57 protein-coding genes and 3 tRNA genes are annotated in these 57,214 nt (G+C 43.0%); 48 read left to right on the top strand and 12 right to left on the bottom strand.

What is annotated here, in order from left to right; all coding sequences use genetic code 11:
• The first annotated feature begins 140 nt into the window (after nt 1-140).
• From K1J10_RS03040 to K1J10_RS03030, 3 genes are all read left to right on the top strand, one after another.
• Nucleotides 141-491, top strand: a complete 351-nt coding sequence (locus K1J10_RS03040; RefSeq protein WP_223355827.1) for a hypothetical protein — start codon at nt 141-143, stop codon at nt 489-491.
• A 9-nt stretch (nt 492-500) separates the two neighbouring features.
• Nucleotides 501-1,496: an ADP-ribosylglycohydrolase family protein gene (locus K1J10_RS03035; protein ID WP_223355826.1), complete on the top strand. Its 996-nt coding sequence runs from the start codon at nt 501-503 to the stop codon at nt 1,494-1,496.
• 178 nt (nt 1,497-1,674) lie between these two features.
• Nucleotides 1,675-2,487: a PrsW family glutamic-type intramembrane protease gene (locus tag K1J10_RS03030; protein ID WP_223355825.1), complete on the top strand. Its 813-nt coding sequence runs from the start codon at nt 1,675-1,677 to the stop codon at nt 2,485-2,487.
• Nucleotides 2,488-2,530: 43 nt separating this feature from the next.
• On the opposite strand, the gene mnmE is transcribed toward K1J10_RS03030, so the two are convergent.
• Nucleotides 2,531-3,904: a tRNA uridine-5-carboxymethylaminomethyl(34) synthesis GTPase MnmE gene (gene mnmE, locus K1J10_RS03025; protein WP_223355824.1), complete on the bottom strand. Its 1,374-nt coding sequence runs from the start codon at nt 3,902-3,904 to the stop codon at nt 2,531-2,533.
• A gap of 162 nt (nt 3,905-4,066) precedes the next feature.
• Between mnmE and rpiA the strand changes: the two genes are divergently transcribed.
• The 8 genes from rpiA to K1J10_RS02985 all read left to right on the top strand — a co-directional run bounded on the left by rpiA (nt 4,067) and on the right by K1J10_RS02985 (nt 11,348).
• The gene (gene rpiA, locus K1J10_RS03020) at nt 4,067-4,744 is read left to right on the top strand and encodes a ribose-5-phosphate isomerase RpiA (RefSeq protein ID WP_223355823.1); all 678 of its coding nucleotides are present in this window, start codon (nt 4,067-4,069) and stop codon (nt 4,742-4,744) included.
• Between the two features lie 126 nt (nt 4,745-4,870).
• Nucleotides 4,871-6,082 carry a phosphopentomutase gene (locus K1J10_RS03015; protein WP_223355822.1) on the top strand — a complete coding sequence of 404 codons (1,212 nt, stop codon included), beginning with the start codon at nt 4,871-4,873 and terminating at the stop codon, nt 6,080-6,082.
• 1 nt (nt 6,083) lies between these two features.
• Entirely contained in the window at nt 6,084-6,626 is a 543-nt protein-coding gene (locus tag K1J10_RS03010; RefSeq protein WP_223355821.1) for a DUF1697 domain-containing protein, read from the top strand.
• Nucleotides 6,627-6,639: 13 nt separating this feature from the next.
• Entirely contained in the window at nt 6,640-7,449 is an 810-nt protein-coding gene (locus K1J10_RS03005; RefSeq protein ID WP_223355820.1) for a purine-nucleoside phosphorylase, read from the top strand.
• A 5-nt stretch (nt 7,450-7,454) separates the two neighbouring features.
• Nucleotides 7,455-8,729: a chloride channel protein gene (locus K1J10_RS03000; protein ID WP_223355819.1), complete on the top strand. Its 1,275-nt coding sequence runs from the start codon at nt 7,455-7,457 to the stop codon at nt 8,727-8,729.
• Between the two features lie 408 nt (nt 8,730-9,137).
• Nucleotides 9,138-9,848 carry a purine-nucleoside phosphorylase gene (gene deoD, locus K1J10_RS02995; RefSeq protein ID WP_048716249.1) on the top strand — a complete coding sequence of 237 codons (711 nt, stop codon included), beginning with the start codon at nt 9,138-9,140 and terminating at the stop codon, nt 9,846-9,848.
• Nucleotides 9,848-10,606 carry a hypothetical protein gene (locus K1J10_RS02990; RefSeq protein ID WP_223355818.1) on the top strand — a complete coding sequence of 253 codons (759 nt, stop codon included), beginning with the start codon at nt 9,848-9,850 and terminating at the stop codon, nt 10,604-10,606. Before deoD ends, K1J10_RS02990 begins: the two co-directional genes overlap by 1 nt.
• A 10-nt stretch (nt 10,607-10,616) precedes the next feature.
• The gene (locus K1J10_RS02985) at nt 10,617-11,348 is read left to right on the top strand and encodes an NAD-dependent protein deacylase (RefSeq protein ID WP_061563910.1); all 732 of its coding nucleotides are present in this window, start codon (nt 10,617-10,619) and stop codon (nt 11,346-11,348) included.
• A gap of 72 nt (nt 11,349-11,420) precedes the next feature.
• On the opposite strand, the gene K1J10_RS02980 is transcribed toward K1J10_RS02985, so the two are convergent.
• A complete protein-coding gene (locus K1J10_RS02980) occupies nt 11,421-12,329 on the bottom strand; it encodes a LysR family transcriptional regulator (protein ID WP_048689847.1) in 909 nt (302 codons plus the stop codon).
• Nucleotides 12,330-12,467: 138 nt separating this feature from the next.
• Here K1J10_RS02980 and K1J10_RS02975 point away from each other — a divergent pair, with 138 nt between their 5' ends.
• The 18 genes from K1J10_RS02975 to K1J10_RS02890 all read left to right on the top strand — a co-directional run bounded on the left by K1J10_RS02975 (nt 12,468) and on the right by K1J10_RS02890 (nt 30,521).
• Complete coding sequence (locus K1J10_RS02975; protein ID WP_223355817.1) at nt 12,468-13,838, top strand: DUF6688 domain-containing protein; 1,371 nt, start codon at nt 12,468-12,470, stop codon at nt 13,836-13,838.
• Nucleotides 13,839-14,029: 191 nt separating this feature from the next.
• Nucleotides 14,030-14,836 (top strand): dihydroorotate dehydrogenase electron transfer subunit, encoded by an 807-nt coding sequence (locus K1J10_RS02970; protein WP_223355816.1) that lies wholly within the window; start codon nt 14,030-14,032, stop codon nt 14,834-14,836.
• A gap of 10 nt (nt 14,837-14,846) precedes the next feature.
• Entirely contained in the window at nt 14,847-15,785 is a 939-nt protein-coding gene (locus tag K1J10_RS02965) for a dihydroorotate dehydrogenase (RefSeq protein WP_223355815.1), read from the top strand.
• Between the two features lie 375 nt (nt 15,786-16,160).
• Complete coding sequence (pyrF, locus tag K1J10_RS02960; protein ID WP_223355814.1) at nt 16,161-16,853, top strand: orotidine-5'-phosphate decarboxylase; 693 nt, start codon at nt 16,161-16,163, stop codon at nt 16,851-16,853.
• Between the two features lie 313 nt (nt 16,854-17,166).
• Nucleotides 17,167-17,799 (top strand): orotate phosphoribosyltransferase, encoded by a 633-nt coding sequence (gene pyrE / locus K1J10_RS02955; protein ID WP_223355813.1) that lies wholly within the window; start codon nt 17,167-17,169, stop codon nt 17,797-17,799.
• Nucleotides 17,800-18,098: 299 nt separating this feature from the next.
• Nucleotides 18,099-18,626, top strand: coding sequence for a hypothetical protein (locus K1J10_RS02950; RefSeq protein ID WP_223355812.1), 528 nt, complete (start codon nt 18,099-18,101; stop codon nt 18,624-18,626).
• Nucleotides 18,627-18,894: 268 nt separating this feature from the next.
• The gene (locus K1J10_RS02945) at nt 18,895-20,400 is read left to right on the top strand and encodes a glycosyltransferase family 39 protein (RefSeq protein WP_223355811.1); all 1,506 of its coding nucleotides are present in this window, start codon (nt 18,895-18,897) and stop codon (nt 20,398-20,400) included.
• Nucleotides 20,401-20,530: 130 nt separating this feature from the next.
• On the top strand, nt 20,531-21,184 hold the full coding sequence (locus tag K1J10_RS02940; RefSeq protein WP_223355810.1) for a uracil-DNA glycosylase: 654 nt from the start codon (nt 20,531-20,533) through the stop codon (nt 21,182-21,184).
• Nucleotides 21,185-21,193: 9 nt separating this feature from the next.
• A complete protein-coding gene (locus K1J10_RS02935; RefSeq protein ID WP_223355809.1) occupies nt 21,194-21,658 on the top strand; it encodes an NUDIX hydrolase in 465 nt (154 codons plus the stop codon).
• An 11-nt stretch (nt 21,659-21,669) separates the two neighbouring features.
• Nucleotides 21,670-22,938: a dihydroorotase gene (locus K1J10_RS02930; RefSeq protein ID WP_223355808.1), complete on the top strand. Its 1,269-nt coding sequence runs from the start codon at nt 21,670-21,672 to the stop codon at nt 22,936-22,938.
• Nucleotides 22,939-22,991: 53 nt separating this feature from the next.
• Nucleotides 22,992-23,831, top strand: a complete 840-nt coding sequence (locus K1J10_RS02925) for an SGNH/GDSL hydrolase family protein (protein ID WP_223355807.1) — start codon at nt 22,992-22,994, stop codon at nt 23,829-23,831.
• Nucleotides 23,803-24,459, top strand: coding sequence for a YpmS family protein (locus K1J10_RS02920; protein WP_223355806.1), 657 nt, complete (start codon nt 23,803-23,805; stop codon nt 24,457-24,459). The genes K1J10_RS02925 and K1J10_RS02920 overlap by 29 nt, the downstream gene beginning before the upstream one ends.
• Before the next feature lie 314 nt (nt 24,460-24,773).
• The gene (locus tag K1J10_RS02915) at nt 24,774-26,336 is read left to right on the top strand and encodes a 2-isopropylmalate synthase (RefSeq protein ID WP_223355805.1); all 1,563 of its coding nucleotides are present in this window, start codon (nt 24,774-24,776) and stop codon (nt 26,334-26,336) included.
• Between the two features lie 11 nt (nt 26,337-26,347).
• Nucleotides 26,348-27,385 (top strand): 3-isopropylmalate dehydrogenase, encoded by a 1,038-nt coding sequence (leuB, locus tag K1J10_RS02910; RefSeq protein WP_223355804.1) that lies wholly within the window; start codon nt 26,348-26,350, stop codon nt 27,383-27,385.
• Nucleotides 27,382-27,651, top strand: a complete 270-nt coding sequence (locus K1J10_RS02905) for a DUF1294 domain-containing protein (protein WP_048689804.1) — start codon at nt 27,382-27,384, stop codon at nt 27,649-27,651. Before leuB ends, K1J10_RS02905 begins: the two co-directional genes overlap by 4 nt.
• 2 nt (nt 27,652-27,653) lie before the next feature.
• Entirely contained in the window at nt 27,654-29,036 is a 1,383-nt protein-coding gene (gene leuC / locus K1J10_RS02900) for a 3-isopropylmalate dehydratase large subunit (protein WP_140813962.1), read from the top strand.
• 11 nt (nt 29,037-29,047) lie between these two features.
• Nucleotides 29,048-29,638, top strand: a complete 591-nt coding sequence (gene leuD, locus K1J10_RS02895; RefSeq protein WP_006596431.1) for a 3-isopropylmalate dehydratase small subunit — start codon at nt 29,048-29,050, stop codon at nt 29,636-29,638.
• A 97-nt stretch (nt 29,639-29,735) separates the two neighbouring features.
• On the top strand, nt 29,736-30,521 hold the full coding sequence (locus K1J10_RS02890) for an L-threonylcarbamoyladenylate synthase (RefSeq protein WP_006596430.1): 786 nt from the start codon (nt 29,736-29,738) through the stop codon (nt 30,519-30,521).
• 235 nt (nt 30,522-30,756) lie between these two features.
• On the opposite strand, the gene K1J10_RS02885 is transcribed toward K1J10_RS02890, so the two are convergent.
• The 3 genes from K1J10_RS02885 to plsY all read right to left on the bottom strand — a co-directional run bounded on the left by K1J10_RS02885 (nt 30,757) and on the right by plsY (nt 32,631).
• Nucleotides 30,757-31,389, bottom strand: a complete 633-nt coding sequence (locus K1J10_RS02885) for a DUF421 domain-containing protein (RefSeq protein WP_223355803.1) — start codon at nt 31,387-31,389, stop codon at nt 30,757-30,759.
• On the bottom strand, nt 31,386-31,838 hold the full coding sequence (locus tag K1J10_RS02880) for a DUF3290 family protein (RefSeq protein WP_223355802.1): 453 nt from the start codon (nt 31,836-31,838) through the stop codon (nt 31,386-31,388). Before K1J10_RS02880 ends, K1J10_RS02885 begins: the two co-directional genes overlap by 4 nt.
• A gap of 151 nt (nt 31,839-31,989) precedes the next feature.
• Nucleotides 31,990-32,631 carry a glycerol-3-phosphate 1-O-acyltransferase PlsY gene (gene plsY / locus K1J10_RS02875; RefSeq protein WP_223355801.1) on the bottom strand — a complete coding sequence of 214 codons (642 nt, stop codon included), beginning with the start codon at nt 32,629-32,631 and terminating at the stop codon, nt 31,990-31,992.
• A 188-nt stretch (nt 32,632-32,819) separates the two neighbouring features.
• Between plsY and parE the strand changes: the two genes are divergently transcribed.
• The 11 genes from parE to K1J10_RS02820 all read left to right on the top strand — a co-directional run bounded on the left by parE (nt 32,820) and on the right by K1J10_RS02820 (nt 43,411).
• Nucleotides 32,820-34,775, top strand: coding sequence for a DNA topoisomerase IV subunit B (gene parE, locus K1J10_RS02870; protein WP_223355800.1), 1,956 nt, complete (start codon nt 32,820-32,822; stop codon nt 34,773-34,775).
• 54 nt (nt 34,776-34,829) lie between these two features.
• The gene (locus K1J10_RS02865) at nt 34,830-36,071 is read left to right on the top strand and encodes a nucleic acid-binding protein (RefSeq protein ID WP_223355799.1); all 1,242 of its coding nucleotides are present in this window, start codon (nt 34,830-34,832) and stop codon (nt 36,069-36,071) included.
• A 236-nt stretch (nt 36,072-36,307) separates the two neighbouring features.
• Nucleotides 36,308-36,445 carry a hypothetical protein gene (locus K1J10_RS02860; RefSeq protein ID WP_223355798.1) on the top strand — a complete coding sequence of 46 codons (138 nt, stop codon included), beginning with the start codon at nt 36,308-36,310 and terminating at the stop codon, nt 36,443-36,445.
• Nucleotides 36,446-36,511: 66 nt separating this feature from the next.
• Nucleotides 36,512-37,330, top strand: a complete 819-nt coding sequence (locus K1J10_RS02855; RefSeq protein ID WP_223355797.1) for an aminoglycoside 6-adenylyltransferase — start codon at nt 36,512-36,514, stop codon at nt 37,328-37,330.
• A 324-nt stretch (nt 37,331-37,654) separates the two neighbouring features.
• Complete coding sequence (gene parC, locus K1J10_RS02850) at nt 37,655-40,108, top strand: DNA topoisomerase IV subunit A (protein WP_223355828.1); 2,454 nt, start codon at nt 37,655-37,657, stop codon at nt 40,106-40,108.
• Nucleotides 40,109-40,281: 173 nt separating this feature from the next.
• Nucleotides 40,282-41,307, top strand: a complete 1,026-nt coding sequence (locus tag K1J10_RS02845; RefSeq protein ID WP_061563932.1) for a branched-chain amino acid aminotransferase — start codon at nt 40,282-40,284, stop codon at nt 41,305-41,307.
• Nucleotides 41,308-41,451: 144 nt separating this feature from the next.
• A complete protein-coding gene (locus tag K1J10_RS02840) occupies nt 41,452-41,682 on the top strand; it encodes a DUF2969 domain-containing protein (RefSeq protein WP_048715920.1) in 231 nt (76 codons plus the stop codon).
• A 52-nt stretch (nt 41,683-41,734) separates the two neighbouring features.
• Nucleotides 41,735-41,815 (top strand) — tRNA-Tyr (locus tag K1J10_RS02835).
• Between the two features lie 9 nt (nt 41,816-41,824).
• Nucleotides 41,825-41,896: transfer RNA gene (locus tag K1J10_RS02830), tRNA-Gln, on the top strand.
• Between the two features lie 167 nt (nt 41,897-42,063).
• Nucleotides 42,064-43,263, top strand: a complete 1,200-nt coding sequence (gene rpsA, locus K1J10_RS02825; RefSeq protein WP_223355796.1) for a 30S ribosomal protein S1 — start codon at nt 42,064-42,066, stop codon at nt 43,261-43,263.
• A gap of 76 nt (nt 43,264-43,339) precedes the next feature.
• Nucleotides 43,340-43,411: transfer RNA gene (locus K1J10_RS02820), tRNA-Arg, on the top strand.
• Nucleotides 43,412-43,573: 162 nt separating this feature from the next.
• Here the strand turns inward: K1J10_RS02820 and K1J10_RS02815 are convergent.
• Nucleotides 43,574-44,560, bottom strand: coding sequence for an L-lactate dehydrogenase (locus K1J10_RS02815; RefSeq protein WP_195324000.1), 987 nt, complete (start codon nt 44,558-44,560; stop codon nt 43,574-43,576).
• 195 nt (nt 44,561-44,755) lie between these two features.
• On the opposite strand from K1J10_RS02815, the gene gyrA reads away from it, so the two are divergent.
• From gyrA to radC, 4 genes are all read left to right on the top strand, one after another.
• On the top strand, nt 44,756-47,218 hold the full coding sequence (gyrA, locus tag K1J10_RS02810) for a DNA gyrase subunit A (RefSeq protein WP_195610893.1): 2,463 nt from the start codon (nt 44,756-44,758) through the stop codon (nt 47,216-47,218).
• Between the two features lie 8 nt (nt 47,219-47,226).
• Complete coding sequence (locus tag K1J10_RS02805; protein ID WP_223355795.1) at nt 47,227-47,973, top strand: class A sortase; 747 nt, start codon at nt 47,227-47,229, stop codon at nt 47,971-47,973.
• A gap of 425 nt (nt 47,974-48,398) precedes the next feature.
• Nucleotides 48,399-48,677 carry a porphobilinogen deaminase gene (locus K1J10_RS02800; RefSeq protein ID WP_223355794.1) on the top strand — a complete coding sequence of 93 codons (279 nt, stop codon included), beginning with the start codon at nt 48,399-48,401 and terminating at the stop codon, nt 48,675-48,677.
• Nucleotides 48,678-48,737: 60 nt separating this feature from the next.
• Nucleotides 48,738-49,421 (top strand): RadC family protein, encoded by a 684-nt coding sequence (gene radC, locus K1J10_RS02795; protein WP_156676355.1) that lies wholly within the window; start codon nt 48,738-48,740, stop codon nt 49,419-49,421.
• A gap of 188 nt (nt 49,422-49,609) precedes the next feature.
• Here the strand turns inward: radC and K1J10_RS02790 are convergent, their stop codons facing one another.
• The 6 genes from K1J10_RS02790 to K1J10_RS02765 all read right to left on the bottom strand — a co-directional run bounded on the left by K1J10_RS02790 (nt 49,610) and on the right by K1J10_RS02765 (nt 53,643).
• A complete protein-coding gene (locus K1J10_RS02790) occupies nt 49,610-50,254 on the bottom strand; it encodes a redox-sensing transcriptional repressor Rex (protein WP_129822082.1) in 645 nt (214 codons plus the stop codon).
• Between the two features lie 93 nt (nt 50,255-50,347).
• Nucleotides 50,348-50,584: a DUF4649 family protein gene (locus tag K1J10_RS02785; protein ID WP_223355793.1), complete on the bottom strand. Its 237-nt coding sequence runs from the start codon at nt 50,582-50,584 to the stop codon at nt 50,348-50,350.
• Nucleotides 50,584-50,931: a DUF1831 domain-containing protein gene (locus K1J10_RS02780; RefSeq protein WP_023023159.1), complete on the bottom strand. Its 348-nt coding sequence runs from the start codon at nt 50,929-50,931 to the stop codon at nt 50,584-50,586. The genes K1J10_RS02785 and K1J10_RS02780 overlap by 1 nt, the downstream gene beginning before the upstream one ends.
• Entirely contained in the window at nt 50,921-52,048 is a 1,128-nt protein-coding gene (locus K1J10_RS02775) for a cysteine desulfurase family protein (RefSeq protein ID WP_223355792.1), read from the bottom strand. The genes K1J10_RS02780 and K1J10_RS02775 overlap by 11 nt, the downstream gene beginning before the upstream one ends.
• Nucleotides 52,049-52,057: 9 nt before the next feature.
• Nucleotides 52,058-53,014 (bottom strand): ribose-phosphate diphosphokinase, encoded by a 957-nt coding sequence (locus K1J10_RS02770; protein ID WP_048788987.1) that lies wholly within the window; start codon nt 53,012-53,014, stop codon nt 52,058-52,060.
• Nucleotides 53,015-53,076: 62 nt separating this feature from the next.
• Entirely contained in the window at nt 53,077-53,643 is a 567-nt protein-coding gene (locus tag K1J10_RS02765; protein WP_223355791.1) for a CYTH domain-containing protein, read from the bottom strand.
• 95 nt (nt 53,644-53,738) lie between these two features.
• Between K1J10_RS02765 and K1J10_RS02760 the strand changes: the two genes are divergently transcribed.
• Genes K1J10_RS02760 through pta form a run of 4 tightly spaced genes read left to right on the top strand, consistent with a single transcriptional unit; the run spans nt 53,739 to nt 57,095 of the window.
• Nucleotides 53,739-54,410, top strand: coding sequence for a GTP pyrophosphokinase (locus K1J10_RS02760; RefSeq protein ID WP_061563942.1), 672 nt, complete (start codon nt 53,739-53,741; stop codon nt 54,408-54,410).
• Nucleotides 54,394-55,212, top strand: coding sequence for an NAD kinase (locus tag K1J10_RS02755; RefSeq protein ID WP_281281320.1), 819 nt, complete (start codon nt 54,394-54,396; stop codon nt 55,210-55,212). Before K1J10_RS02760 ends, K1J10_RS02755 begins: the two co-directional genes overlap by 17 nt.
• Nucleotides 55,209-56,099, top strand: coding sequence for an RluA family pseudouridine synthase (locus K1J10_RS02750; protein ID WP_223355790.1), 891 nt, complete (start codon nt 55,209-55,211; stop codon nt 56,097-56,099). The genes K1J10_RS02755 and K1J10_RS02750 overlap by 4 nt, the downstream gene beginning before the upstream one ends.
• Nucleotides 56,100-56,120: 21 nt before the next feature.
• Nucleotides 56,121-57,095, top strand: coding sequence for a phosphate acetyltransferase (gene pta, locus K1J10_RS02745; protein ID WP_195549828.1), 975 nt, complete (start codon nt 56,121-56,123; stop codon nt 57,093-57,095).
• The last annotated feature ends 119 nt before the right edge of the window (nt 57,096-57,214 follow it).

Here is a 57,214-nt window from a genome sequence, read left to right as displayed (position 1 = left end):
TGTTTGTGTGAATACTTACAGTTTACCCCAATGAAACGCTATGAGTTTTTTTGTTGCACTATATTTTACAATTTATCTTTTAAATGAATCAGATAAAGGGGAATGGATTCATTATAACTGAAGAAAATGGCAATTATACAATGTCCTGGATGACAGGAGGTTTTCAAGATAGAGAAGTTACTTATCCAGTTAGTAAAGAATTAGTGGACAAGGCTTTAAGGTCAGAACAGGATGCTTATGAGGTTGAGTTATTCTTACAAACTGGAGAATGGGTGACTAAAGAAAGTAAAGAAGTAGCCAGACAAAATTATTTTAGATCCTCACCAGTTCGTATTTTAGTAAATCCATCATCTATTAAACGGTTATTTTCCAATCAAGAATTTGAAGAACTGTTACAAAAAGCAAATTCCTCAGAGCTCAAACCAACTGAACTTGACGCAATTGGTAAAGTTGATAATAATATTATTCTAAAAATGGATTTAATAGAATAGGAGAAGGCTATGAGATTAAGAGATAAATGGGAAGATGATTCAAATCAGTATAGAAGATATAATCTTAAACAAAAGATAGATTCAGTTATCTTTGGTCTAGCAATAGGTGATGCACTGGGAGTCCCTGTAGAGTTCAGAGATAGAGATACCTATCATATTTCAGACATGGTGGGTTATGGAACCTATAATCAACCAGCTGGTACCTGGTCAGATGATACTTCTTTATCCTTAGCACTTATTGAACACCTATGTGAGGATTCTGATTTGAATGGGTTGATGGATAAATTTGTAGATTATCGTCAGGGCTACCTCACACCTTTTGGATATTGTTTTGATATTGGTATTTCGACTAATCAGGCGATTGATCGGTATTTAGCAGGAGTTTCTCCAGAGAAATGCGGAGGGACTGGTGAGAGAGAGAATGGCAATGGAGCCCTGATGAGGATATCTCCCTTAGCTTTGCTCTTATATGAAAACTTTGATTTTAGTTATAGATCAAAAATAATTGAGGAATATACTAAGCTGACCCATGCTCATCCAAGATCTATTGTCGCGTCTATTCTTTATGTCCAGCTTTTAATCGGTTTTCTTCTTAACATCCGTTTAGAAAAATTACTTTGTCAATCAAAACCTTATTTTGAAGATTACTTCAAGAAAAAGCCAGAATACTGGGAAGAGTATCAAGAACATTTTAGTGAAATATTTGATAGAGAATTTTATCAAAAATCTAGGGAAGATATTGTTTCTACAGGCTATGTTGTTGATACCTTGAAGGCTTGTCTCTGGTGTTTGGGTACAACAGAGAGTTTTGAAGAAGCTGTTCTAAAAGCTGTTAATCTTGGAGGGGATACCGATACCATCGGTGCCATTACAGGTACCTTGGCTGGAGCCCACTATCAACTGGAAGGCATCCCAGAAAAATGGATTCAACAACTGGCTAATAGAGAATTGATTGACGAAAAGTGTCGGCAATTACTGGAACACTTATATAAACAATCAAAATAGTTCTTATTATTGGGCAACAATCAGAACAAGATTCTTCATCGCAAGTTTTAGCAGCAGCAAGCACTCGCTATTCCCCGTAGTCATTTATTGTTTTTTTAAGCTTTTATTGTTACAATATCCATATAGACAAAAAGACTGGGATTCCAGCCTTTTTAATTGTTTTTAAGAAAGGTTTTTTATGAAACGCAAATCGATTTTGTTTCTATTTTTATTCTTGCTCTCGATCGGTCTGGCCTATGAGACACAATCTATCACTGCTGGTTGGATGACAGGCAGTCAGTATGGGATCATTGGTATCTCTGTCCTCTTGCTCCTAGTTTATGCGGTTCCTGCTGTTTGGGCTCTCTTTCATTTTGCCAATAAGTGGAAGTTGTCCTGGATTCCGGTCCTCTTTTCTCTTTTAGGTGGGGGCTTTATCGCAGGTTGGCTGTCTAGTTTTGCCAATACCTATTTCCATGAGATGATTCAGGCAGTAGCGCCTAATAGCGACTTTTGGAACCAGTATGAGAGTGCCATCGCCGGCCCCCTCTTTGAGGAACCCTTCAAGTTGATTCCAATCTTCTTTGTTCTCTATTTATTCAATGTGCGTCGGATCAAATCCATCTTCCTTTTAGCGATTGCTTCTGGTCTTGGTTTCCAGATTGTAGAGGACTTTGCTTATATCCGTCAAGATATGCCGGAAGGCTTCTCTTATGCAGTGTCTGGTATCTTAGGGCGGATCATGAATGGGGTCGTATCTCACTGGGCCTACACAGCCCTTTTCATGGTGGGTCTCTACCTGATCCTTCAAGCGACAAAAGGTCGCAAGGAGCTGATGCTGACGGGTTGGTTTTATTTTGCAGCTGGCTTTGGCCTTCACTTTGTCGGCAATTCACCATTTGGCCAAATCGAGACAGAACTCCCTCTTGCTATTCCATTCTTGACAGCAGTAGGACTCTTCTTGATCTACCAAGCATCCCTCACCGTCCAAAGTCTGGACCAAGGAAATTAATAATACAAAAATCGTATGTTTCAAACATACGATTTTTTTGACTTTATTTACCAAGGCAGAACTGGCTGAAGAGTTGGGTAATGAGCTCGTCTGGTGCAGCGTCTCCTGTGATTTCTCCAAGGATTTCCCAAGTGCGGGTTAGATCGACTTGAAGGAGGTCCACTGGCATGCCCATAGCCAGGCCTTCGTTGACAGCTTGAAGGCTTTCAACGGCTTTCTCAATGAGAGAGATGTGGCGGGCGTTAGAGAGGTAGGTAGCATCTTGCTCGACAAGACCAGCATTTTCAAAGAAGAGGGCATTAATCCGGTCTTCGATGTGGTTGATATTTTGATTTTTAAGGACAGAAATTTTGATGTGATCTGCAGGGATTTCATCTAACTCGATTTGTTGCGGGAGATCGACCTTGTTGAGGAGAATGATGCGGTTGCTGTCTTGTGAGATTTCCAGCAACTGACGATCCTGATCAGTCAGTGGTTCACTAGCATTAAGGACCAGAAGGACCAGGTCGGCCTCCTTGAGGGCTTTGCGAGAGCGTTCCACCCCGATGCGTTCAACGATGTCTTCTGTCTCGCGGATACCGGCTGTATCGACCAGCTTGAGAGGAACACCGTTGATATTGACGTATTCCTCGATGACGTCTCGGGTCGTCCCTTCGATATCGGTCACGATAGCTTTTTCCTCGCGCAGGAGGTTGTTCAGAAGGCTAGATTTACCGACGTTTGGTCGCCCGATGATAGCAGTCGAGATTCCTTCGCGGAGGATCTTGCCTCGGCGAGCTGTCTTGAGGAGATTGGTCAAGAGGGTTTCAAACTCAGTCGTCTTCTCACGGATGATCTCGGTCGTTGCCTCCTCGACATCGTCGTACTCAGGATAGTCGATGTTGACTTCGACCTGGGCTAGGGTATTGAGGATCTCTTGGCGGGTATTGTTGATGAGATCAGACAGGGATCCATCCAACTGTTTGACGGCGATGTTCATAGCCTTGTCGGTCTTGGCACGGATAATATCCATGACCGCCTCGGCCTGGGTCAAATCGACACGACCATTCAGGAAGGCCCGCTTGGTAAATTCACCTGGCTCAGCCAGACGAGCGCCTTCGCGGATCACCAATTGCAGGATTTCGTTGGTCACAGCAATCCCACCGTGAGTGTTGATCTCGATGATATCTTCGCGAGTGAAGGTCTTAGGAGAGCGCATGGCTCCGACCATGACTTCATCCAGAATCTCATCCTTATCCGGATCCACGATGTGGCCGTAGTTGAGGGTATGGCTAGCCACGCTGGTCAAGTCTTTTCCTTTAAAAATCTTTTGAGCGATCTTAAAGCTGTCTGTCCCGCTCAAGCGGACAATCCCAATCGCTCCCTCACCGAGCGGAGTCGAGATCGCAACGATAGTATCAAATTCTCTTGTAATCATGTATCTTCTCTTTTCCTGTGTATTCCCTTCTATTCTATCGTAAACTAGCAAGAGGGGCAAGGTTTTGCTTTTAGAAGGAGTAGTTGAAAAGGTTTTCAGTTAAGTAGTGAAATCTGTCCGCCAATATGCTATACTAAATATGAATAGAAATGGAGGTCTAAGATGGTAAACCTAAAAGAACAGGTAGGCATTAAGGCGGCTGAGTTTGTTACAGACGGCATGATTGTCGGTCTTGGTACAGGGTCAACTGCTTATTATTTTGTGGCTGAATTGGGACGTCGCATCAAGGAAGAAGACTTGCAGATTACAGCTGTAACGACCTCAAGCGTGACCTATGAACAAGCAGAAGGCTTGGGAATTCCTCTCAAAGCGATCGATGATGTCGAAGTGGTGGACTTGACCGTCGATGGTGCGGACGAAGTAGACCCTGCTTTGAACGGCATCAAAGGTGGTGGCGGTGCCCTCTTGATGGAGAAAATCGTTGCGACCAACTCAAAAGACTGCATCTGGATTGTTGATGAGTCTAAACAAGTGGAGACGCTTGGTGCCTTTAAACTACCAGTAGAAGTGGTTCAATACGGAGCAGAGAATCTTTTCCGTCATTTTGAAAAGAAGGGCTATTCACCAGCTTACCGTGAAAAAGATGGACAGCGCTTTGTGACCGATCAAGGGAACTTTATCATTGATTTGGATTTGAAAGTGATCCCAGACGCTGAAGCCTTGGCAGAAGAGTTGGACCGCACTGTCGGTGTTGTCGACCATGGTCTCTTCTTAGGGATGGTTTCAAAAGTCATCGTAGGGACACCAGAAGGTCCAAAAATCATTAGCAAATCACTTTAAAAAGGGCTTTTTGTCCTTTTTTCTGAGGATATAAAACTTATTTATAAAATTTTATATGAAAGCGTTACATTTTCAAAAATTTGTGTTATACTGTATTCAGTTTAAATTATAAAGGAGACATTCAATATGCCAAAATTTAATCGTATGCATTTAGTGGTTTTGGATTCAGTAGGGATCGGAGCAGCTCCAGATGCTAATAACTTTGTCAATGCTGGTGTACCTGACGGCGCATCTGACACACTTGGACACATCTCAAAAGCAGTTGGTTTGAATGTACCAAACATGGCAAAACTTGGTCTTGGAAATATTCCTCGTGAACAAGCCTTGAAGACTGTTCCGGCTGAGAGCAATCCAACTGGTTACGCTACGAAGTTAGAAGAAGTCTCTCTTGGTAAAGATACCATGACAGGTCACTGGGAAATCATGGGTCTTAATATTACAGAACCGTTTGATACTTTCTGGAATGGATTCCCAGAAGAAATCTTGACAAAAATCGAAGAATTCTCAGGTCGCAAGGTCATCCGCGAAGCCAACAAACCTTATTCTGGTACAGCAGTTATCGATGACTTCGGACCACGCCAAATGGAAACTGGCGAGTTAATCATCTATACATCAGCTGACCCTGTTCTTCAAATCGCAGCTCACGAAGACATCATTCCTTTGGATGAACTTTACCGTATCTGTGAATACGCTCGTTCGATCACTTTGGAACGTCCAGCTCTTCTCGGTCGTATCATTGCTCGTCCTTACGTTGGTGAGCCTGGAAACTTCACTCGTACGGCTAACCGTCGTGACTTGGCTGTTTCACCATTTGCTCCAACTGTTTTGGACAAATTGAACGAAGCAGGCATCGATACCTATGCAGTTGGTAAGATCAACGATATCTTCAACGGTGCTGGTATCAACCACGATATGGGCCACAACAAATCAAACAGCCACGGTATTGACAACTTGATCAAGGCTATGAAATCTGAAGAATTCAAACATGGTTTCTCATTCACTAACTTGGTGGACTTCGATGCTCTTTACGGTCACCGTCGCAATGCGCACGGCTACCGCGATTGCTTGCATGAGTTCGATGAGCGTTTGCCAGAAATCATCGCAGCGATGCGTGAAGATGACCTCTTGATGATTACGGCTGACCATGGTAACGACCCAACATACGCTGGTACTGACCATACGCGTGAATACATCCCATTCTTGGCTTATAGCCCATCTTTCAAAGGCAATGGCGTGATTCCGGTTGGCCACTTTGCGGATATCTCAGCTACTGTGGCGGACAACTTTGGTGTTGAGAAAGCTATGATCGGAGAAAGCTTCTTAGATAAATTGGTCTAAAATGATGCGATTTGCTCTCCTCGTAAGAGGAATCAATGTTGGCGGCAAAAACAAGGTGGTCATGGGTCAACTTCGTCAAGAATTGACGGAACTGGGATTCGAACAAGTGGAAACCTACATCAACAGTGGCAATATCTTCTTTACGACAGGTCTTTCTCGGTCTCAGTTAGTGGAGTGCCTGTCGACCTTCTTTGAAACACATTATCCCTTTATTGAACGCTTTTCTCTGCTGAGTCGTGAAGATTATGAAGCAGAATGTGCAAACCTACCGCAATGGTGGACAGAAGAGATGGCTCGTAAGGATGTGCTCTTTTACACCGAGGGCTTGGATAGGGAATCCGTAGAAGAGAAGTTGCTTGCTTTGAAGCTAGGGGATGAAGTGCTTCACCTTGGCAAAAGAGCGGTTTTCTGGGGCAAATCCTCAGAAGAAAGCTACGCTAAAACCGCCTACCACAAACATCTGATGAAGATGCCTTTCTATCGTCAGATCACTATTCGCAACGCTAACACCTTTGACAAAATTGGTAGATTACTTAAGAAATAAAAGGAGAAACACAATGACGTTATTAGCAAAAATCAATGAAACAGCAGCATTTTTGAAGGGCAAAGGAATCGAAGCTCCTGAGTTCGGTTTGATCCTTGGTTCAGGTCTTGGAGAATTAGCTGAAGAAATTGAAAATGCAGTCGTAGTAGACTACTCTGACATTCCAAACTGGGGTCAATCCACAGTAGTCGGACACGCTGGTAAATTGGTTTATGGTGATCTTGCTGGACGTAAAGTCTTGGCTCTTCAAGGTCGTTTCCACTTCTACGAAGGAAACCCATTGGAAGTGGTGACTTTCCCAGTTCGTGTCATGAAAGTTTTGGGATGTGAAGGAGTGCTTGTAACCAACGCTGCTGGAGGTATCGGCTTCGGTCCTGGTACCTTGATGGCTATTACTGACCACATCAATATGACTGGTCAAAACCCATTGATCGGTGAAAACTTGGATAACTTTGGTCCACGTTTCCCTGATATGTCGAAAGCTTACACTCCAGAATACCGTGAGACTGCTCATCAAGTAGCAGACAAATTGGGCATTAAACTGGATGATGGGGTTTATATCGGTGTGACAGGTCCAACTTATGAAACTCCAGCTGAAATCCGTGCGTATAAGACTCTTGGTGCAGATGCTGTCGGTATGTCAACTGTTCCTGAAGTCATCATTGCGGCTCACTCTGGTTTGAAAGTTCTTGGTATTTCATGTATTACCAACTTTGCGGCTGGTTTCCAAGAAGAGCTCAACCACGAAGAAGTAGTAGAAGTGACGGAGCGCGTCAAAGGAGACTTCAAAGGATTGCTGAAAGCGATTCTTGCTGAATTGTAAAAAAGATGGAAAGAATTGTGAGAACTATCCAATCAATTCCCTATAAACTGAGAATGGTCCTAGCAGCTTGTCTGCTAGGGCTTGTTTCGGGTTTTGCAGGTATTATTCTTCATGATCTTCTGGAATTTGTTGAAGTGCTAGTATTTGGTCACTCCGAGCATGAGTCTAGTTTTTTGACGGATGGAGTTTCCCCTTATCGGATAGGAATCAGTATACTAATTGTAGGTCTTACTTCAGCCTTAGTCTGGTATTTTTTGCAACGAAAGGGGAAGCTTCTCTCCATAAAGGGGCAGATGAAGGAGGAAGATTCCCGTCTCGCCCTTCATTTCTGGAGACAATTGTTCCATTCTAGCTGGCAAATTGTGGCTGTTGGAGGAGGAGCACCGATCGGCAAGGAAGGAGCGCCCCGAGAGATCGGGGCCTTGTTGGCAGGTCGTCTTGCGAAAGTTTTTGGCCTGCCGCTGGCAGATCGTATTTTTTTGATCGCTTGTGGGGCGGGAGCAGGATTGGCTGCGGTTTACCAAGTCCCATTAACGAGTGTGTTTTTTATTTTTGAAACCTTAGGCATTGCATTTTCACTTAAACACTTTTTCTTGGCAGGGATTTCCACTTATGTGGCTGCTTATACGGCAGGTTGGGTGATTTCAGATCATGCACTCTATCAAGTGCCCGAAATAACTTGGTCACCTACAGTCTTATGGCAGATAGTTATCTTCATTGCCTTCCTGACTCCAGTCGCCTGGCTCTTTGCCCGTTTCACAAAGAAGGCCGCCAATCATCGAATCAAGGACAAACGAATTCTTATCACTTTGCCATTAGCATTTGTTTTCCTAGCTTGTCTAGCAAGCTTCCAGCCCCACCTGCTTGGAAATGGGCGGATGATGGCTCAGGAAATCCTCAATGGGGCCACATGGCAGACAATCTTTCTTCTATTAACCCTAAAAGCTCTAGTCGTTCTGCTTACCTTTTGGGCAGGTGCCTATGGAGGGACTCTGACGCCTTCCTTTGCACTGGGAATGGCAGGAGCAGCCCTCATCTCTTTGGTACTTGGTGTTGGAAATACTCCAGCTTTCTTTCTCCTAGGTTCGGTTTGCTTTTTGACAGTGACCTTAAAAGCTCCCTTATCTGCAACTGGCTTGGTCCTTGGGTTTACGGGACAAGGGTTAACAGCTCTACCCTATCTCTTGCTGACAGCTTTTCTAACTGTTGGTTTGTCCAAAGGATTGGATCGTCTGATGGGGAGAAAAATAAAGGAGTCTCCAGTAGATAAGATTCAGTAGTTTTTATGTAGGGGATTTACCCTACAAGCTAGATGAAACCTATCTTCTTATGGTATAATTTAAGTAAGCATATAAAGGAACCAGGGTTGTTGGGGCTGGAATAAACCCCACTTTTGATGCCTGGCCTCTATGATGAATTCGGAAAGCTAGAGTTTGTGTTGCGATTTGAACATGAGCAGAAAGCTTTCTAAAAAATACACACAGAAAGGTAGAGCATGTGTTCTGATTTGAACACGAGCGGAAAGCTTTTCAAAACACTCAATAAAAAAAGAAAGGATGGGTTAACCGTATTCTCTGAACTGAATACGGGCGGAGAACTGTGTAAAAAAGATAAACTGTCTAGCATCTGCGATGCGTCGTCAGTTTCCTATTTTTACTTTGTTCTCTGTCGCCCTTTATATCTTAATTATGTCTATCCATATTGCTGCTAAGCAAGGTGAAATTGCTGATAAAATTCTCCTTCCTGGAGATCCTCTTCGTGCGAAATTTATCGCTGAGAATTTCCTTGAGGATGCTGTATGTTTTAACGAAGTCCGTAACATGTTTGGTTACACAGGTACTTACAAGGGTCATCGTGTATCTGTCATGGGCACTGGGATGGGGATGCCATCCATCTCCATCTATGCGCGTGAGTTGATCGTGGACTACGGTGTGAAGAAATTGATCCGTGTGGGTACAGCTGGTTCTTTGAATGGCGATGTCCACGTCCGTGAATTGGTCTTGGCGCAAGCTGCTGCAACCAACTCAAACATCATCCGTAACGACTGGCCTCAATACGATTTCCCACAAATCGCAAGCTTTGATTTGCTTGATAAGGCCTACCACATTGCCAAAGACCTTGGTATGACCACTCACGTTGGTAATGTCTTGTCTTCTGATGTCTTCTATTCAAACTACTTTGAAAAGAACTTGGAGCTTGGTAAATGGGGCGTGAAAGCTGTGGAAATGGAAGCAGCGGCTCTTTACTATCTTGCTGCTCAACACCATGTGGATGCCCTTGCCATCATGACCATTTCTGATAGCTTGGTCAATCCAGATGAGGATACGACTGCAGAAGAACGTCAAAATACTTTCACTGACATGATGAAAGTTGGTCTTGAGACCTTGATCGCGGACTAATGACAGAATACCTTCATGATGAGTGGCTCTACGACCTTCATACCTACCAGTATAGTCGGGCCCTACGCTCTGCTAAGAAGCAGAAGAGCGTGCCAGAGCTGGTCTTGACCTTATTGCAGTTAATGGCAGAGCGTCGAGAGCTCAATATCCGACCAATCATGAACCCAAAGTTGAAAACTGACTTGCTAGAAGCGACAGGTTTTCAGCTTTTTTGGCATGAGGACCCAGAAGAGGAACAGTTGGCTAACTACCTTTACGACCTAGAGGCCAAACTTCGCAATGATCAGATCATCGACTTCGTTCGTGCGGTGAGCCCAGCTATTTATCGGATCTTTATGCGCTTGATTGAGTTGCAGATCCCTAATATTGCGGACTACATTCACAACTCCAAAGAGTCCAGCTATGACCATTGGAAGTTTGACAAGATCCGGGCCTCTGACAATCCAGCCTTGCAACAATTCCATAGTGAGAGTGCGGTCAATTCGTCCAGTTTAACGGAGTTGATCTTACTCTTGGACTTGCCAGATTCCTCCAAGGATGCGGCCAAGCAACTGCGGGAGTTGGAGAAATCTGTCCGCAATCCTCTAGCTCACTTGATCAAACCCTTTGATGAGGTAGAATTGCACCGGACGACTGGATTCTCTTCCCAGCATTTTATGGAGCTCTTGGTCAGCTTGGCTCAGGAGACGGGGATTGTTTACCAGCCAGATCCTTTTTATTTCGATCAGGCCAATGCTGTTATCCAGGCACTCTTGTAAGGAGGAAGACATGGATAAACTGAAAGAATTGCAAGACATCATTGATCAGAGTCAAAAGATTGTCTTCTTTGGTGGGGCTGGCGTCTCAACGGAGTCCAATATTCCAGACTTTCGTAGCTCAGATGGGGTCTATAGTGTCACCTTGGGTCGGCATTTTACGGCTGAGCAACTGGTCTCTCATACCATGTTTGAGCGTTATCCAGAGGACTTTTTCGACTTTTACAAGAAGTACCTGCTCTATCCAGATGCCAAGCCCAATGCAGCTCATCGCTATCTGGCTTGGCTGGAAGAAACTGGTAAACTCAAAGCAGTCGTGACGCAAAATATTGATAGTCTCCATGAAATGGCAGGGTCTAAAAAAGTCTTGAAACTCCATGGTAGTGCCGACCGTAATTACTGTACGGGTTGCCAGCGTTTTTATGATTTAGAGTCCTTTCTAGCTTTGGAAGGGCCTGTTCCACACTGTCTCGATTGTGATAAGGTGGTCAAGCCGGATGTGACCCTTTATGAGGAACCCCTCGATATGGAGGTCTTTAGCCAAGCAGCCAAAGCCATCCAAGAAGCTGATCTACTGATTATCGGAGGGACCTCCCTCGTCGTCTACCCAGCAGCCAGCTTGATCCAGTATTTCCAAGGGAAGAAGCTGGTCGTCATCAATAAAACCAGTATTCCACAGGACAAGCAAGCAGACCTGGTCATCGAAGGGAAGATTGGCCAAGTATTTTCGAAATTAAGACAATAAAAGAACACCTGAGAGAAGTGGAAATCCACTTGTTTCAGGTGTTTTTATTGTGCTTGTGTAGCTAGTTAGTTCTTATTTATCAAATTGGACTTCCTCAAGTAAGTATTCGATAAATTTTTCACCCATTTTAGAGAGGCTAGCTTTCTCGTGTTGGATGTAGACCAGCTCGATTGGGTCATCGATATCTAGCGGGATGGAAACGATATTGTCTCCATTGAGGTTGCTGTTAAGGATACCGGTCGCAATGGTGTAGCCGTCCAGACCAATCAAGAGATTGAAGAGGGTGGCACGGTCACTGACGACGATAGACTTCTTGTGATGCTCTTGGGAGAGGATCTCTTCTGAGAAGTAGAAGGAGTTGTGGGTCCCTTGGTCGTAGCTGAGATAAGGGAAGTCTTCTAGATCTTCTAATTTCACCACCTCTTTGTTAGCTAGGGGGTTAGTCTTGCTGACGAAGATATGAGGTTGGGCAGTAAAGAGATGGGTTGCCTTGAGGTGGCTATCATCCAGCATTTTGGAGAGGACATCCCGGTTGTACCCATTGAGGAAGAGGACACCGATCTCACTACGGAAGTTCTTGACGTCATCGATGATTTCCCAGGTTCTGGTCTCCCGTAGGAAGAGCTCGTATTTCTCCATGTCGCTTTTCTTGAGGAGAGAGACGAAGGCTTCGACTACGAAGGCATAGTGCTGAGAGGACACGCTAAAGAGCTCCCGATTGGCTACTGGATTTTTATAGCGTTCTTCTAGGAGTTGGGTCTGCTCGACGACTTGACGGGCATAAGAAAGGAACTCCATCCCATCCTTAGTCAGAGTGATACCCTTGGGATTACGGATGAAGATATCAATCCCCATTTCTTTTTCCAAATCCCGCACAGCATTGGACAAACTTGGCTGGGTGATAAAGAGTTGCTTGGACGCTTCATTCATAGAGCCTGTTTCGACGATTTTGATAATGTAATGTAATTGTTGGATTCTCATGCTTATATTTTAACATACTTTTGACAGAAAATCCTAGCTAGTATAAGTCTCTAGAAGGATTTTTCCCTATAAAACAGGTTTAGAATTGAAGGATTAATTGTAGCTTGATAAAATGAGGGAAATGATGGAGGAGATGTGATGAAGAAAATCGTTTTCTGGTACAAAAAATGGAACAAGGAACTGGAGACCAAATTTTTAGCCAGTTTAGTAAAGATAAACTTTATGACCAACTTCCTTATTTTTCTTAGTTTGTCTGTCTTTCTAATTATCGGGAGCTTGCCAGGAAATATCCAATCTTTGGGTTTCTGGAATGCTATTTTTGGAGTCGCAATTTACAGTGTTACAATTCTTATACATGCCCTAGGGGTTAGTTATTTTGTTCCTAATATCTTTGTGATTCTGTATGTTATTTCTCGCTGGTCTACGATACAGGCCCAGACCTTGGAAAAGGAACTGGTCGGTGTCTATGATGAGAAAGAAGAGGAAAAAATTAAACGAAGAGTCAATAATCGCAAGTACTTTGTCATCCTTTGGATAGGAGTCTTTGGTAGTATCCTGGAATCCTTCGTCATCTATCTGGTGAAAGATTTAACGCGTTATGATTGGACGAAACAGCTCATCAATGAGCAGAAGCATACCATGATTTGGTCGGAGGCGCTACCGACGATCCTTATTTTGGCACTGATTTCCTTCCTAGCTTTGATCATCTATTCTTACCGAGATGCCAATTCCTTGTCTCCACTTTTGAATATCTTTTGTATCAGTGGGATATTGATGGGATTGGTGCTAGTAGTGGTATTTGACATCCAGTTGCAAGTTATCGGTTGCCACACGGTCTTCTTGTTGGTTTATTCCATTAGTCTTTTGCGGACCAGGATGAAGGAGTGGGAGGGGGAGTCTGATTTCGAAAGGGTCTATGACAATCCCATTCTCCAACGCTTTCACCTGATCCTCCACCAATCCAAACACTGGCCTTGGTTGGCAGTCATCATGGCCCTCCCCTTGTTAGCGGTATTGGTCATGGTCCTCATGCTCTTTGGTCAACGTCCTGATAGCTTGGTCAAGGCCTGGACCAATACGGCAGATTGGACCTTCTCGGAAAAGATCCCTCCTCAGAATCTCATTATTGATGAGCACTATCTCTGTACAGTCGCAGCGGGTGGTCATGAAAAGGTGGTCAAGCCCCAGCGGATGGGAGTCCGGTATGGTCATCCTGTTGTGGTCAATCGCCAGCTCTGTATTGCCAATGCCTTTGAGCAGGTCTTAGAAGAAAAGACGCCACGTTTCCATCGATTTCTGCGTCGTAATTATGACCGTTATGGCTATCCCTTTGCTAAACAAATCAAAAAGAAATGGGCTATGGATGTCATTTACTATCTAATGAAGCCCCTGGAATGGCTCTTCTTACTCGTCCTCTACTTAGTCGATCACAAGCCAGAAAATCGCATCGCTCTGCAGTATATCCCTCCGGTACCAGAAGGGTTTTCTCCTGAGACAGATGGGAAATGAGCGGAGCTATCGGGCTTCTACTTGACAAGCGACCAGTAGCGCGATATAATGAGAAAAATTTAACCTTTAAGGGGTCCAGAGAGGCCTGCAAGGAAAGACAGAAAAAAGATCAGCAGACGGAGTCTAGCTGATCATTTGTGGGACCTTGCTTTTGCGAGGTCTTTTTTGCTGAAAGAAAGAAGAGGAAACCAATGGTCAGTGACAGCTGTAAGAAACGGTTTGGAAAAATCATGATGGAAGACATGGAGTTAATCGCTCAAGAAGAGATCGCTCCTCGGATTTTTTCAATGGTCTTGAAGGGGGAAATGGTGGAACAGATGTTGCCGGGGCAGTTTCTCCATATCCGTGTGCCGGATGACTCTAAGCTCCTCCGTCGTCCTATTTCTATCTCTGAGATAGATCTAGACAGCCAGACCTGTCGCCTTATCTATCGGGTAGAAGGGGGAGGGACAGCCATCTTTTCTCAACTGCCTGTCGGTAGCTTCCTTAGTGTCATGGGTCCTCAAGGAAATGGCTTTAACCTTAAGGGTCTTGGTCAAGGGGCGCGTGCCTTGATCATAGGTGGCGGGATTGGTGTTCCTCCTTTGGTCCAAGTGGCTAAACAGCTACATGAGCAGGGAGTAGAAGTCCATTCTGTTCTTGGATTTGCTAATAAAGAAGCGGTTATCCTCGAAGAAGAATTGAAGCAGTACGGCCAAGTCACCATTACAACAGACGATGGTTCTTATGGTACCAAAGGCTATGTTTCTACGGTCATTGATCAGATGGACCAGGGTTATGATGCCATCTATTCTTGTGGGGCTCCTGGTATGCTCAAATACGTCAATGCAAAATTCCATGATCATCCCCGCGCCTACATTTCCATGGAATCCCGCATGGCCTGTGGGATGGGAGCTTGCTATGCTTGTGTGGTGCATCTGGAAAATGCAAGCCAAGCGGCCAACAAGCGCGTGTGTGAAGACGGACCGGTCTTTGAAACTGGTACGATTGTGATGTAGGGAGGAAAGTATGACAAGTAATCGATTAGCTGTATCCTTACCAGGATTAGCCTTGAAAAACCCCATCATTCCGGCTTCCGGCTGTTTTGGCTTTGGCCAAGAATATGCCAAATACTATGACTTGGACTTATTAGGATCCATTATGATCAAGGCGACGACAGCAGAGGCTCGTTTCGGAAATCCGACACCACGTGTTGCTGAGACTCCTGCAGGCATGCTCAACGCCATTGGACTCCAAAATCCAGGCGTAGACGTTGTCCTAGCAGAGAAACTCCCTTGGTTGGCCCAGCATTATCCAGAGCTACCGATTATTGCAAATGTAGCCGGTTTTTCCAACGAAGAGTATGCGACGGTATCACGGAAGATTTCTCAAGCGCCAAATGTCACAGCCATTGAACTTAACATCTCCTGTCCCAATGTGGACCATGGCAACAATGGCCTCTTAATCGGTCAGGTTCCCGAGTTGGCCTACGATGCAGTAAAAGCTGCGGTAGAAGCTTCGTCGGTCCCTGTCTATGTTAAGTTGACTCCTAGTGTGGCTGATATTACCCAAGTAGCCAAGGCTGCAGAAGATGCAGGAGCTACTGGCTTGACCATGATTAACACTTTGGTCGGGATGCGCTTTGACCTCAAGACTGGTAAGCCAATCATTGCAAATGGTACTGGAGGGATGTCAGGACCAGCTATCTTCCCAGTGGGCTTGAAACTCATCCGCCAAGTAGCCCAATCCACTAACCTGCCCATCATTGGAATGGGCGGTGTAGATTCAGCAGAAGCAGCGATTGAAATGATGATTGCTGGTGCTTCTGCGATTGGTGTCGGAACTGCTAACTTTACAGATCCATATGCTTGTCCGACCATTATCGAAAATCTTCCACAGGTCATGGATCAGTATGGAATAACTAGCTTAGAAGATCTGCGTCGGCATGTCCGAGAAAATCTATTATAAAGATCATCAAGAAAATAAAAAATGCCTGCTGGCTACAACCCCAACAGGCTACTGAGTAAGCTACAACTAAAACAACCCTTACTCAGCATAGCAAAAATTTTACAGGAAAATCGGATCTTCGTCAAGAATTTGACATGTTTGTGAATCTTCCATAGTTGAAAGATGAAAAAAACAGATTGATTCCGAACGTTTTATGATTATTTCTTGACTTTTCTTTCATATCGTACTACAATGTAGAAAAACCTTTAAAGTGGTCCAGAGAGGCTCCTAAGGTCTAGACGGTGAATCAGGGTAGATACTACCTAATTTTCGTGTAACCTTGCCTCGGGCAAGGTTTTTTTGTGGAAAAAATGTCAGCCATAAAAGGAGAAACCCATGCGTGAAGAACGTCCCATCATCGCCCTTGACTTTCCAGCTTTTGAAGATGTCAAAAACTTTTTAGAACATTTCCCAGAAGATGAAAAACTCTTTGTAAAAATCGGAATGGAATTTTTCTATGCAGTCGGCCCAGAAATTGTTCACTATCTGAAAGGTCGTGGCCACAGCATTTTCTTGGACCTAAAATTGCACGACATCCCAAATACGGTTAAGTCAGCCATGTCTGTTCTAGGCACCTTTGGTGTGGACATGGTGACAGTTCATGCAGCTGGTGGTGTAGAGATGATGCGCGAAGCCAAAAAGGCACTTGGACCAGGTGCTAAGTTGGTGGCGGTGACTCAATTGACTTCTACCAGTGAAGAGGACATGCGGGATTGCCAAAACATCCAAACCACTGTTCAAGAATCAGTCGTTAATTATGCCCGTAAGGCGCAAGAAGCAGGCCTAGACGGCGTTGTTTGTTCAGCCCATGAAGTTGATTTGATCAAAAAGGCTACCGCAGAAGACTTTGTCTGTGTAACCCCAGGGATCCGTCCTGCAGGAGCCGAAATTGGCGACCAAAAACGGGTCATGACCCCACAAGAAGCCCATGCTATCGGTTCAGACTACATTGTCGTTGGACGTCCGATCATCCAAGCAGAAAACCCATGGGATGCTTACCATGAAATTAAGAGACAATGGAATGCGTAAGAGCTACTAAAAGTGAAACTTTTGTAGCTCTACGGGAAGTCCAATGGGACCTTCCCTAACGCATTCACTAGATCTCAGAAGAGAAAATGATCGTTTCTCTTCTGAGATCGTCGGAATAATTAAGCACGATAGGGCCTTCCCTAAACTATTCTCATAATCGTCGGAACACTAATCGCTACTAAAAGTGGATCTTTTGTAGCTCTAGGGAGCCCGATGGGACCTTCTCTAACTTACTTACTAACCTGTACTGTTGTTGTTTAAATCATCTGTTGATTTAATTCGTATTCGATTAAAATCGTAAAAAGGAGTTATCATGTCATTAGCTAAAGATATTGCCAGCCATCTTCTAAAAATTGAAGCTGTTTATTTGAAACCAGAAGAGCCTTTTACTTGGGCTTCTGGGATCAAGTCCCCTATTTATACGGATAACCGAGTGACCCTCGCTTATCCTGAAACTCGTACCTTGATCGAAAATGGATTCGTGGATAAAATCAAGGAAGCTTTCCCTGAAGTAGAAGTGATTGCAGGGACAGCAACTGCGGGGATTCCTCATGGTGCTATTATTGCGGACAAGATGAGTTTGCCATTTGCCTACATCCGTAGTAAACCAAAAGACCATGGGGCTGGAAACCAAATCGAAGGCCGTGTACCAAAAGGTCAAAAGATGGTTGTGGTAGAAGATTTGATTTCTACTGGTGGGTCTGTCTTGGATGCTGTTGCAGCTGCGAAGCGTGAAGGAGCAGATGTACTTGGTGTGGTAGCGATCTTCACCTACCAATTAGAGAAGGCAGATAAGAGATTTGCGGAAGCTGGCGTTCAACTTGAAACCTTGTCTAACTACACTGAATTGATTCATTTGGCTGAAGAACAGGGTTACATTACTTCTGAAGGATTGGAACTGTTACGCCGTTTCAAGGAAAACCAAGAAACTTGGCAAGATAAATAATATAACTGAGAGTGGGACAGAAATCGGTAATTCGTTAGAATTCGATTTCGTTGTCCCACCTCCTCACAGTTGAGTAGGGCTGTAAAAGCTGATGAAATCAGCGTAGTAGAGCCCACTCAACCACTGCGTCTTGCTCGACAATCCAAAGACAATTGAGAGGCTAGGACTTTTGTCCCAGCTTCTTTTTTTCCTCTTTTCACTAGTTGTTAGCTAACTTGAAATGCATAGTAAAATCCTGTATGATAATGGTAAATTGTTTTAATAGATTTACGATATAAGTGATTTTAAGGGAGAAGCACATGACAAAAGAAAAGTATTTGGAAACGAAAAAGCAGGCGAGAGTTTGGTTTACTGTTAATATCATCATTAGCTTGATTGCTATTACTGGAGGAATTTTAGTGATCATTAGCAAATCGCGCCACATTCCGTTTTTGCTGATGTCCCTTGGTGCAATCACCTTAATGAATCAAGTTTTGATTACACCTGTGTTTAATGCTAAAAAAGCAGCTGAGGAGCAACAGCCAGAGTGGAAGGAATTATCCACGAAAGGTACTAAAATACCTGTTGAAGATTTCCAGAAAGGTTTTCTCATATCGGTTGCCGCTCTTCTGATTGTCATAACTGGTTTCTTCATGTTCTATCGTCCTCTACCAAAAGCAGACCCTACAGTTTCGAATTTGACACATAAAGATGTTCAAATCTTACAAGAATTGGAAGAAGATATTGACTCCAACATTTCCTCTGATTCAAATTCATTGGATATCGATAAAGCAAAAGATTTAGCAGAGAAAGCACAAAAAGAGAATTGGTTGAAAAGAGACGAGTAAGAAGTCTTTTTAGGGAATTTGGATGTAGCTAGTCTATGTGAAAGGTTATTAAAACGTTAGTGACAGGAACAACATTTTGGCTTGTTTTTGGCATTTGTTTTATATTCTTTGGTTGTTCTATTCTACAGAGGGCTTGAATTTACAGAGTCTAGGGAAATGGAATTTGATATCAAAGAAGATTGCAAATAATAAAGAAAATTCCTCAACCTAAATGATTTGATGTCAGCCCAAAACAGCAGAAATGCTGTTTTTTTGATATAATGGACCTATGTTATCGAAAAGTAAACGTATTCTATTTGGGATGCTTCATGTTGTCATGTTGCTAGTGATGGTCCACTGGTTCTTGATCAGTGTGACCTATCTGAGAGAGATTTCATGGCTAGCCATTTTAGGTGCTGGATTGCTATTTCTGCTAGCTTGGTTGAAACGCGATGGGGTAAAAAGAGCCATTGTTTGGTTGACCCGTCATAAAATAGGCTTCTTGCTTGGCGCGATCATCTGTCAGTTGATCTTTATGGTTTGTGCGGAGCTTTTGATCCGTCGGGATGCCGCGGTTGTTTTTAAGGGCGCTTTTGATCTTCTTAAACAATCTTCCATCACCAACTACCTCAGTCGCAATCCCAATAATATTCCGCTCTTTCTTTACGAGAAATTTTTCTATGTTTTATTCGGTTCTAGCGGTTTGTGGGTTATGCAGGCTCTCAATATGCTCTATGTCAATCTGGGTGCCGCCCTCTTGTACAAACTGTCCCAGAAGCATTTCAATCAGAAAACAGCTGATCTAGTTTATCTCTTTTATGTCAGCTTGATCTGTTACTCGCCTTATTTCTATTCCATGTATACGGATATTCCTCCGCTTCCTTTGATCGCTCTTCAATTGTGGTGGGCCTTGGATCTCTTAGAGGAAAACCAAGCAAGGGTCTCTTGGAAGAAGATGTTTGCTTTAGGGATTTTATCTGGCGTGACCATGTTGATCCGTCCAACGACGATTATTGTCATGATTGCCTTTTGGGCTGTCCTCTTCTTTAGAGGAAACTGGAAGGCCTTTGGCAAGATTGCTACGGTGACAGTGATGACGACGGGATTTGTCTTTGCAGGATTGAACACAGCGGTCAATCATCAAACAGTTGTGCCGATTCTGAAAGAAGAAGGGCTGGCCAAAGGACCACTCTTGTTTATCAATCTAGGCTTGACGGATATGGGGCATAACCAAGAAGATATGAAAGAGGGCTTGCTGGCTTATATCGATGAGGACAAGCGCTCGGACTACAACAATGGTCTCTTTAAGAAGGAAAATGTCATAAAAGAAATCAAACGCCGCCTCAAGGAGTACGGACCTTTCGGTTTGATTGGGCATATCTATTACAAGCAATCTTTGACGGTAGCAGAAGGCACCCTGGGTTGGCTATACCGAGATGTAGAGTTTGAGAAGACGCCTTATATTAATCCTCTCTATGCCCCACTCACCAAAAATAGTAGTCTGGCTAAATGGGTGCGAACCTATTTCCTCAGCACGGATCGCCCACAGTACAAGTATTATGAATTTGTAAAACAGTTGATTTGGATCGTCCTATCAGCTGGCTTGCTTGGGGCTTATCTCAAACGTCGAGATACAGATGCCTTCAATTTCCTTTCCTTAGCGGTCTTTGGTGGTTTGCTCTTCTTAACCATCTTTGAAGGTGGGAAGACCCGCTACCTCATCCAATTCTTGCCACAAATTTTGCTAGTGGCTTCGATCGGTCTAGCAGGATTCAGCAAGAAAGAAAATACATAAAAACTCTCGCTTGTTTAACAGGCAGAACCAGAGGTTGGATAAAATGGTCCAGCCTCTTTTTTATCCAGTGGATCTGTATCAAATGTGGTATAATGAAAGGTAAGAATTTATTGGATAGCGGAGAGTTTCCATGCAACATTCCCCCTGGCATGAAGCCATCAAATCCCATCTTCCGGAAGGGTATTTTCATCAGATTAATGACTTTATGAATGAGGTCTATAGCAAAGGGATGGTTTATCCACCTCGTGACAAGGTCTTTAAGGCCTTGCAGACGACTGAGATGGAGCAGGTCAAGGTCTTGATTTTAGGCCAAGATCCCTACCACGGACCGGACCAAGCGCAAGGCTTAAGCTTTTCTGTGCCGGATCATGTCCCAGCCCCCCCTTCTTTACAAAATATTCTCAAAGAATTGAGCTCAGACATTGGGGAGAAGCGTTCCCATGATCTGACCTCTTGGGCAGAGCAAGGGGTGCTCTTGCTCAATGCCTGCTTGACGGTTCCTGCTGGTCAGGCCAATGGTCATGCGGGACAAATTTGGGAGCCATTCACAGATGCTGTGATCAAGGTGGTCAATGAGTTGGAGGAGCCCGTAGTCTTTATCCTCTGGGGATCTTATGCCCGTAAGAAAAAGCCTCTGATTACCCACGATCGACATTTGGTCCTTGAATCTGCTCACCCAAGTCCCTTATCAGCCTACCGAGGATTCTTTGGGACCCAACCCTTTTCAAAAACCAATCAATTTTTGACAGAGGCGGGACGCGAGCCAATTGATTGGTTAAGATAGGAGAAAGAAATGCCACAATTAGCAACGATTTGTTATATCGACAATGGGAAAGAATTTCTCATGTTGCATCGCAATAAAAAGCCCAATGATGTCCATGAAGGTAAATGGATCGGGGTTGGTGGAAAATTAGAACCTGGAGAAACACCACAGGAGTGTGCTGCGCGTGAGATTTTTGAGGAGACAGGCCTGAAGGCCAAGCCAGTCTTGAAAGGGATCATTACCTTCCCTGAATTTACTCCTGATCTGGATTGGTACACCTATGTCTTCAAGGTGACAGACTTTGAGGGAGAACTGATCGAGTGTAACGAAGGGACACTGGAGTGGGTACCTTATGATCAAGTCTTAAGTAAGCCAACTTGGGAGGGGGACCACACCTTTGTCGAGTGGCTCTTAGAGGATAAACCCTTCTTTTCAGCTATGTTCCGCTATGATGGGGATCACTTGCTAGAGACCCATGTTGATTTCTATGATTAAAGGAGTAGAAGATGTTAGTCATTAAAAATGGTCGGGTAATGGATCCGAAAACTGGTTTGGACCAAATATGTGATCTCTTGGTAGATCAGGGGAAAATTGTAGAAATGGGTCCATCTCTTTCTTATGAGGGTGCCCAAGTTATCGATGCGAGTGGCAAGGTGGTAGCGCCAGGTTTGGTGGACATTCACGTTCACTTCCGGGAACCAGGTCAGACCCACAAGGAGGATATTCACACTGGAGCTCTTGCTGCTGCGGCTGGTGGTTTTACGACAGTCGTCATGATGGCTAATACCACTCCAACCATTTCGGATGCCGTGACCTTAAAAGAAGTCTTGGATTCTGCCGCTAAGGAAGCCATCCATGTTAAAACCGTAGCGACGGTTACCAAGAACTTTGATGGCCAACATCTCACTGACTTTGAAGGATTGTTACAGGCTGGGGCTGTCGGTTTCTCAGATGATGGGATTCCGTTGCAAAGTACCAAGGTAGTCCGTCAAGCCTTGGAAGAAGCAAAACGTCTGGGGACCTTCATTAGTCTCCACGAAGAAGATCCAGAGTTGAACGGCATTCTAGGACTCAATGAGCACATTGCTCGGGAACACTTCAAGGTTTGCGGTGCGACTGGTGTAGCAGAATACTCTATGGCAGCGCGTGATGCTATGATTGCTCACGCGACAGGAGGCCACCTCCACATCCAACACCTTTCTAAAGCTGAGAGTGTGAAGGTAGTTGAGTTTGCTCAAGCAATCGGCGCTCCTGTGACAGCAGAAGTAGCTCCTCAGCATTTTTCTAAGACGGAAGACCTCTTGTTGTCTAAGGGAAGCAATGCCAAGATGAATCCGCCTCTTCGTCGGGAAGAGGACCGTCGTGCAGTCATCGAAGGCTTGAAGTCAGGAGTCATTACCGTAATCGCAACGGACCACGCACCTCATCATGCGGATGAAAAGAACGTAGCCGATATCACCAAGGCTCCTTCCGGCATGACAGGATTAGAGACCTCTCTATCGCTTGGTTTGACCTATTTGGTCCATGCAGGAGAGCTCGGCTTGATGGAACTCTTAGAAAAAATGACCTATAATCCCGCTAAATTATATAACTTTGAAGCGGGCTTTTTGGAAGTCGGTGGCCCAGCGGATATTGTGATCTTTGATCCGACTGCTGACCGTCTAGTGTCTGATCATTTTGCTTCCAAGGCAGCCAATTCCCCGTTTGTCGGTGAATCCCTCAAGGGACAGGTGGCTTATACCATCTGCCAGGGCAAGATTGTCTACCAAGCCTAAACCTGACTTAAAAATAAGAAAGTCAAATTGAAAGCTGGACGAATGAGGAGTATATGAATAGTAGAAAAATACTAGAGATGATCTTGTATTGTTTGGTCACTTTTCTGGTCTGCTTTTTTCTGGTCAATTGGCTCCTTCCTTCGGCAGAACCAGTGATGACCAAACAGTCAACAAGTGCAAAGAAAAAGACAGTCACCTATGTAGCGATTGGTGATTCCTTGACCAAAGGCGTAGGAGATAGCACCAATCAAGGTGGTTTTGTTCCTCTGCTCGCTCAGAGTTTGACCAATGAATCCGGTTTTGAATTCAAAGCGATCAACTATGGTGTTTCTGGCAACACGAGTAGTCAAATTTTGTCACGCATACGGGAGAAAAAGGAGATTCGAAAGGATCTGAAGCGGGCTCAGTTACTGACGATTACTGTCGGGGGTAATGATCTGCGAAAGGCCATTCTTGAGGATACCAGTAACTTAGATCTGGACCGCTTTGAAAAAGCATCGAAGGCCTATGAGAAAAATCTCAAACAGATCATCGAATTGGCCCGCAAGGACAACCCGGATCTTCCCGTTTACGTGGTGGGAATCTATAATCCCTTGTATCTCAACTTCCCCGATCTAACGGAATTGCAGACCCTTGTCGATCAGTGGAACCAAAGAACGGAGGAGACCCTCTCTGCCTATCAAGGAGTCTACTTTGTTCCAATCAATGACCTCCTCTATAAGGGTATTGATGGCAAGAGTGGGGTGACAGAGAGCGAATTAGAAAAAGAAACTGTGACCAACGATGCCTTGTATGACGAGGATAGTTTCCATCCTAATCAAACAGGCTATGAGATCATGAAAGAAGCTGTACTGGAGAAAATACATGCAACTGAGAAAAAATGGTTCAATTGAAAAGAAGGTCAAGCCACCAACCACAGGGCCTCATTTTAAGGAAAGACGAGAAAAAACGCCTATCAACATCTGGAAATGGCTCTTTCTTGGCTTGGTTAGTTTCTTATTCGCTACAAGTCTAGTCATATGGGCTCGCTTCTCAACGGTACGAGAGGATGTCCGTCAACTACAGACTTCTAGCCAAGAAGGAGACGTCAAGATCGGTAGTATGACCACAACCAGGGCTCAACTAAATGAAACCATCAAGGTCATGCTTAAAAGTTATCATTTGAGTGATTATCAACTTTATGCAGACAATCAACAGATGTTACTAGAGGGGAAGATGGACTTTTTAGGAAAGGAATACCCCCTCTATATCTATTTCCAGCCAAGTAAGCTAGAGGATGGAAGTATCCTCTTGACCCTCAAGGATTTTTCAGTTGGGACCTTGAAACTTCCTAAGAAGACCGTGATGCAGGTGCTGTCTACAAACAAGGATCTACCTGACTTTGTAAAAATTGATAGCAAAGAAGCGACGATCAAGATTGAACTAGCCAAGATTAAAAACGAGATGGATTTTTATGTCAAGGCCAATACCATTGATCTATACAATGATCAAATCATCTTTGATCTCTACAGGAAAAAATAAGACTAGCAGACGAAAGCAAGAAAGCGACTTTCGTCTTTATTTTGTTTCTATTCAAAAAATTCAGAATATTATAGAAAATTCTTGACATTCAATTTTCCCTATGCTAAAATACTAAACAAGACATCAATCAAAGGAGAAAGTCAAACATGAAAACAGCTAAGTTTATTCAATTCGCTTTGTTGTTGAGGTACTCGGGCTAGTGCAAAAGCATTAGTCCTGTTTGGCTTACCAAGCGGGAGTAACAAAACATCTCGCTTAGGTAACTGGCGAGATGTTTTTATTTTATTCACTATGTTTAGAAAAGAGGAGACCCTATGCGTAAAGTTGAATTTTTAGATACCAGTCTTCGGGATGGAGAACAGACTCCTGGAGTTAATTTTTCTATCAAAGAAAAGATTGCCATTGCTAAGCAATTGGAAAAGTGGGGCATATCTGCGATTGAAGCGGGCTTTCCAGCAGCCAGTCCGGATTCCTTCACAGCTGTGCAGGAAATTGCAAAGGTCTTGACGAAGACAGCAGTAACAGGCTTGGCACGTTCTGTTAAATCCGATATCGATGCTTGCTATGAAGCTTTGAAGGATGCTAAGTATCCGCAAATTCATGTCTTTATCGCAACCAGTCCCATTCACCGGGAGTTTAAACTCAACAAGACCAAGGAAGAAATTCTTGAAGCGATCAAGGAACACGTTTCTTATGCGCGTTCTAAGTTTGAAGTTGTTGAATTCTCGCCCGAAGATGCGACACGGACGGAGTTGGATTTCCTCTTGCAAGTCGTCCAGACTGCGGTCGATGCTGGTGCTAGCTACATCAATATTCCTGATACAGTCGGTTTCACGACACCAGCAGAGTACGGAGCCATTTTCAAATACTTGATTGACCATGTCAAGACAGATCGTGAGATTATCTATTCCCCTCATTGCCATGATGATCTAGGAATGGCGGTGGCTAATAGCCTCGCCGCTGTCAAGAATGGAGCTGGTCGTGTCGAAGGGACCATAAATGGCATCGGGGAACGGGCTGGAAATGCTGCACTTGAAGAAGTAGCGGTCGCCCTTAATATTCGCGAAGACTATTTCCAAGTGGAGAGTCCGATTGTCCTTAATGAAACCATCAACACCTCTGAGTTGGTCTCTCGTTACTCTGGGATTCCAATTCCTAAAAACAAGGCGGTTATTGGCGGCAATGCCTTCTCACACGAGTCTGGGATTCACCAGGATGGAGTCCTTAAAAATCCTCTTACCTATGAAATCATCACTCCTGAGTTGGTGGGTGTCAAGAGCAATAGCCTCCCTCTTGGAAAATTGTCTGGTCGCCATGCCTTTGTCGAAAAACTGCATGAGTTGGGACTGGAATTCACAGAAGAAGACATCCAGCCATTGTTTGCTAAGTTCAAATCTCTGGCAGACAAGAAACACGAGATCACTGATGCCGATATCCGCGCCCTTGTTGCCGGTACAGCAGTGGAAAATCCAGAAGGCTTTCACTTTGATGATCTTCGTCTCACAACCAATGAAGATGAAAGCATCACTGCAGCAGTCAGTCTGAAAAATGAAAATGGTGAAATTCTTGAATACCTTGCCAAAGGTCAAGGTTCAGTGGAAGCAATCTTTAATGCTATTGATCAATTCTTCCATCAAGAGGTTCGCCTGACTTCCTACACTATTGATGCGGTGACAGATGGGATTGATGCCCAAGCGCGTGTTCTGGTCACTGTTGAAAACGAAGCGACGGATACCATCTTTAATGCTTCTGGTTTAGACTTTGACGTATTGAAGGCGTCAGCGATTGCCTATATCAATGCCAATACCTTGGTGCAAAAAGAGAATGCTGGAGAGATCGGTCACATTGTATCCTATCGTGATCTACCAGATGCCTAAAGGAGAACACTATGACGAAGAAGATTGTCGCCCTAGCTGGAGACGGGATTGGACCAGAGATCATGGAGGCTGGCCTGTCCGTGCTGAAAGCAGTGGCAGAAAAAACAAATTTTTACTATTCAGTCCAAGCTCATCCATTTGGGGGAGCAGGGATTGATGCGGCTGGTCATCCTCTACCAGCTTCTACTCTAGAAGCTACAAAGGAAGCGGATGCCATTCTCTTAGCGGCTATCGGAAGTCCTCAGTATGACCAAGCACCGATTCGTCCGGAGCAAGGCTTGTTAGCTCTTCGTAAGGAGCTCAACCTTTATGCCAACATTCGTCCGGTCAAAATCTACGATGCCCTCAAGCACCTCTCTCCATTGAAGGAGGAGCGCATCCATGGTGTGGACTTCATAGTGGTTCGCGAGCTCACCGGCGGGATCTACTTCGGAGAGCATATCTTAGAAGAAAATCAAGCACGGGATATCAACGAATACTCGGTTGAAGAAGTAGAGCGAATCGTGCGGAAGGCTTTTGAGATTGCACGGGGACGTCGCAAGAAAGTCACCAGCATTGATAAGCAAAATGTCCTCGCAACCTCCAAGCTTTGGAGAAAAGTAGCTGATCGAGTGGCTCAAGACTTCCCGGATGTGACCCTGGAGCACCAGTTAGTAGACTCAGCAGCCATGCTCATGATTACCAATCCTTCTCGCTTTGATGTCATCGTGACAGAAAACCTCTTTGGTGATATCCTTTCAGACGAGTCAAGTGTCTTGTCTGGCACTCTTGGGGTCATGCCATCGGCTAGCCATTCAGAGTCAGGTCCAAGCATGTATGAGCCTATTCATGGATCAGCTCCAGATATTGCAGGTCAAGGAGTAGCCAATCCAGTCTCGATGATCCTCTCTGTTGCCATGATGATGCGAGAAAGTTTTGATCGAGAAGAAGATGCTAGCCGCATTGAAAAAGCAGTGGAAGCGACTCTTGCTGCAGGGATCTTTACGAGAGACTTAGGTGGCAGTGCTTCGACAAAAGAAATGACAGAAGAGATTATAAAACGCTTATGAGTGTAAAAGGAATGATTACTGGCTTGATCCTTCTATGGAATCTCTTCGTAGGGATTCTCTACGGAGTGGATAAGGAAAAGGCCAAAAGAAATACTTGGCGGATACCAGAAAAGACCTTGCTCTTTTATGCTTTTGCAGTTGGAGGGCTAGGAGCCTGGATAGGAGGGCTACTCTTTCATCACAAGACACAGAAGTGGTATTTTAAGGTCACCTGGCTCTTAGGAACCCTTCTCACACTTTACACACTCTACGCTTTATGGAGGTAAGGATGGCAGGAAAATCAATTTTTGATAAAATCTGGGAACGGCATGTAGTGACCGGTGAGGAAGGCCAGCCCCAACTCATGTATGTGGACCAACACTATATCCACGAGGTGACCAGTCCCCAGGCTTTTCAAGGGCTTAGAGACACTGGTAGAAGGGTTCGGAGACCAGATTTAACCTTTGGAACCTTTGATCACAATGTCCCGACTGTTAACATTTATGATATCCGGGATGTGATTTCCAAGGCTCAGATTGATAAATTAGCTGAAAATGTCAAGGACTTTGGGATCGATCATGCAGGTCATGGTTCAGAAAAACAGGGAATTGTCCATATGGTTGGTCCTGAAACAGGACGTACCCAGCCTGGAAAGTTCATTGTCTGTGGAGACAGCCATACGGCGACCCATGGAGCTTTCGGCGCCATTGCCTTTGGAATTGGGACCAGTGAGGTGGAGCATGTCTTTGCGACTCAGACCATCTGGCAGGTCAAACCGAAGAAGCTCTTGGTCGAGTTTACTGGAAAGCCTCAGAAGGGGATTTATGCCAAGGACTATATTTTGGCCTTGATTGCTCGTTATGGCGTAGCCTGTGGGGTTGGCCATGTGGTCGAGTATAGAGGGGAAGCAATCGATAGCCTCACCATGGAAGAGCGGATGACCATCTGCAATATGTCCATTGAATTCGGCTCTAAGATGGGGATTATGAATCCAGATGAGACGACTTTTGACTATCTCCGTGGTCGTGAATGTGTGCCAAAAGATTTTGAAGCTGCAGTAGCCGATTGGCAGTCCCTGGTCAGTGACAACGATGCGACATATGATAGAGTCATCACCATCGATGTATCCCAGTTAGCACCCATGGTGACCTGGGGGACCAACCCTTCTATGGGAGTCGACGTGGAAACAGCCTTTCCAGAAATTCGGGATATGAATGATGAACGGGCCTATGCCTACATGGATCTCCAACCAGGTCAAAAGGCTTCAGACATCGAGTTGGGCTATATCTTTATCGGATCTTGTACCAATGCCCGACTCAGTGATTTACAACTGGCTGCCCGTTTCGTAGAAGGGAAGAAAATTGCCCCTAATTTAACCGCCATCGTCGTTCCAGGTTCCCGTCCTGTCAAACGAGCAGCGGAAAAAATGGGTTTGGATAAGATCTTTCTGGATGCTGGCTTTGAATGGCGTGATCCAGGATGCTCTATGTGTCTCGGGATGAATCCAGACAAGGTGCCGGATGGCGTCCACTGTGCCTCTACTAGCAACCGAAACTTTGAAGACCGCCAAGGATTTGGGGCAAAGACCCATCTCTGTAGCCCCGCAATGGCCGCTGCAGCAGCAATAGCCGGTCGCTTTGTCGATGTGCGCCAAATGCCAGAAGTTGAGTAAAAGGAGGAATCATGGAGAAATTTACCATTTATACGGGAACTACGGTTCCTTTGATGAACGATAATATCGATACCGACCAAATCCTCCCCAAGCAATTTTTAAAGCTGATTGATAAAAAAGGCTTTGGTAAATACCTCATGTACGCTTGGCGCTACTTGGATGATCAATACACCGAGGATCCAGAATTTATCTTTAACAAACCAGAATACAGCAAGGCAACCATCTTGATTACTGGCGACAATTTTGGGGCTGGTTCCTCTCGGGAGCATGCTGCCTGGGCTTTAGCTGATTATGGCTTTAAAGTCGTTATCGCCGGCTCTTTTGGAGATATCCATTACAATAATGAACTCAATAATGGGATGCTACCAATAGTCCAGCCTTTAGAGGTTCGTCAAAAGCTGGCAAGCTTGAAGCCGACAGATGAGGTAACGGTGGATTTGGAAGAGCAGAAGATCATCTCGCCTGTTGGAGAATTTAGCTTTGAGATCGATGGGGATTGGAAGAACAAATTACTCAACGGTCTAGATGATATTGGGATTACCCTCCAATATGAGGACTTGATTGCTGCTTATGAGAAGAATCGGCCCGCCTATTGGCAATAAAAATTGTATAGTTAATTAAGAATTTTCAGAAAATATATTGAAGCTTTTTGGGAATTTTGATAGAATAGAAAAAAAGAAATAGAAGAGGACGAAATTTATGACAAAACACATTCAATGGGACGGAACACTTTCACAAGAAGGATTTGACATTCTTAAAGGAGAGGGTGGCTGTATCGTCTGCCCTACCAAAGTTGGCTACATCATCATGACCAGTGACAAGGCTGGCTTGGAACGGAAGTTTGAAGCCAAAGAACGCAACCGCAACAAACCAGGTGTGGTTCTCTGCGGAAGTATGGATGAACTTCGTGCTCTTGCGCAATTGAATCCTGAAATCGAAGCCTTCTACCAAAAACATTGGGATGAAGATATCTTGCTTGGTTGTATTCTTCCATGGCGTGAAGATGCCTATGCAAAATTACAAGCCTTCGGAGATGGACGCGAAGAACTCATGACAGACGTTCGAGGAACCAGCTGTTTTGTTATCAAATTTGGTAAAGCTGGTGAGCAAATCGCCAAGGAAATGTGGGAAAAAGAAGGCAAGATGGTTTACGCCTCTTCAGCCAACCCTTCCGGTAAAGGAAACCGTGGTAAGGTTGAAGGAATCGGTGAGCGCATTGAAGGTGCCGTAGACTTGGTCATCGAAGCTGACGATTATGTAGCCTCTATCCAACCAGACAAGACCATTGAAACACGCTATGAACAAGGCGTGATGGTCTCAATGGTGGATGCAGAAGGAAAACTCATCCCAGAACAAGGAGCAGGTAGCCGTTCTGTCAATACTTGTCCAGTCGTGATCCGTAAAGGGTTGGATATCGATAAGATCATGATGCACTTATCTGATCATTTCAACTCTTGGAACTACCGCCAAGGGGAATACTATTAAAAGATAGATGAATTAAAAAGAGAGTGGGACAGAAATCGGTAATTCGTTAGAATTCGATTTCGTCGTCCCACCTCTGCACAGTTGAGTAGGGCTGTAAAAGCTGATGAAATCAGCGTAGTAGAGCCCACTCAACCACTGCGTCTTGCTCGATAATCCAAAGACAATTAAGAGGCTAGGACTTTTGTCCCAGCCTCTTTTGCAGTCTTTTATTGTTAACCAATAGTTGACTCTAATCTTAGTAAGTCACGACATTTATCTCGCCCTTGTCGTACTCAGCGATAAAGATGTCATCGACATTTTCAAATCCTTTTTTATTGAGTTCGGCTATAAGCCATTCTTCAGTTTTACCAATGGTCTCTAAGATCTCTACTTGGACCACACCATCTGTAATGATTGGGTACTTGGGATTTTCATCTCCGATTCGAACGACAATGAGTTGACCGTTTTGCTCAATGACGGCTCTTTTGACCTCTTTCAGTTGGAAAATGCCTTGAGAGCGCAATTTAAGAGCAACGTCAGAAGCAGAAAGTCCTTTTGAGCGACAGGCTTCTGGATCTAATTTTCCGTTTTTAATGATAATAGTTGGTTTTCCATCAATCAGATGTTTGATGAAGTAAACATTGGTATTAAGCCATTTGAGTGATAAAATCAAAATAGTCCAGATAATGAGAATAACGGCGTATTGAAGAATAGTAATAGAACTATTGTAGATAACCCCACCGATGATTCCCCCAAGAACAAAGTTTTGCACTTGGTCCACTGCAGAACTTGGCGCTAAATTTCCTTTGCCTGTTAAGTTAATAACAAAAACAAGAGAAAGAAGCCCCAAGACCAATTTAATTGCAATTGTAGCAAAAAAGCTTATCATTTTTCAACCTCCACCAGTTCTACATCTGTTTTATATAAGTCAATTTTTTCAAGTAAATAGCTATCTGGATCTGTTCCGCTAATAGCACGATAGAATTGCTTGTCTACCTTGATAATAGCTCCATCGGTCGTATCCGAAGTATTGACATAGACATCTTCTTTTTCAACGCCTAACTCTTTTGAAACAACTTCGATAAAGTGTAGGGAAGAGCGAAATTGATTGTCGTTGGACTTGTTGTTTTGGAAATTTGAAATACCAATCAAAACAATGGCCACTAAGATTAAGACAGAAATGATTGATAATTCACGGAACTTACTTCCGCGTTTATCCTTAAATGCCTTAAAGGCGAAAAAAGCCGTTACCAACACTAAGAGAATGGACATGATCACCATGACCCAATTTTGTTGACTAATCTGACTCAATACATAATCATATGAATAGAATTTCATAAAAATCCTCCCGATTTTGAATTCAAGATATTATAAACTAAATCCTCCTAAACTGCAATGATTAAAAACAAAAGGAAGAAAAAACTTATAGAACTTTTTTGAAGAGGAGTGCTGACAAAGTAATAGCAATAAAAAAACTAGAGATTTGACTCTAGTCTTTTTGTTTTTGATGGGTGATGTTTTTTCCCCAGGAGATGATATTTTCATTCTTATCGAGGATGCGCTTGATATTGTCCTTGTGGCGGATGATGATCAAGGTCGCCAAAGCGAGGACAATAAGGGTGAAAATCAGGTCATAGCTTGGGAGGATCCAGCCAGTCAATGGAAGGATGAGCACTCCTAAACTAGCCAGAAAAGCGACCGTTACACTTGAAAAAGAAATCATGCTGGTTAAATAGAGGCTAACAAAGAAATAGATGGCTAAGAGGATGAGGAAAACAGGAGAGAAACCAATGAGAACCCCAGCACTGGTTGCGACTGCCTTGCCTCCTTTAAAGCCTGCAAAAATAGGGAAGGTGTGTCCAAGGACGGCGAGAAGACCAAAGACCATTGGTGAAATCCCTGTAACCCCAAAAATAGTCGGCAATAAAACAGCCAAGGTTCCTTTGAGGAAATCAACCGCAAAGACGACCAGACCAGCCTTGGTCCCTAGGATACGGAAGGTATTGGTGGTCCCTGTGTTTCCAGAACCGTGTTCACGTAGATTGATGTTAAAGAAGGCTTTTCCTATCCACAAACCAGAAGGGATAGAACCTAATAAGTATGCTAATACGAGTAAAAGAATAGTTTTCATCATAGTTTCATTATATCAAAAATGCTTTGAATGAAAAAGAAAATTTCTAACTGAAGTGTCACATCGGATAGTTGGTTTGAATCAATCGCACTTAAATAGACTAGTTAAAGGGGGAGAAGAAAGAAAAATTTTGCAAAATTTCCTAAAAAACTGTAATATAGAAAAGATGAACAAACAGGAGGCTCCTTGTGTCTAAAAAGGAAATCAACATTAATAATTACAATGACGATGCCATTCAGGTACTAGAAGGGTTGGATGCGGTCCGTAAACGTCCAGGGATGTACATCGGATCGACAGATGGAAATGGGCTTCACCATTTGGTCTGGGAAATTGTCGACAATGCGGTCGATGAAGCCCTATCTGGTTTTGGTTCTCAAATTGACGTTACCATCAACAAAGATGGTTCCTTATCTGTAGCTGACCAAGGTCGAGGGATGCCGACAGGGATGCATGCTATGGGCAAACCAACCGTTGAGGTCATCTTTACCGTCCTCCATGCTGGAGGGAAGTTTGGGCAAGGTGGCTATAAGACCTCTGGTGGTCTCCACGGAGTGGGATCTTCGGTCGTCAATGCCCTCTCTAGCTGGCTTGAGGTAGAGATTACCCGTGATGGAGCGGTCTATAAGCAACGCTTTGAGGATGGTGGGAAGCCTGTTACCACTCTTGAGAAGATTGGGTCGGCTCCCAAGTCCAAGACAGGAACCAAGGTCACCTTCATGCCGGATCCAACCATCTTCTCTACGACGGATTTCAAATTTAATACCATTGCGGAGCGGATCAAAGAATCAGCTTTCTTGCTCAAGGATGTAACACTGACGTTGACAGACCTTCGTAAGGAAGAAGACAACTATGTGGCCTTCCATTACGAGAATGGTGTCCAGGATTTCGTTGAGTACTTGAACGAAGATAAGGAAACCTTGACACCCGTTCTCTACTTTAATGGAGAATCAGAAGGCTTTCAAGTAGAAGTTGCTCTCCAATACAATGATGGCTACTCTGATAATATCTTGTCCTTCGTCAACAATGTCCGCACTAAGGATGGGGGAACCCACGAGACAGGACTCAAGACAGCCATTACCAAGGCTATGAACGACTATGCAAGAAAGACAGGACTTCTCAAAGAAAAAGACAAGAATCTGGAAGGATCAGACTACCGTGAAGGTTTGTCTGCTGTTCTTTCAATCTTGGTTCCAGAAGCTCATTTGCAGTTTGAAGGGCAGACCAAGGACAAACTAGGAAGTCCACTTGCTCGACCAGTTGTTGACGGGATTGTTGCTGACAAGTTGACCTTCTTCCTCATGGAAAATGGGGAATTAGCTTCCAATCTGATTCGCAAGGCCATCAAGGCCCGGGATGCGCGTGAAGCTGCTCGGAAGGCGCGGGATGAGAGTCGAAATGGCAAGAAGAACAAGAAGGACAAGGGGCTCTTGTCTGGTAAATTGACCCCAGCCCAGTCCAAGAATCCTGCCAAGAACGAACTATATCTAGTCGAAGGGGATTCAGCCGGTGGTTCTGCCAAGCAAGGTCGGGACCGCAAGTTCCAGGCTATCCTTCCGCTTCGAGGGAAGGTTCTCAATACTGAAAAGGCCAACATGAGCGATATCCTCAAAAACGAGGAAATCAACACCATGATTTACACCATCGGTGCTGGAGTTGGGGCTGACTTTACGATTGAAGATGCCAACTATGACAAGATTATCATCATGACCGATGCGGATACAGATGGAGCCCATATTCAGACCCTGCTCCTAACTTTCTTTTACCGGTATATGCGCCCCTTGGTTGAAGCAGGACGTGTCTATATCGCCATGCCACCTCTTTACAAGATGTCTAAAGGCAAAGGGAAGAAAGAAGAAGTGGCTTATGCCTGGACTGATAGTGAATTGGAAGACCTACGTCGGACCTTTGGTCGTGGAGCAACCCTCCAACGTTACAAAGGGTTGGGGGAGATGAATGCGGATCAGCTTTGGGAAACAACTATGAACCCAGAAACCCGCACCTTGATCCGTGTCACCATTGATGACTTGGCGCGTGCAGAACGCCGTGTCTCTGTCCTAATGGGAGATAAGGCAGCCCCTCGCCGCCAATGGATCGAAGATAACGTTAAGTTTACGCTTGAGGAGAGTGGGGAAGTTGTTTTTTAAGTAAGGAGCCAAAATAAAATATAAAAAATGCTTTAAAAAAAAGGAAGTTGAAGTATGTGTATCAAAAGAAATGATAATAATTCAGGAAAAAAATACAAACATTGTCATTTGGTAATTGAGAAGCTAAAGAAGCAAATGGAACGAAATAATCTTCATGATATTTCTATAACTGATAGAAAAAAACTTCAAGCTTTCGACCGAGATAATATGAAGCGTTTTTTTGAATCTAAAGGAAAAAAGTGTCAATTTCCTAATTGCGATAGGAAACCTATTAAATCTCATACTTTTCCTAGGAATTTATTAGAAAAAAAGATTGCAGGAAGAACTAGTAACGGATATTCTGTTTTTTCTACCGATATTAAAAGTATTATTAGTAATTTACAAAATCCTGATTTGCATAATGAATTATTTTATGAAATCAATATAAATGACGCAGGTACTATGCCACTATTTTGTAAAGAACATGATAGTCATATTTTTTCACCAATAGAAATTTTAAAACCGATTCCTTCTGTCAAACAGTATTTGTTTTTGTATTCTTATCGTTTCTTTTTATATCATTATTTAAAAGAAAACTACGCTCTGAAAGCAGCATATGAAGATACACTTGATTCAGAAAAAGGAGTCGGGAAATCACTTTCTTCAGCTATAACCCAAAAAAGGAATATTATTTATGATAATGCAATAAAAATAGCAAACACCAAAACTAATATATCAAATTTAGAAGTATTAAAAACCAAATTTGATAAAGTAATTAAGAAAATTCCATTAACTGATACTGAAATTGATGAACATTTTAAAGTATACGGTTATAAATTGAAAAACGATATTCAGTGGTGTGGTGCCGGCTGTACAGAATTTTCTTATAACGATACTGGAATTATGAATCATTTAGGTTGCAGTTTTGGTTTAATCCCACAAAATAGAGATTTTCCAGCATATTTTTATTGTGTTGTACCAAACGAAGAAAATGATTATTTGAAAGATAAATTGCTGAAGTTACTTAATGATAAGTATGATAGTTATAAGAACGAAAAAGATACTGCTTCTTTTGAAAATATTATAAAATATTACATCTTTGATAGTTCAGAAAATATTATAGTTTCTCCTGATATTATTGATAAATTGAGAGAGAAAGAAATTTGTTTTTATAATGAAAAAGGTAAACTTTTTAAAAAAAGCCAATATGAATGGCTTTTAAAAGCAAATATTCTATTATGTCAAGTCAAAGGAGAACAGAACGAGGAAGTACGCAATACTGTGTATAATATACTGGAAACAATCGATTTGTTTTAAAAAAACGGATAGATTGGACTCATCAAATTTCAAATCACCAAAATTTCTAGCAAGCTCACCAGGGCTAAAGTGAGACACAAGATTTTCTAACGGTGCATTTTGGAGTAAATTCTATTTATCCGAAAATCGGACGAGTGTATTTTTAGTTAAAAGACGAACTTTTATTTTTTGGAGGAGCTCTTGCAGGAGCAAAAACTTTTTCCGAGAATCGGACGAAGTACAAAGTACATTACTTGATGCTTGAAGAGGACCAGAAAATCCTTGGCTTTGCCCGTTATCTGACGGATGACCTCACTCAGGCCCGTTTCTTTAAGGTGGTGGATGCTTCATATTATTACGAAGAGTACAGCCTTTACCAGACAGGGGAATTATAGTATAGAATCTATTCACAAAAAGAAGAAGCAGACAACGAGTATCCGAGAAAACGAGAAGGTATTGATATGAGATCAGAAACAGAAATGCTTGATGTGATTCTACAGGCCGCCAAAACTTTACAAGTTAAGGCTATTGCCATGTCTGGTTCACGGACCGATACAAAAGCACCAAAAGATGAGTTTCAAGACTATGATGTTGTGTATGTCGTGGACAACTTAGATATTCTGACGAGTGACCTTTCTTGGTTGGACCAGTTTGGCAAACGTATTATTGAGCAAGAGATAACGCTGGGAAATCGTTGTCTGTATCTCATGCTCTTTGAGGATGGTAATCGCATTGATCTAACTCTCTGTCCCAAGGGGCACATGCAAGAGTGGGTAGATAGCGAATCAAAATTTGAAGTTATAAAAGACGAAAAAGGTTTGTTTGAAGCCTACCAGCCTAACGCCAAGCGTTACTGGACCGCTCCGCCCTCCGAAGAGGAATTTGCAGTATCCTGCAATGAATTTTGGTGGGTATCTGCTTATGTCGTAAAGGCCATTCGAAGAAATCAGCTCATCTATGCGACTGATCACCTCTATGGCATTTGCCAGCAAGAAATCCTCAAGGTCTTAGCTTGGCAGGTGACAAGTGATAGGGGAGCAGTTGATATCGGAAAGAACTACAAGTACCTTTTTCACTATCTCCCAGCTGAGAAGGAAAAAGTGTTCTCAGCACTTCTTGATCTATCTAGTATAGAGAAGGTTGATCAGTCCTTATTTGCTACCATGAATGTTTTTGATCGAGAAGCTCAAAGTCTGGCCCAAAAGATGAGATTTGCTTATGATCAGGAAGTGGCTGTAAAGATGATGACTTATGCTGAAGAGAAACTGTCAAATCATTGATTCAATAATCTATTTTAAACACTTTAAACTACAGAAAGGGTCGTTTGGTTACTTGTAGTAACTGAATTCCTTTTTCTAAAAAATCTACTCTACATTCTTTGAAAGGAGTTGAACACGCCCTAAATTGTGTGAAACTCTTGATTCCAACATTTAACCACGTATTAAAAACTACAGAAAGGATCGTTTGGTTACTTGTAGTAACTGAACACGGGACTAATTTCCTAGGAAAAAAGATAAATCGCTTTGGGTTCATGGAACCCTGCATCGATTTCCTATTTTTCTACAGAAATTTTCGGCAAGCCGAAACGTCCCTTTGTATCTTATATGAGTAATATCCAAAATATGTCTTTAGAGGACATCATGGGAGAGCGCTTTGGTCGCTACTCCAAATACATTATTCAAGAGCGGGCCCTTCCTGATATTCGGGATGGCTTGAAACCTGTTCAACGGCGGATTCTTTATTCTATGAATAAGGACGGGAATACCCATGACAAGGGCTACCGTAAGTCTGCCAAGTCTGTCGGAAACATCATGGGGAATTTTCACCCTCACGGGGATAGTTCGATCTATGATGCCATGGTCCGCATGTCTCAAGACTGGAAGAACCGCGAGATCCTAGTCGAAATGCACGGAAACAATGGCTCCATGGACGGTGATCCACCAGCGGCCATGCGTTATACGGAAGCGCGTTTGTCTGAAATCGCTGGTTATCTTTTGCAAGATATCGAAAAGAACACAGTGCCGTTTGCCTGGAACTTTGACGATACAGAAAAAGAGCCAACTGTTTTGCCGGCGGCCTTTCCAAACCTTTTGGTCAATGGAGCTACAGGAATTTCAGCTGGTTACGCGACAGATATTCCGCCACATAATCTCGCTGAAGTCATCGATGCCGTGGTCTACATGATCGACCATCCATCTGCCAAGGTATACAAGCTCATGGAGTTTCTACCTGGGCCTGACTTCCCGACTGGTGCCATTATCCAAGGGCGTGATGAGATCAAGAGAGCCTATGAAACTGGTAAGGGCCGGGTGGTTGTCCGTTCTAAGACAGAAATCGAGCAACTCAAAGGTGGTAAGCAGCAAATCGTTGTTACCGAAATCCCTTATGAGATCAACAAGGCAGTTTTGGTCAAGAAGATCGACGATGTCCGTGTTAACAACAAGGTGGCGGGTATTGCGGAAGTCCGGGATGAGTCTGACCGAGATGGTCTTCGTATTGCCATTGAGCTCAAGAAAGATGCCAATGCTGATCTAATCTTGAACTACTTGTTCAAGTACACAGACTTGCAGATCAACTACAACTTCAATATGGTGGCGATTGACAATTATACCCCTCGTCAAGTGGGGATTGTACCGATTCTATCTAGCTACATTGCTCACCGTCGGGATATCATTGTCGCTCGTTCGCGCTTTGATAAGGAAAAGGCAGAACGACGGCTCCACATCGTAGAGGGCTTGATCCGCGTCATTTCCATCCTGGATGAAGTCATCGCCTTGATCCGTGCTTCTGATAATAAGGCAGATGCTAAGGAAAACCTCAAGGTCAGCTACGATTTCACGGAAGAACAAGCAGAAGCTATTGTCACCTTGCAATTGTACCGCTTGACCAATACGGACATCGTGACCTTGGAAGAAGAGCATGCTAGTCTCAAGGAGCAAATCGCGACCTTGGCAGCCATCATTGGGGATGAACGGACTATGTTTAACCTCATGAAGAAGGAATTGCGTGAAGTCAAGAAGCTCTTTGGTAATCCGCGTCGCAGTGAATTGCAAGACACTGCTAAAACGATTGAGATTGATACAGCCAGTCTGATCGTTGAAGAGGAAACCTTCGTCAGCGTGACCCGTGCGGGTTACATTAAACGGACCTCTCCTCGTTCCTTCAATGCGTCGACAGTGGAGGAAGTCGGTAAGCGGGACGACGATGAGTTGATTTTCGTAGAGCCTGCTAAGACGACTCAGCATCTCTTACTCTTTACCAACTTGGGGAATGCCATCTATCGACCTGTTCATGAATTGGCAGATACCAAGTGGAAGGACATTGGCGAGCACCTCAGTCAGACCTTGACCAATTTCGAGCAGGAAGAAGAAATCCTCTTTGCAGAGATTGTAGATCAGTTTGAGGGCGTGACATACTTTGCAGCTACCCAACAAGGCCAAATCAAGCGTTTTGAACGCAAGGAATTGAGCCCATGGCGGACCTATCGTTCTAAATCAACTAAGTACGCTAAACTGAAGGACCAAGAGGACCGTATCGTAGCGGTTGCACCAGTGGTCCTCGAGGACATCATGATCATTACTAAGAATGGTTATGGCCTCCGATTCAATATTGAAGAGGTTCCAGTGGTAGGGGCCAAAGCAGCAGGTGTTAAAGCCATTAACCTCAAAGATGGAGATCAAGTGGTAGCCGTCTTTAAGTCAACGACACCAAGCATGTATATCCTGACCCAACGAGGCAGTCTCAAACGGATGTCACAAGATGATATTCCTGTGACCAGCCGTGCTAAACGTGGACTGCAGGTCCTGCGTGAACTGAAGTCTAAACCACACCGCGTCTTTAAGGCAGGTCCAGTCTTCACTGACCAGGGAGATTTTGATCTCTTTACGAGCCAGGAAGAAGTGGGAGAGCAGGATCAAATCCTTCAGATTACCTCCACAACAGGTCAGGTGACAGAAGTGGATGTTACCCAACTCAGCTTGTCAGAACGAACTAGCAATGGTTCTTTTGTCAATGATCAAATTTCTGATCAAGAAGTCTTTACTGCTAGAATTAAATAAAAATAAAATTAGCCAGTTTATGGCTAATTTTTTTGCTTGATAAATTTTCTGAAAATTGCAAATTTCACTTGAAATTCTCATGAAATGGTGTAAAATAGAGTACATGAATAAAGTCATCCTTTGTGGTGGCTCTTGCTAATTAGCAAGTCTTGAATGGAAGAAGGAAAACTGACATGACAGTATCACTTGATTGGGAAAATCTTGGATTTTCTTATATGAAATTACCTTACCGCTACATCGCCTATTATCGTAATGGTGCCTGGGAAAAAGGAGAACTATCCGAAGATGCCACGCTTCATATTTCTGAATCTTCTCCGAGTTTACACTATGGACAGCAAGCTTTCGAGGGTCTGAAAGCCTACCGGACAAAAGATGGCAGCATTCAATTGTTCCGTCCGGATGAAAATGCCAAACGTCTTCAACGGACCGCCGATCGTCTTTTGATGCCTCAAGTTCCAACGGATATGTTTGTGGATGCTTGTAAGGCAGTAGTGCGTGCCAATGAAGAATATGTCCCACCATATGGAACAGGTGGAACCCTCTATCTTCGTCCATTGTTGATTGGAGTCGGAGATATCATTGGGGTGAAGCCAGCAGAGGAATACATCTTTACGATCTTTGCTATGCCAGTCGGAAACTACTTCAAGGGTGGCTTGGTTCCAACCAACTTCTTGATCCAAGACGACTATGACCGGGCAGCTCCTCATGGGACAGGCGCAGCGAAAGTCGGTGGAAACTATGCCGCTAGCCTCTTACCTGGTAAATTAGCTAAGTCTCGGAACTTCTCAGACGTGATTTACTTGGATCCTGCAACCCACACCAAGATTGAAGAAGTGGGATCTGCTAACTTTTTTGGGATCACAGCTGATAATGAGTTTGTGACACCACTTAGCCCATCTATTCTGCCATCCATTACCAAGTATTCCTTGCTCTATCTTGCCGAGCACCGTCTTAGTTTGACACCAATCGAAGGGGATGTCCCAATCGATAACTTGGACCGCTTTGTTGAAGCAGGGGCTTGTGGAACTGCTGCAGTTATTTCACCAATTGGGGGAGTTCAGCACGGAGATGACTTCCATGTCTTCTATTCAGAAACGGAAGTAGGACCGGTTACCCGCAAGCTTTATGATGAATTAACGGGCATCCAGTTTGGTGATATTGAAGCACCAGAAGGATGGATTTTCAAAGTAAACGATTAAAGGAATGATCAGAGGGAGGAGGACTCCCTCTTTTTTCTTAGGAAGAGATACTAGCAAATTAAAATAATTTAATCATGAAACATTTTCGGCTTGCAAGCATGTGAAAAATTTTGTAAAATAAAGGGGTTGAAATGAGGTAGAAGAATGAGTAAAAAAGATAAAAAAATCGAAATCCAAATTTCTGATAGCAAGGTAGTTGTAGGAAAAGATACCTTTGATGGCTACCAATTAGCGATTGGGAAGAAGGCTATTGCTGAGATTGCTGATATGGGGGCTCAGTTCGCTCTTGTGAAAAACGGAGCCGTAGAAAGTCTTTATAAATCACTGGAAAAAGCAGTGGAAAGTGCCATCGAAAATTATAATTTGAACAAATAAGGGGTTGCATTTTCATGAAATCAATGGTATAATTGTGTCTGTTGATTTGCTTGGAGAGATAGCGAAGAGGCTAAACGCGGCGGACTGTAAATCCGCTCCTTCGGGTTCGGGGGTTCGAATCCCTCTCTCTCCATTTCACTTTTGGGGTATAGCCAAGCGGTAAGGCAAGGGACTTTGACTCCCTCATGCGTTGGTTCGAATCCAGCTACCCCAGTTCTAGGTAATATCAGATAAGGTGGTAAAATATCTACTCAGGTATTTTATTTCTTTATATGAAGAAGTCGTTGTAGATCATTTTGATTTCGTTGCGAGTGCTTGCTTAGGAAAAATAATTATAAGTATGTCAAGTTTAGAAAACTTGATTGTTGGAGGATTTTTTAGATGAATGAATTTGAAGATTTGCTAAACAGTGTTAGCCAAGTTGAGCCAGGTGATGTTGTTACTGCTGAAGTTTTGACAGTTGACGCTACACAAGCTAACGTTGCAATCTCTGGAACTGGTGTCGAAGGTGTCTTGACTCTTCGCGAATTGACAAACGATCGTGATGCTGACATCAATGACTTGGTTAAACCAGGTGAAACACTTGAATTGCTTGTTCTTCGTCAAGTAGTTGGTAAAGATACTGATACAGTAACTTACCTTGTATCTAAAAAACGTTTGGAAGCTCGCAAAGCATGGGACAAATTGGTCGGACGTGAAGAAGAAGTTGTTACTGTTAAAGGAACTCGCGCAGTTAAGGGCGGACTTTCAGTAGAATTTGAAGGACTTCGTGGATTTATTCCAGCTTCAATGCTTGATACTCGTTTTGTACGTAACACTGAACGTTTCGTAGGTCAAGAATTTGATGCTAAAATCAAAGAAGTTGACGCAAAAGAAAACCGCTTCATCCTTTCTCGTCGTGAAGTTGTTGAAGCTGCATCAGCTGCAGCTCGCGCTGAAGTATTTGGTAAATTGAACGTTGGTGACGTTGTAACTGGTAAAGTTGCTCGTATCACTAGCTTTGGTGCTTTCATCGACCTTGGTGGTGTTGATGGATTGGTTCACTTGACTGAATTGTCACACGAACGCAACGTTTCACCTAAATCAGTTGTAACTGTTGGTGAAGAAATCGAAGTGAAAGTCCTTGACTTGAACGAAGAAGATGGTCGCGTATCACTTTCATTGAAAGCTACAACACCTGGACCATGGGATGGCGTAGAACAAAAATTGGCTGCTGGTGATGTCATCGAAGGTACTGTTAAACGTTTGACTGACTTCGGTGCATTCGTTGAAGTATTGCCAGGTATCGATGGACTTGTACACATCTCACAAATTTCACACAAACGTGTTGAAAATCCAAAAGATGTACTTAAAGTTGGACAAGAAGTAACTGTTAAAGTTCTTGAAGTAAATGCTGCTGATGAACGTGTATCACTTTCTATCAAAGCTCTTGAAGAACGTCCAGCTCAAGAAGAAGGCGAAAAACAAGAAAAACGTCAACAACGTCCACGTCGTCCAAAACAAGAAAAACGTGACTTTGAACTTCCAGAAACTCAAACTGGATTCTCAATGGCTGACTTGTTTGGTGATATTGAATTGTAATCAACATAAAAAGCTTGCTTAGGCAAGCTTTTTTTACTTGTAAAATGATCGATTTTTTGATATACTATCATAGTTGCCACCCTTAGTGTAATGGATATCACGTAAGATTCCGGTTCTTGAGATGGGAGTTCGATTCTCTCAGGGTGGATGACGATAGGAGAGCCTTGTGGCTCTCTTTTTTTTGTTTTTGGATGAAGAAGATAGCATTGAGTTTTTAAGAGCAGAATTGGGCTCTCAGGGCTCTCTAGGATTTCATAATAATGAGATCAAGAAAACACCATGTCCTAAGACATGGTGTTTAATGTTTTGTTTAGTTTTTAGAAGCTGCTTGGAATTCTGGGTTCTTCCATGCTTCATCGATAATTGCTTGCAATTCTTTTGCAGATGCTTGCATCTTTTGTGTTTCAGCGTCGTTCAATGGGATGTTTACTGGACGAACGATACCGTGCGCACCAACGATCGCTGGTTGACCGATAAAGACGTTCTCAACTCCGTATTGTCCTTCTTGGAAGACTGAAAGTGGAAGTACAGCATTTTCATCATCAAGGATGGCACGAGTAATACGTGCAAGGGCAACGGCGATACCGTAGTAAGTAGCCCCTTTCTTGTTGATGATTGAGTAAGCAGCATCACGTACAGAGATGAAGAGATCTACAAGGTCAGCCTCATTCAAGTCACGGTTTGCTTGCAACCATTGTTCCAATTTCACGCCGGCAACGTTGGCATGTGACCAAACAGCAAACTCTGAGTCACCGTGTTCACCCATGATGTAGGCATGGACTGAACGAGCGTCAACACCAATCTTTTCAGCAAGTGCTTGACGGAAACGAGCTGAGTCAAGAGAAGTACCTGAACCGATAACACGTTCTTTAGGGAAACCTGAGAATTTCCAAGTAGAGTAAGTCAAGACGTCAACTGGGTTAGCGGCTACAAGGAAGATACCGTCGAAACCAGAAGCAACAACTTGTTCAACGATTGATTTGTTGATGGCAAGGTTTTTACCAACAAGGTCAAGACGAGTTTCACCTGGTTTTTGAGGAGCACCCGCAGTAATAACAACGAGGTCAGCATCCGCACAGTCTTCGTACTTAGCAGCATAAATCTTCTTAGGAGAAGTGAAGGCAAGTGCGTGGCTAAGGTCTTCAGCATCACCAACCGCTTTTTCAAACAATTGAGGAATTTCGATGATACCTAATTCTTGTGCGATACCTTGAGTAACAAGTGCGAAAGCATAAGATGAACCTACAGCGCCGTCACCAACAAGGATAACTTTTTTATGTTGTTTAGTTAATGTCATTATTCTAAACGTCTCCTTCTATTTTTTGGGGTTTCCCCATTCGCATTTATTCTACCACTTTTACTTTTCTTTGTCACGGTTTTACGCCTAATTTGGACGATGTAAACGTTTTTACTCTTGTGTTCCGAAGGAGAAAAAAAGTCCTAAATGTGTTATAATAGTATGGTGAATTAATTAAAGAGAGGCATTGTTTTAATGCAGGATAATAACTTAGTTGATGTTAACTTAACATCGGAAATGAAGACCAGTTTCATCGATTACGCTATGAGTGTTATCGTGTCTCGGGCTCTTCCTGACGTGCGAGATGGTTTAAAGCCAGTTCATCGTCGGATTCTTTATGGAATGAATGAACTTGGAGTTACACCAGATAAACCACATAAGAAATCTGCCCGTATTACTGGGGATGTTATGGGTAAATACCATCCACACGGGGACTCTTCTATTTATGAGGCTATGGTTCGGATGGCTCAATGGTGGAGCTATCGTTACATGCTCGTAGATGGGCATGGGAACTTTGGTTCTATGGATGGTGATGGGGCTGCGGCCCAACGGTATACAGAAGCTCGTATGAGCAAGATTGCTCTTGAAATGCTTCGGGATATCAACAAGAATACAGTTGATTTCACAGATAACTATGATGCCAGTGAACGCGAACCAAACGTCCTTCCAGCTCGCTTCCCTAACTTGTTAGTCAATGGAGCGACAGGGATTGCGGTAGGGATGGCGACAAATATCCCTCCACACAACCTCGGTGAGTCTATTGATGCTGTCAAGCTAATGATGGACAATCCTGATGTGACCACACGTGAGCTGATGGAGGTGCTTCCTGGACCAGATTTCCCTACCGGTGCCTTGGTCATGGGCAAATCAGGTATTCATAAGGCCTATGAAACAGGAAAAGGCTCAATTGTCTTGCGGTCTCGGACGGAAATTGAAGAGACCAAGACAGGCCGTGAACGCATTGTTGTTACAGAATTTCCTTATATGGTCAATAAGACTAAAGTGCATGAACATATCGTTCGTTTGGTTCAAGAAAAACGAATCGATGGGATTACAGCAGTTCGGGATGAGTCTAACCGGGAAGGAGTTCGTTTCGTCATCGAAGTGCGCCGTGATGCCTCAGCTAATGTTATCTTAAACAACCTCTTCAAGATGACCCAAATGCAAACCAATTTTGGTTTCAACATGTTGGCAATTCAAAATGGTGTCCCTAAGATTCTCTCTCTTCGTGAGATTTTAGGATCTTATATTGAGCACCAAAAAGAAGTAGTGACTCGTCGGACCATCTTTGATAAAGAGAAGGCGGAAGCTCGTGCCCATATCTTGGAAGGTCTCTTAATCGCTCTTGATCACATCGATGAAGTGATTAAAATCATCCGTAATAGCCAGACAGATGCAGAAGCACAAGCAGAATTGATGAGTAAGTTTAAGCTTTCTGAGCGTCAAAGCCAAGCTATTTTGGATATGCGTCTTCGTCGTTTGACTGGTTTAGAACGTGACAAGATTCAAAGCGAATACGATGATCTCGTTGCCTTGATTGCTGATCTTGCTGATATTTTAGCCAAGCCAGAGCGTGTAGTTGCGATTATCAAGGAAGAATTGGACGAGGTCAAACGGAAGTTTGGAGATCCACGTCGGACAGAATTGATGGTAGGAGAAGTTCTATCACTAGAAGACGAAGATTTGATCGAAGAAAGCAATGTTTTGATCACTCTCTCTAACAAAGGTTACATCAAACGATTGGATCAAGATGAATTTACTGCTCAAAAACGTGGGGGACGTGGTGTTCAAGGTACAGGGGTCAAGGATGATGACTTTGTCCGTGAATTGGTTTCTACCAGCACCCATGATCGTTTGCTCTTCTTTACCAATAAGGGACGGGTTTACCGTCTGAAAGGCTATGAAATTCCTGAATACGGCCGTACAGCTAAGGGACTTCCAATTGTCAACTTGCTCAAGTTAGATGACGGAGAATCCATTCAGACCATTATTAACGTCGCTCAGGATCGTAGTGAAGACGCTTATCTCTTCTTTACAACCCGCTCAGGTTTGGTAAAACGGACCAGTGTAGCTGAGTTTGCTAATATTCGTCAAAATGGCTTGAAAGCTCTTAACCTTAAAGATGAGGATGAGCTGATCAACGTCTTCCTCACAGACGGAAATACGGACGTGATCATCGGGACAAAATTTGGTTATTCTGTCCGCTTCAATGAGTCTGTCGTACGGAATATGGGCCGTTCGGCAACTGGGGTACGAGGTGTCAACCTTCGTCCAGGTGACCAAGTGGTCGGTGCAAGCGTCATTACAGATCAAGATGAAGTATTGATCATCACTGAAAAGGGATACGGTAAACGCACGCGTGCTGATGAGTATCCAACAAAAGGACGTGGTGGTAAAGGGATTAAAACTGCTAATGTGGTTGATAAGAATGGTCCTCTGGCCGGTCTCATGACTGTCAAAGGAGATGAAGATTTGATGATTATCACCAATACAGGTGTCATGATTCGTACCAGCGTCGCCAATATTTCTCAAACTGGACGTTCGACCATGGGTGTGAAAGTGATGCGTCTGGATCAAGATGCCCAAATCGTAACCTTTACAACTGTTCAAGCTGACGAAAAAGATGAGTCAGAGACTGAAACTGAAAGTGAAGGGTAGGATAAATAATGGCTTCAAGAAGAAAAAAGAAGAAAACAAGCTTACGAAATCGCTTGATTAATATCTTTGCTACCTTACTAATCCTTTTGTCTATTGCCTTGATCTTTAATGCTCCGATTCGGAACATGATCATGGTTTGGCATACCAATCAGTATCAAGTCAACAAGGTATCAAAAAAGACCATCGATAAGAACAAAGATGCTAAGACTAGCTTTGATTTTAAAGAAGTCAAATCGCTTTCTACAGAATCTGTTATCAATGCCCAGTGGCAGGCGCAGAAGTTGCCTGTTATTGGGGGGATAGCAATTCCTGAATTGAAGATGAACCTTCCGATTTTTAAAGGCTTAGATAATGTGGGACTCTATTATGGGGCAGGTACCATGAAAGAGGACCAGGTTATGGGGCAAAGAAATTACTCCTTGGCTAGTCACCATGTCTTTGGTTTAACAGGGGCAAATGAAATGCTCTTCTCTCCATTAGAACATGCCAAAGCTGGAATGAAAATCTATGTCACAGATAAAGAAAAGATCTATACCTATGTGATTACCTCTTTGGAAACAGTATCTCCGGATCGTATTGATGTTATTGCTGACCACGAAGGTGTTAATGAGATTACTTTGGTTACCTGTGATGATTTAGCTGCAACCAATCGGATTATTGTTAAAGGTACGTTAGAAACGTCTGTAGACTATGATCAAGCTCCAAAAGAGATTTTAGAAGCTTTCAGCAAGTCTTATAATCAAATGCAATTATAATCAACTTAAAAAGAGGTCCTTGACCTCTTTTTTGAATGTAGACAAATTGTTATGTTACATAAAACAGCTGGATGATTTTCAAAAAATGACTTTTATTTTTACTCATTTAAGAAGAAGCAAAACTTTCCGCTGTGAGAAAAGTGCCTGAAACACTGTTCATTCAGGCACTCGGAATTATTGAGACATTAGACTCAATAATTAGTCATGGAACTTCTACGAAGTTCGCTGACGTCCGTACTCACCTAAGGAAAGTTTTTTAAATTACTTTGTTTTCAATCTGAAAAGAGGTCCTTGACCCCTTTTTTTCTGTTAATTTTCTGCCAACTTGTAAGAGGATAGTCATAAAATGTTACCTGACTGACATATTTTTACATGCTTTCTATTTTATAATAGAAGAGTGATAGAAAGAAACTTGGAGGAACTAAATGCGCACAGAAGATATCTATACTTTGTTAAGAAACTTCTATGGCTTACTGGTCAATGATTTCCCCAAAACAGGGCTCATTACCAAGGGGATCTACGAAGTTGAACAGGTCTTCGAAACCATTGAAAACCTTCCTGATGATCAAGAGCACTTAATTCGATACGAAATTCGTCAATTTCTTGCGTCTTTGGAACAAGTGCAAGAATGCTATAGAATTAACTTCTCAAATGAAGAAACTAGAATTCTTGAAAACTTAAGAGAAGCAGTTTGTCCAATTTAATTTTTACGGAATCGTCCTTTTTCCTCCTCAATTGCGAATTATTAATTGAGGAGGTTTTTTATGTATCATATTGTATTTCAAGAATCTGGTCTCTTACCTAGAGAACGCTTGCTAACAGAGGGCCCTGATAAGCTCAGTCATCAAGAATTGCTGTCCATCTTATTACGGACGGGGAACAAAAATAAACCAGTCTACGAGATCGCTCAGGACCTGCTGGGCTCACTAAAGAGTTTAAAAGAACTGGCTAGTATGAGTTTTCAGGAGTTACAGGAAGTTCCAGGAATTGGGAAAGTTAAGGCCATTGAGCTGTTAGCTGCTATTGAACTAGGGAAACGAATACAGACTTCTGAAGTGATTGAAACGGAACAAATCATGAGTAGTCAGAAGCTGGCAAAAATGATGCAACAAAAAATAGGCCATGAGAAACAGGAGCATTTACTGGCCTTGTATCTGAATACCCAAAATCAAATTATCCATCAGCAAGTGATCTTTATCGGAACAGTCAATCGTAGCATTGCAGAACCGAGAGAAATCTTGCACTATGCCATCAAGCATATGGCGACATCCTTAATCTTGGTTCACAACCACCCGTCCGGGATCATTCATCCTAGCAAGAATGATGATGGTGTCACCCAACAAATGATAGAAGCCTGCAATTGTCTAGGAATTGTTTTTCTGGACCATCTGATTGTCTCAACTGATGATTATTATAGCTACCGGGAAGAAACAGATTTATTGGTATAGAAAAAGAGAGTGGGACAGAAATCGGTAATTCGTTAGAATTCGATTTCGTCGTCCCACCTCCGCACAGTTGAGTAGGGCTGTAAAAGCTGATGAAATCAGCGTGGTAGAGCCCATTAAACCACTGCGTCTTGCTCGATAATACAAAGACAATTGAGAGGCTAGGACTTTTGTCCCAGCCTCTTTGCTTATCATGAATTTTTACGCATAAAGTAGAGAAGGGTTTGCAGTTCACTGGTTAGGTCGACATATTGGACTACCACATCTTTTGGAACTGTTAAGTGTACGGGAGAAAAGCTAAGGATTCCCTTGATACCGGCTTCAACTAGTAAATCTGCAACTTCTTGAGATTTTACACTTGGAACGGTTAAAATGGCTGTTTGAATCTCTTGTCCCTCAAGTTTTTCTTTTAGTGTGGAGATCCCGTAAATCGGTATACCATCTTTACTTTTAGTGCCGACTAACTCATGATCATCCGTATCAAATGCCATGACAATTTTCATTTTGTTTCGCTCATGGAAGCGATAGTGAAGAAGGGCACTCCCCATATTTCCAATCCCGACGATAGCAACATTGGTGATGGAGTTATCATTCAAGAGATCGGCAAAGAAGTTCATTAACTTTTTGACATCATAACCAAAACCACGTCGTCCCAGCTCTCCAAAGTAGGAGAAGTCTCGACGAACAGTTGCGGAATCAATCCCGATGGCTTCAGCAATCTGTTTTGAATTTGCTCGTTCGATTTTCTCTGCATTAAAGCGTTTAAAAATGCGGTAATACAAGGAGAGTCGTTTGGCAGTAGCACGAGGAATTGGATTAGTCTTATCTTGTTTCACAATATCACAACCTTTCAAATCTATTTTATAAAAAGTTTGTGAAAAAAGCAACTATCTTCTACTAAAAAAACACCAAAACGGTGCTTTTCTTTCTTAATTGGAATTTCTTAAACTCTGATCAAACTGAATCAGATAGCGATAGAAGTCACCGATTTTTCCAGTGAAAGGTAAGGTTTGCTCCTTGTAGGTAACAGAAACAACCTGATAGGAATCTGGAATCGTCACACAGCCTGAGAAGGCTAATAGACAGTGATCTATGTTGTCGTAGCTAACCTGACGTTCCTTTTGGTATGCATCCAAATAGGTGAGGACTACAGGACCATTGGTCATTACTTTTCAATCCTTTCAAAGATTTCACGTTCCACTAAACTGTCCATGAGGAAGTAGAATTTTTGTTGGATAATCTTGTTTTCTGGATTTTTAAAAATATTTACCAAACGAAGGCCTGACTTGTCAGTAATGTTAATTTTAAATCCTGTTAAATCCTTATTGATGATAATTTTTAACTTAAAGCCATCTCCGCTATTTGGAACAGCTTCTAACAAACGATTTAATTCGTAGTTTCCAACCTTTGTTTGTGCAAAAGTATTGTCGCGTAGGGTATATTTTTTAATATTTGGATGGATTGCGTATGTGTAATCGCAGTTTGGTAATGAGACAGATGTTTCAAATGCCATGTAATTCTCCTAAAATTTTGTGTATAGTTGTTACAAAAGTATCGACCTCAGCAGTCGTATTGAATTCGGATAAACTAATGCGAATAGATTCCTTCAAGCGAGGTGAAGCTTCGCCATAATAAGCTGCAAGGACATGACTTGGCTGAACAGTCCCCGCAGTACAAGCAGAGCCAGTTGAGACTGAAATCCCTGCCATATCTAAACGAAGCATTAAGATATCATTGCTGATACCAGGGAAGCCAATGTTCAAGACATGAGGAAGTTTGGAGTCTGTGCTATTCAGATAGAAATCTAAATCTTCTAGGCCAGTTAGGATACGATCAGATAAGCTCTGAATGTACTGATAATTTGCGTCTAACTGATCAGTTGCTTCTTTAAGGGCTTGAGCCATTCCAGCAATTGAAATCAAGTTCTCTGTGCTAGCTCGACGTTTGTCTTCTTGGTCACCCCCGTGTAAGAGATTGAAAAAGTCAGGCTTTCTAGCATAGAGGACGCCGACGCCTTTAGGCCCGTGAAATTTATGAGCGGATGCGGTTAAAAAGTCAATTCCCAGCTCTTCAGGGGCTACAGCAAGTTTACCAACGGCTTGAACGGCATCGACATGAAAAGCAGCAGGATGGTCTTTTAAAAGGTCAGAAATGTCCTTGATGGGTAAGAGATCGCCTGTTTCGTTGTTGGCATACATGGTGGATACTAAAATAGTATCGGAACGAAGTGCAGCTCGAATATCTTCAGGTCGAATTTTTTGATCGACCGGTTGAATGATGGTTACTTCAAATCCATATTCTTGAACCAAGTACTCAATCGGTTCAAGGACGGCATGGTGCTCAATAGCCGTGGTAATAATATGCTTCCCTTGCTGTCTATGTTTGAGACAGTAGCCCTTTATAACAGTGTTATTGCTTTCGGTCCCGCCAGATGTGAAGATAATCTGTTGACTAGAGGTCTTTAAACAAGTTGCAACGCATTCCCTAGCGTCTCTAAGAATCTTTTTCGCTTGGCGACCGTGGGAGTGGAGACTAGAGGGATTTCCGAAACTGGTTTCCATCGTTTCTGTCATCACCTTGATTACTCCTGGGCTTAGGGGAGTGGTTGCCGCATTGTCAAAATAAATCACGCCATCACCTTATTTCTTGTGGTATGCAAAGAGTGGACTAACTGGTTTACGCTCTTGTATACGTACAAGGGCATCTCCAATCAATTCGCTTGCAGTAATGTATTTTACATTTTTTGGTTTTTGCTCTTTGGTTGCTACAGAGTCTGTAACCAAAATTTCTTTAATCGGTGCTTGGTCTAGTAATTCCGCAGCTCCCTTAACGAAAAGTCCGTGACTTGAAACGGCATAAATCTCAGTAGCGCCGTCGCGTTGGACAATTTTTGCAGCCTCAGAGAAGGTTTTTCCTGTATTTAGAATATCATCGATCAGGATTGCTTTTTTACCTTTAACATCCCCGATGATGTAGCCCTCGTCACGGCTAGAGTCGTCTTGGGCGTAGTCGATGATAGCAATTGGGGCATCTAGATATTCTGCAAGATTGCGTGCGCGTTTCACTCCAGAATTTTTAGGGCTGACAACCACTACATCTGAACCGGTTAAACCTTGTTTGATATAGTGATCAGCAAATAGAGGAATCGTGAACAAGTTGTCTACTGGGATATCGAAGAAGCCTTGTACTTGAACCGCATGAAGATCGAGGGTTACAACACGGTCTACTCCTGCCTTGACAAGCATGTTGGCAACCAATTTTGCTGTAATTGGTTCGCGAGGAGCAGCAGTGCGGTCTTGACGGGCATACCCAAAGTATGGAAGGACCACGTTTACGGTATGGGCACTTGCTCGTTGGCAAGCATCTACCATGATTAACAATTCCATTAAGTGATTGTTCACTGGGAAGCTAGTAGATTGGATGATGTAAATATCATATCCACGCACACTTTCTTCGATATTAATTTGGATTTCACCATCTGAGAATTGACGTGAAGAAAGCTTTCCGAGTGGGATACCAGCAACTTCCGAAATTTTTTGTGCAATTTCTTGATTGGAGTTGAGTGCGAAGAGCTTCATATTGTTTTTTTCTGACATGTGTTTGATCCTCATTTAGATATTTTTGTCTAGTCTTATTTTAGCAAAAAAATTCAGTAATTTCAGCTTTTTAGCAAACTTTGAGCCAATCTTGCTACTTTACTTTTGGCTGGCTTGTATTCAATTTGTTTTTCCTTGAGAAATTCGTGAAAATAAGTTTCATCTGAAGCGGCATCCACCTCCATTTCTAACTCATAGTCCTCGATAGAGTTATAGCGACTACGGTCAAAAGCTAATAAACCTTTAGGGATTCTTTTCTCCCGTCTCTCCGTTTCTAGACTTCCCCAGACATCTAAGGAAGTTAGAGGAATGTCTAAATCAGTGAGAAAGCTGGCAATCTCACCTTGAGGGAGTTTTTTCTCGGAGAGAAAGGTTTCTACTTGTTCAAAAGTAAGGGCTTGATTGTATTCAAAATGTCCCGCATCTTGCGGTACTTTAAGGGTTAGCTCAGCCCGATCAGCTAAGGTACGAATTCGCAAGGCCATCCGATGATTCCGAATAGCTTGGTCGGGCGTGTCAATATAGTGATTGGTTTGTCGGATAGGTGGTTGGTCTTTGAAAAAGTCTTCTAGAGAATGGTACTCTTCTTTGGTTAGTAAGGTTTTAAATTCAATTTCTAAATGATTCATAGCTACGTCCTTTTCTTTCGTTTGCAAGCTCTTTATGATATAATAATAGATGTGTTTATTTTATACAAAAAACTTTGAGATGACAAGGTGATTCAATGGCGATTGATTGGGAAAATTTTTTAGATCCCTATATCCAAGCAGTTGGGGAGTTGAAGATTAAACTTCGTGGGATAAGAAAGCAGTATCGCAAACAACAAAAGCATTCCCCAATCGAGTTTGTGACCGGTCGTGTGAAGCCGATTGAGAGTATTCTCGAAAAGATGGAACGTAGGAGTATCTCTGAAGAGAACCTGGCTCAAGATATGCAAGATATTGCTGGTCTGAGGGTCATGGTTCAATTTGTAGACGACGTAGACGAAGTCCTAGAAGTCTTGCGGAAGCGTCAGGATATGCGTGTGGTTCAAGAACGAGACTATATTCGTCACAAGAAATCAAGTGGGTATCGAAGCTATCATGTAGTGGTAGAGTATCCAGTAGATACCATTAATGGCTATGAAACGATTTTGGCAGAGATTCAGATTCGTACTTTGTCTATGAATTTCTGGGCCACCATTGAACACTCATTAAATTACAAATATAAAGGAGATTTTCCGGACGAGATTAAGAAGCGTCTTGAAGTCACCGCGAATTTGGCTTATCAACTCGATGAGGAAATGGGTGCCATTCGTGATGCCATTCAGGAGGCGCAAGCTCTTTTTGATCCAATGCATCGTAAATTAAACGATGGCGTCGGAAATAGTGATGATACAGATGAGGACTACAGGTAAAAAGGTTTCGATTATTCGAAATCGAAAACGCCAAAGCGAAGAGGTTTTTCAGCAACTTCGTTATAAATTAAAAAAGAATAATTTTATCTTAACCGAGAAGCATCCGGATATCGTGATCTCTATCGGTGGGGATGGCATGTTGCTTTCGGCTTTTCATAAGTACGAGAGTCAATTGGATCGGGTTCGTTTTGTTGGGGTGCATACGGGGCATCTTGGATTTTATACGGACTATTTAGATGATGAGATTGACAAGTTGGTAGAAAATCTCAAGTTCGATACAGGTGCCAAGGTATCTTACCCAATCCTGAATGTCAAAGTGACTTTTGATAATGGGGATACGAAGATTATGCGAGCCCTTAACGAAGCGACGATTAAGCGAAGCGATCGAACCATGGTGGCTGATTTAACCATCAATGGCGTTCATTTTGAGCGTTTTAGAGGGGATGGCATTACGGTTTCGACCCCCACAGGTAGCACAGCTTATAACAAATCCTTGGGTGGCGCTGTGCTTCACCCGACGATTGAAGCACTTCAGATTGCTGAAATCGCTAGTCTGAATAATCGTGTCTATCGAACTTTGGGGTCATCGATTATTGTTCCCAAAAAAGATAAGATTGAAATCACGCCTAGCCGGCCAGGTTTTCACATTCTCTCTGTCGATAATTCAACCTATTCCTATCGAAATATCGCCCATATCGAGTACCAGATTGATAACCACAAGATCAATTTCGTAGCGAGTCCAAGTCATACCAGTTTCTGGAATCGGGTCAAGGATGCCTTTATCGGAGATATTGACGAATGAGGTTCGAGTTTATTGCAGATGAACATGTCAAGGTTAAAACCTTTCTGAAGAAACATCAGGTTTCAAAAGGCTTATTGGCCAAAATCAAGTTTTCTGGAGGCCAGATTTTAGTCAATGGCGTCGAACAAAATGCCATTTATCTTCTGGATATCGGAGATAAGGTAACGATTGATATTCCCTCTGAGGAAGGTTATGAAGCCTTGGAGGCCATTGATCGGGATTTGGAAATCTTGTACGAAGACGATCATTTCTTGGTCATCAACAAACCGGCAGGAGTGGCATCCATTCCTAGTTCCCTTCATTCCAATACCATTGCAAACTTTGTTAAGGGTTACTATGTTCGCAATCAGTATGAAAATCAGCTCGTTCATATTGTCACCCGTTTAGACAAGGATACCAGTGGGATCATGCTTTTTGCCAAACATGGCTATGCCCATGCTCGTTTAGATAAGCAACTTCAGGCTAAGACCATTCAAAAACGTTACTTTGCATTGGTAAAGGGCAAGGGTGAGTTGGAAAGCAAGGGGGATATCATTGCCCCCATTGCGCGTGATGAAGACTCCATTATTACCCGAAAGGTAGCAAAAGGTGGCAAGTATGCTCATACTAGCTACCAAGTTGTCCAGTCTTTTGGTGATATTCATCTAGTGGATATCCAGTTGCATACAGGCCGGACCCATCAGATTCGCGTTCATTTTTCTCATATTGGTTTTCCACTCTTGGGAGATGATCTCTATGGAGGTTCGTTAGAAGATGGGATTCTTCGACAAGCCTTGCATTGCCATTCCTTGGCTTTCTATCATCCTTTTTTGGAAGAGGAGCTCCGAATTGAAAGCTCTCTGCCAGATGATTTTAGCCAAGTCTTAAAACAGTTATCAAATAATTAATTTTTTTCAAAGGAGAAACTCATGGAAGTTTTTGAAAGCCTCAAAGCCAACCTCGTTGGTAAGAATGCCCGTATTGTGTTACCAGAAGGGGAAGAACCTCGTATTCTGCAAGCAGCAAAACGGATTGTAAAAGAAACAGACGTTACACCTGTCTTGCTTGGTAATCCAGATAAGATTCGTATTTACCTTGAAATTGAAGGAGTTTTGGAAGGATACGAAGTTATCGACCCGCATTCTTACGCAGGCTTCGATGAGATGGTAGCTTCCTTGGTAGAACGTCGGAAGGGTAAAATGACAGAAGAGGAAGCGCGTCAAATTTTGCAAGACGATGTCAACTACTTTGGTGTTATGTTGGTACATCTGGGAATCGTTGATGGTATGGTATCAGGTGCCATTCACTCAACAGCTGCAACTGTTCGTCCAGCTCTTCAAATTATCAAAACTCGTCCGAATGTCAAACGCACTTCAGGTGCCTTCCTCATGGTTCGTGGATCTGAACGTTACTTGTTTGGAGACTGTGCGATTAACATCAATCCAGATGCTGAAGGCTTGGCTGAAATTGCCATCAACTCTGCTATCACAGCCAAGATGTTTGGCATTGATCCGAAAATCGCCATGTTGAGCTATTCAACTAAAGGTTCTGGTTTCGGTGAAAGTGTTGATAAGGTTGTTGAAGCAACAAAAATCGCTCATGAACTTCGTCCAGACCTTGAAATTGACGGGGAATTGCAATTTGACGCTGCCTTTGTACCAGAAACAGCAGCATTGAAAGCTCCAGGAAGTAAGGTGGCAGGACAAGCCAATGTCTTTATCTTCCCAGGTATTGAGGCAGGTAACATTGGGTACAAGATGGCAGAACGTCTTGGTGGCTTTGCAGCAGTAGGTCCAGTTTTGCAAGGGTTGAACAAACCAGTAAATGACCTTTCTCGCGGATGTAATGCAGATGACGTTTACAAATTGACTTTGATCACAGCAGCTCAAGCTGTGGAACAATAAGAAATGCATTTAGGCTCAGGAAAATCCTGAGCCTTTTTCTTTATGATAAATTGTAAAATATAGTGCAACAAAAAAACTCATAGCGTTTCATTGGGGTAAACTGTAAGTATTCACACAAA

The organism is Streptococcus australis (assembly GCF_019930045.1).
GTDB lineage: Bacteria > Bacillota > Bacilli > Lactobacillales > Streptococcaceae > Streptococcus > Streptococcus australis_D.
Note: the sequence above shows the minus strand (reverse complement) of the source record. Positions and strands in the feature narration are given on the sequence as shown.

Coding starts and splice junctions, on each gene's coding strand:
- K1J10_RS03035 (WP_223355826.1), top strand. CDS start 501: ATGAGATTAAGAGATAAATGGGAAGATGATTCAAATCAGTATAGAAGA.
- parC (WP_223355828.1), top strand. CDS start 37,655: ATGAGTAATATCCAAAATATGTCTTTAGAGGACATCATGGGAGAGCGC.
- K1J10_RS03000 (WP_223355819.1), top strand. CDS start 7,455: ATGGAAAGAATTGTGAGAACTATCCAATCAATTCCCTATAAACTGAGA.
- K1J10_RS02890 (WP_006596430.1), top strand. CDS start 29,736: ATGACAAAACACATTCAATGGGACGGAACACTTTCACAAGAAGGATTT.
- K1J10_RS03010 (WP_223355821.1), top strand. CDS start 6,084: ATGATGCGATTTGCTCTCCTCGTAAGAGGAATCAATGTTGGCGGCAAA.
- mnmE (WP_223355824.1), bottom strand. CDS start 3,904: ATGATTACAAGAGAATTTGATACTATCGTTGCGATCTCGACTCCGCTC.
- K1J10_RS02935 (WP_223355809.1), top strand. CDS start 21,194: ATGCCACAATTAGCAACGATTTGTTATATCGACAATGGGAAAGAATTT.
- K1J10_RS02865 (WP_223355799.1), top strand. CDS start 34,830: ATGTGTATCAAAAGAAATGATAATAATTCAGGAAAAAAATACAAACAT.
- pta (WP_195549828.1), top strand. CDS start 56,121: ATGGAAGTTTTTGAAAGCCTCAAAGCCAACCTCGTTGGTAAGAATGCC.
- K1J10_RS02840 (WP_048715920.1), top strand. CDS start 41,452: ATGAGTAAAAAAGATAAAAAAATCGAAATCCAAATTTCTGATAGCAAG.
- K1J10_RS02940 (WP_223355810.1), top strand. CDS start 20,531: ATGCAACATTCCCCCTGGCATGAAGCCATCAAATCCCATCTTCCGGAA.
- radC (WP_156676355.1), top strand. CDS start 48,738: ATGTATCATATTGTATTTCAAGAATCTGGTCTCTTACCTAGAGAACGC.
- K1J10_RS02975 (WP_223355817.1), top strand. CDS start 12,468: ATGAAGAAAATCGTTTTCTGGTACAAAAAATGGAACAAGGAACTGGAG.
- K1J10_RS02805 (WP_223355795.1), top strand. CDS start 47,227: ATGGCTTCAAGAAGAAAAAAGAAGAAAACAAGCTTACGAAATCGCTTG.
- K1J10_RS02755 (WP_281281320.1), top strand. CDS start 54,394: ATGAGGACTACAGGTAAAAAGGTTTCGATTATTCGAAATCGAAAACGC.
- K1J10_RS02905 (WP_048689804.1), top strand. CDS start 27,382: ATGAGTGTAAAAGGAATGATTACTGGCTTGATCCTTCTATGGAATCTC.
- rpsA (WP_223355796.1), top strand. CDS start 42,064: ATGAATGAATTTGAAGATTTGCTAAACAGTGTTAGCCAAGTTGAGCCA.
- K1J10_RS02950 (WP_223355812.1), top strand. CDS start 18,099: ATGACAAAAGAAAAGTATTTGGAAACGAAAAAGCAGGCGAGAGTTTGG.
- K1J10_RS02965 (WP_223355815.1), top strand. CDS start 14,847: ATGACAAGTAATCGATTAGCTGTATCCTTACCAGGATTAGCCTTGAAA.
- deoD (WP_048716249.1), top strand. CDS start 9,138: ATGTCTATCCATATTGCTGCTAAGCAAGGTGAAATTGCTGATAAAATT.
- K1J10_RS02970 (WP_223355816.1), top strand. CDS start 14,030: ATGGTCAGTGACAGCTGTAAGAAACGGTTTGGAAAAATCATGATGGAA.
- K1J10_RS02770 (WP_048788987.1), bottom strand. CDS start 53,014: ATGTCAGAAAAAAACAATATGAAGCTCTTCGCACTCAACTCCAATCAA.
- K1J10_RS03005 (WP_223355820.1), top strand. CDS start 6,640: ATGACGTTATTAGCAAAAATCAATGAAACAGCAGCATTTTTGAAGGGC.
- K1J10_RS02750 (WP_223355790.1), top strand. CDS start 55,209: ATGAGGTTCGAGTTTATTGCAGATGAACATGTCAAGGTTAAAACCTTT.
- K1J10_RS02815 (WP_195324000.1), bottom strand. CDS start 44,560: ATGACATTAACTAAACAACATAAAAAAGTTATCCTTGTTGGTGACGGC.
- K1J10_RS02760 (WP_061563942.1), top strand. CDS start 53,739: ATGGCGATTGATTGGGAAAATTTTTTAGATCCCTATATCCAAGCAGTT.
- K1J10_RS02785 (WP_223355793.1), bottom strand. CDS start 50,584: ATGACCAATGGTCCTGTAGTCCTCACCTATTTGGATGCATACCAAAAG.
- pyrF (WP_223355814.1), top strand. CDS start 16,161: ATGCGTGAAGAACGTCCCATCATCGCCCTTGACTTTCCAGCTTTTGAA.
- K1J10_RS02990 (WP_223355818.1), top strand. CDS start 9,848: ATGACAGAATACCTTCATGATGAGTGGCTCTACGACCTTCATACCTAC.
- K1J10_RS03030 (WP_223355825.1), top strand. CDS start 1,675: ATGAAACGCAAATCGATTTTGTTTCTATTTTTATTCTTGCTCTCGATC.
- K1J10_RS02915 (WP_223355805.1), top strand. CDS start 24,774: ATGCGTAAAGTTGAATTTTTAGATACCAGTCTTCGGGATGGAGAACAG.
- K1J10_RS02945 (WP_223355811.1), top strand. CDS start 18,895: ATGTTATCGAAAAGTAAACGTATTCTATTTGGGATGCTTCATGTTGTC.
- K1J10_RS02880 (WP_223355802.1), bottom strand. CDS start 31,838: ATGAAATTCTATTCATATGATTATGTATTGAGTCAGATTAGTCAACAA.
- K1J10_RS02855 (WP_223355797.1), top strand. CDS start 36,512: ATGAGATCAGAAACAGAAATGCTTGATGTGATTCTACAGGCCGCCAAA.
- K1J10_RS02980 (WP_048689847.1), bottom strand. CDS start 12,329: ATGAGAATCCAACAATTACATTACATTATCAAAATCGTCGAAACAGGC.
- K1J10_RS03040 (WP_223355827.1), top strand. CDS start 141: ATGTCCTGGATGACAGGAGGTTTTCAAGATAGAGAAGTTACTTATCCA.
- K1J10_RS02885 (WP_223355803.1), bottom strand. CDS start 31,389: ATGATAAGCTTTTTTGCTACAATTGCAATTAAATTGGTCTTGGGGCTT.
- K1J10_RS02930 (WP_223355808.1), top strand. CDS start 21,670: ATGTTAGTCATTAAAAATGGTCGGGTAATGGATCCGAAAACTGGTTTG.
- leuD (WP_006596431.1), top strand. CDS start 29,048: ATGGAGAAATTTACCATTTATACGGGAACTACGGTTCCTTTGATGAAC.
- K1J10_RS02765 (WP_223355791.1), bottom strand. CDS start 53,643: ATGAATCATTTAGAAATTGAATTTAAAACCTTACTAACCAAAGAAGAG.
- K1J10_RS02920 (WP_223355806.1), top strand. CDS start 23,803: ATGCAACTGAGAAAAAATGGTTCAATTGAAAAGAAGGTCAAGCCACCA.
- K1J10_RS03015 (WP_223355822.1), top strand. CDS start 4,871: ATGCCAAAATTTAATCGTATGCATTTAGTGGTTTTGGATTCAGTAGGG.
- pyrE (WP_223355813.1), top strand. CDS start 17,167: ATGTCATTAGCTAAAGATATTGCCAGCCATCTTCTAAAAATTGAAGCT.
- K1J10_RS02985 (WP_061563910.1), top strand. CDS start 10,617: ATGGATAAACTGAAAGAATTGCAAGACATCATTGATCAGAGTCAAAAG.
- K1J10_RS02780 (WP_023023159.1), bottom strand. CDS start 50,931: ATGGCATTTGAAACATCTGTCTCATTACCAAACTGCGATTACACATAC.
- K1J10_RS02845 (WP_061563932.1), top strand. CDS start 40,282: ATGACAGTATCACTTGATTGGGAAAATCTTGGATTTTCTTATATGAAA.
- rpiA (WP_223355823.1), top strand. CDS start 4,067: ATGGTAAACCTAAAAGAACAGGTAGGCATTAAGGCGGCTGAGTTTGTT.
- K1J10_RS02860 (WP_223355798.1), top strand. CDS start 36,308: ATGCTTGAAGAGGACCAGAAAATCCTTGGCTTTGCCCGTTATCTGACG.
- plsY (WP_223355801.1), bottom strand. CDS start 32,631: ATGAAAACTATTCTTTTACTCGTATTAGCATACTTATTAGGTTCTATC.
- K1J10_RS02800 (WP_223355794.1), top strand. CDS start 48,399: ATGCGCACAGAAGATATCTATACTTTGTTAAGAAACTTCTATGGCTTA.
- leuB (WP_223355804.1), top strand. CDS start 26,348: ATGACGAAGAAGATTGTCGCCCTAGCTGGAGACGGGATTGGACCAGAG.
- gyrA (WP_195610893.1), top strand. CDS start 44,756: ATGCAGGATAATAACTTAGTTGATGTTAACTTAACATCGGAAATGAAG.
- leuC (WP_140813962.1), top strand. CDS start 27,654: ATGGCAGGAAAATCAATTTTTGATAAAATCTGGGAACGGCATGTAGTG.
- K1J10_RS02925 (WP_223355807.1), top strand. CDS start 22,992: ATGAATAGTAGAAAAATACTAGAGATGATCTTGTATTGTTTGGTCACT.